51 protein-coding genes (2 of these 51 only partly in view) are annotated in these 56,821 nt (G+C 62.4%); 20 read left to right on the forward strand and 31 right to left on the reverse strand.

The window, feature by feature from the left end; translation table 11 throughout:
- Positions 1 to 85 carry the end of a DUF4337 family protein gene (locus METAC_RS0119305; protein ID WP_026608274.1) on the forward strand. Its footprint begins 479 nt before the window's first position, so 85 of the gene's 564 nt are visible here — the last part of the coding sequence; its start codon lies beyond the left edge, outside the window; the stop codon is at positions 83 to 85.
- Positions 86 to 113: 28 nt separating this feature from the next.
- Here METAC_RS0119305 and METAC_RS0119310 read toward each other — a convergent pair whose 3' ends face one another.
- The 3 genes from METAC_RS0119310 to METAC_RS0119320 form a co-directional block, all read right to left on the reverse strand.
- On the reverse strand, positions 114 to 608 hold the full coding sequence (locus METAC_RS0119310; RefSeq protein ID WP_026608275.1) for a hypothetical protein: 495 nt from the start codon (positions 606 to 608) through the stop codon (positions 114 to 116).
- Positions 609 to 743: 135 nt separating this feature from the next.
- Positions 744 to 1,676 (reverse strand): translation elongation factor Ts, encoded by a 933-nt coding sequence (tsf, locus tag METAC_RS0119315; RefSeq protein WP_026608276.1) that lies wholly within the window; start codon positions 1,674 to 1,676, stop codon positions 744 to 746.
- 113 nt (positions 1,677 to 1,789) lie between these two features.
- Positions 1,790 to 2,809, reverse strand: a complete 1,020-nt coding sequence (locus METAC_RS0119320; protein ID WP_026608277.1) for a 30S ribosomal protein S2 — start codon at positions 2,807 to 2,809, stop codon at positions 1,790 to 1,792.
- Positions 2,810 to 3,069: 260 nt separating this feature from the next.
- Here METAC_RS0119320 and METAC_RS0119325 point away from each other — a divergent pair, with 260 nt between their 5' ends.
- From METAC_RS0119325 to METAC_RS0119340, 3 genes are all read left to right on the forward strand, one after another.
- On the forward strand, positions 3,070 to 4,557 hold the full coding sequence (locus METAC_RS0119325; RefSeq protein WP_026608278.1) for an FAD-linked oxidase C-terminal domain-containing protein: 1,488 nt from the start codon (positions 3,070 to 3,072) through the stop codon (positions 4,555 to 4,557).
- A 397-nt stretch (positions 4,558 to 4,954) separates the two neighbouring features.
- The gene (locus METAC_RS26620; RefSeq protein ID WP_156898284.1) at positions 4,955 to 5,107 is read left to right on the forward strand and encodes a hypothetical protein; all 153 of its coding nucleotides are present in this window, start codon (positions 4,955 to 4,957) and stop codon (positions 5,105 to 5,107) included.
- 347 nt (positions 5,108 to 5,454) lie between these two features.
- Positions 5,455 to 6,081: a hypothetical protein gene (locus METAC_RS0119340; protein ID WP_026608279.1), complete on the forward strand. Its 627-nt coding sequence runs from the start codon at positions 5,455 to 5,457 to the stop codon at positions 6,079 to 6,081.
- Between the two features lie 90 nt (positions 6,082 to 6,171).
- Here METAC_RS0119340 and METAC_RS24585 read toward each other — a convergent pair whose 3' ends face one another.
- Both METAC_RS24585 and METAC_RS24590 read right to left on the reverse strand, forming a co-directional pair.
- Positions 6,172 to 7,062 (reverse strand): polyphosphate kinase 2 family protein, encoded by an 891-nt coding sequence (locus METAC_RS24585; RefSeq protein WP_051335701.1) that lies wholly within the window; start codon positions 7,060 to 7,062, stop codon positions 6,172 to 6,174.
- A 288-nt stretch (positions 7,063 to 7,350) separates the two neighbouring features.
- Positions 7,351 to 8,625, reverse strand: a complete 1,275-nt coding sequence (locus tag METAC_RS24590) for a cytochrome-c peroxidase (RefSeq protein WP_036255727.1) — start codon at positions 8,623 to 8,625, stop codon at positions 7,351 to 7,353.
- A gap of 173 nt (positions 8,626 to 8,798) precedes the next feature.
- Here METAC_RS24590 and METAC_RS24595 point away from each other — a divergent pair, with 173 nt between their 5' ends.
- Complete coding sequence (locus METAC_RS24595; protein ID WP_084143798.1) at positions 8,799 to 10,379, forward strand: acid phosphatase; 1,581 nt, start codon at positions 8,799 to 8,801, stop codon at positions 10,377 to 10,379.
- A 277-nt stretch (positions 10,380 to 10,656) separates the two neighbouring features.
- Here the strand turns inward: METAC_RS24595 and METAC_RS0119360 are convergent, their stop codons facing one another.
- Positions 10,657 to 11,259, reverse strand: coding sequence for a glutathione S-transferase family protein (locus tag METAC_RS0119360; protein WP_026608280.1), 603 nt, complete (start codon positions 11,257 to 11,259; stop codon positions 10,657 to 10,659).
- A 28-nt stretch (positions 11,260 to 11,287) separates the two neighbouring features.
- Positions 11,288 to 14,830 (reverse strand): DNA polymerase III subunit alpha, encoded by a 3,543-nt coding sequence (gene dnaE / locus METAC_RS0119365; protein ID WP_084143799.1) that lies wholly within the window; start codon positions 14,828 to 14,830, stop codon positions 11,288 to 11,290.
- Between the two features lie 371 nt (positions 14,831 to 15,201).
- On the opposite strand from dnaE, the gene METAC_RS0119375 reads away from it, so the two are divergent.
- Positions 15,202 to 16,212 (forward strand): hypothetical protein, encoded by a 1,011-nt coding sequence (locus tag METAC_RS0119375; RefSeq protein WP_026608283.1) that lies wholly within the window; start codon positions 15,202 to 15,204, stop codon positions 16,210 to 16,212.
- Positions 16,213 to 16,216: 4 nt separating this feature from the next.
- Positions 16,217 to 17,674 (forward strand): MBOAT family O-acyltransferase, encoded by a 1,458-nt coding sequence (locus tag METAC_RS0119380; protein ID WP_026608284.1) that lies wholly within the window; start codon positions 16,217 to 16,219, stop codon positions 17,672 to 17,674.
- 151 nt (positions 17,675 to 17,825) lie between these two features.
- On the opposite strand, the gene METAC_RS0119385 is transcribed toward METAC_RS0119380, so the two are convergent.
- The 5 genes from METAC_RS0119385 to METAC_RS0119405 form a co-directional block, all read right to left on the reverse strand.
- Entirely contained in the window at positions 17,826 to 18,122 is a 297-nt protein-coding gene (locus METAC_RS0119385) for a hypothetical protein (protein WP_245257527.1), read from the reverse strand.
- A gap of 253 nt (positions 18,123 to 18,375) precedes the next feature.
- Positions 18,376 to 19,146, reverse strand: a complete 771-nt coding sequence (locus METAC_RS0119390; protein ID WP_026608286.1) for an amino acid ABC transporter ATP-binding protein — start codon at positions 19,144 to 19,146, stop codon at positions 18,376 to 18,378.
- A complete protein-coding gene (locus tag METAC_RS24600) occupies positions 19,143 to 20,294 on the reverse strand; it encodes an amino acid ABC transporter permease (protein WP_036255729.1) in 1,152 nt (383 codons plus the stop codon). Before METAC_RS24600 ends, METAC_RS0119390 begins: the two co-directional genes overlap by 4 nt.
- Positions 20,295 to 20,296: 2 nt before the next feature.
- Positions 20,297 to 21,487 carry an amino acid ABC transporter permease gene (locus METAC_RS0119400; RefSeq protein ID WP_026608287.1) on the reverse strand — a complete coding sequence of 397 codons (1,191 nt, stop codon included), beginning with the start codon at positions 21,485 to 21,487 and terminating at the stop codon, positions 20,297 to 20,299.
- Positions 21,488 to 21,498: 11 nt separating this feature from the next.
- On the reverse strand, positions 21,499 to 22,512 hold the full coding sequence (locus METAC_RS0119405; RefSeq protein WP_026608288.1) for an amino acid ABC transporter substrate-binding protein: 1,014 nt from the start codon (positions 22,510 to 22,512) through the stop codon (positions 21,499 to 21,501).
- A gap of 228 nt (positions 22,513 to 22,740) precedes the next feature.
- On the opposite strand from METAC_RS0119405, the gene metC reads away from it, so the two are divergent.
- Together metC and METAC_RS0119420 are read left to right on the forward strand one after the other, a co-directional pair.
- The gene (gene metC / locus METAC_RS0119415) at positions 22,741 to 23,928 is read left to right on the forward strand and encodes a cystathionine beta-lyase (RefSeq protein ID WP_026608290.1); all 1,188 of its coding nucleotides are present in this window, start codon (positions 22,741 to 22,743) and stop codon (positions 23,926 to 23,928) included.
- 88 nt (positions 23,929 to 24,016) lie between these two features.
- On the forward strand, positions 24,017 to 24,826 hold the full coding sequence (locus METAC_RS0119420; protein ID WP_026608291.1) for a hypothetical protein: 810 nt from the start codon (positions 24,017 to 24,019) through the stop codon (positions 24,824 to 24,826).
- Positions 24,827 to 24,902: 76 nt separating this feature from the next.
- Here METAC_RS0119420 and METAC_RS0119425 read toward each other — a convergent pair whose 3' ends face one another.
- The 4 genes from METAC_RS0119425 to METAC_RS24605 form a co-directional block, all read right to left on the reverse strand.
- Positions 24,903 to 26,579: a formate--tetrahydrofolate ligase gene (locus METAC_RS0119425; RefSeq protein WP_026608292.1), complete on the reverse strand. Its 1,677-nt coding sequence runs from the start codon at positions 26,577 to 26,579 to the stop codon at positions 24,903 to 24,905.
- A gap of 358 nt (positions 26,580 to 26,937) precedes the next feature.
- Positions 26,938 to 27,879 carry a D-2-hydroxyacid dehydrogenase gene (locus METAC_RS0119435; protein ID WP_026608294.1) on the reverse strand — a complete coding sequence of 314 codons (942 nt, stop codon included), beginning with the start codon at positions 27,877 to 27,879 and terminating at the stop codon, positions 26,938 to 26,940.
- 345 nt (positions 27,880 to 28,224) lie between these two features.
- Entirely contained in the window at positions 28,225 to 29,463 is a 1,239-nt protein-coding gene (locus METAC_RS0119445; RefSeq protein ID WP_026608295.1) for an aminotransferase class V-fold PLP-dependent enzyme, read from the reverse strand.
- A gap of 152 nt (positions 29,464 to 29,615) precedes the next feature.
- Complete coding sequence (locus METAC_RS24605) at positions 29,616 to 30,980, reverse strand: glycerate kinase type-2 family protein (protein ID WP_084144058.1); 1,365 nt, start codon at positions 30,978 to 30,980, stop codon at positions 29,616 to 29,618.
- 200 nt (positions 30,981 to 31,180) lie between these two features.
- Here METAC_RS24605 and METAC_RS0119455 point away from each other — a divergent pair, with 200 nt between their 5' ends.
- The 6 genes from METAC_RS0119455 to METAC_RS0119480 all read left to right on the forward strand — a co-directional run bounded on the left by METAC_RS0119455 (position 31,181) and on the right by METAC_RS0119480 (position 38,287).
- On the forward strand, positions 31,181 to 31,360 hold the full coding sequence (locus METAC_RS0119455) for a hypothetical protein (RefSeq protein ID WP_026608296.1): 180 nt from the start codon (positions 31,181 to 31,183) through the stop codon (positions 31,358 to 31,360).
- A gap of 329 nt (positions 31,361 to 31,689) precedes the next feature.
- Complete coding sequence (locus METAC_RS0119460) at positions 31,690 to 32,877, forward strand: malate--CoA ligase subunit beta (protein WP_026608297.1); 1,188 nt, start codon at positions 31,690 to 31,692, stop codon at positions 32,875 to 32,877.
- An 85-nt stretch (positions 32,878 to 32,962) separates the two neighbouring features.
- On the forward strand, positions 32,963 to 33,868 hold the full coding sequence (sucD, locus tag METAC_RS0119465) for a succinate--CoA ligase subunit alpha (protein WP_026608298.1): 906 nt from the start codon (positions 32,963 to 32,965) through the stop codon (positions 33,866 to 33,868).
- Positions 33,869 to 34,115: 247 nt separating this feature from the next.
- Positions 34,116 to 36,845 carry a phosphoenolpyruvate carboxylase gene (locus tag METAC_RS0119470; RefSeq protein ID WP_245257582.1) on the forward strand — a complete coding sequence of 910 codons (2,730 nt, stop codon included), beginning with the start codon at positions 34,116 to 34,118 and terminating at the stop codon, positions 36,843 to 36,845.
- A gap of 63 nt (positions 36,846 to 36,908) precedes the next feature.
- Complete coding sequence (locus METAC_RS0119475; RefSeq protein ID WP_026608300.1) at positions 36,909 to 37,886, forward strand: HpcH/HpaI aldolase/citrate lyase family protein; 978 nt, start codon at positions 36,909 to 36,911, stop codon at positions 37,884 to 37,886.
- 182 nt (positions 37,887 to 38,068) lie between these two features.
- A complete protein-coding gene (locus tag METAC_RS0119480) occupies positions 38,069 to 38,287 on the forward strand; it encodes a CsbD family protein (RefSeq protein WP_026608301.1) in 219 nt (72 codons plus the stop codon).
- A 133-nt stretch (positions 38,288 to 38,420) separates the two neighbouring features.
- On the opposite strand, the gene METAC_RS0119485 is transcribed toward METAC_RS0119480, so the two are convergent.
- Both METAC_RS0119485 and METAC_RS27250 read right to left on the reverse strand, forming a co-directional pair.
- The gene (locus METAC_RS0119485; protein WP_026608302.1) at positions 38,421 to 38,771 is read right to left on the reverse strand and encodes a YdhR family protein; all 351 of its coding nucleotides are present in this window, start codon (positions 38,769 to 38,771) and stop codon (positions 38,421 to 38,423) included.
- 280 nt (positions 38,772 to 39,051) lie between these two features.
- Entirely contained in the window at positions 39,052 to 39,213 is a 162-nt protein-coding gene (locus METAC_RS27250; RefSeq protein WP_245257528.1) for a hypothetical protein, read from the reverse strand.
- Between METAC_RS27250 and METAC_RS0119490 the strand changes: the two genes are divergently transcribed.
- From METAC_RS0119490 to METAC_RS0119500, 3 genes are all read left to right on the forward strand, one after another.
- Positions 39,196 to 40,242, forward strand: coding sequence for an alpha/beta fold hydrolase (locus tag METAC_RS0119490; protein ID WP_026608303.1), 1,047 nt, complete (start codon positions 39,196 to 39,198; stop codon positions 40,240 to 40,242). The two genes, METAC_RS27250 and METAC_RS0119490, sit on opposite strands and share 18 nt — an antisense overlap.
- An 88-nt stretch (positions 40,243 to 40,330) precedes the next feature.
- Positions 40,331 to 40,993, forward strand: a complete 663-nt coding sequence (locus METAC_RS0119495; protein ID WP_026608304.1) for a DUF938 domain-containing protein — start codon at positions 40,331 to 40,333, stop codon at positions 40,991 to 40,993.
- A gap of 85 nt (positions 40,994 to 41,078) precedes the next feature.
- A complete protein-coding gene (locus METAC_RS0119500) occupies positions 41,079 to 41,807 on the forward strand; it encodes an SDR family NAD(P)-dependent oxidoreductase (RefSeq protein WP_026608305.1) in 729 nt (242 codons plus the stop codon).
- A 33-nt stretch (positions 41,808 to 41,840) separates the two neighbouring features.
- On the opposite strand, the gene METAC_RS0119505 is transcribed toward METAC_RS0119500, so the two are convergent.
- From METAC_RS0119505 to METAC_RS0119520, 4 genes are all read right to left on the reverse strand, one after another.
- The gene (locus METAC_RS0119505; RefSeq protein ID WP_026608306.1) at positions 41,841 to 42,515 is read right to left on the reverse strand and encodes a CBS domain-containing protein; all 675 of its coding nucleotides are present in this window, start codon (positions 42,513 to 42,515) and stop codon (positions 41,841 to 41,843) included.
- A gap of 154 nt (positions 42,516 to 42,669) precedes the next feature.
- Complete coding sequence (locus METAC_RS24610) at positions 42,670 to 43,800, reverse strand: glycosyltransferase family 2 protein (protein WP_084143801.1); 1,131 nt, start codon at positions 43,798 to 43,800, stop codon at positions 42,670 to 42,672.
- A 68-nt stretch (positions 43,801 to 43,868) separates the two neighbouring features.
- On the reverse strand, positions 43,869 to 44,789 hold the full coding sequence (locus tag METAC_RS26625; protein ID WP_156898285.1) for a hypothetical protein: 921 nt from the start codon (positions 44,787 to 44,789) through the stop codon (positions 43,869 to 43,871).
- A gap of 18 nt (positions 44,790 to 44,807) precedes the next feature.
- Positions 44,808 to 45,047 carry a DUF6471 domain-containing protein gene (locus METAC_RS0119520; protein ID WP_026608308.1) on the reverse strand — a complete coding sequence of 80 codons (240 nt, stop codon included), beginning with the start codon at positions 45,045 to 45,047 and terminating at the stop codon, positions 44,808 to 44,810.
- A gap of 105 nt (positions 45,048 to 45,152) precedes the next feature.
- On the opposite strand from METAC_RS0119520, the gene METAC_RS0119525 reads away from it, so the two are divergent.
- Positions 45,153 to 46,136 (forward strand): IS1595 family transposase, encoded by a 984-nt coding sequence (locus tag METAC_RS0119525; RefSeq protein WP_026608309.1) that lies wholly within the window; start codon positions 45,153 to 45,155, stop codon positions 46,134 to 46,136.
- Positions 46,137 to 46,141: 5 nt separating this feature from the next.
- On the opposite strand, the gene METAC_RS26630 is transcribed toward METAC_RS0119525, so the two are convergent.
- Both METAC_RS26630 and METAC_RS0119545 read right to left on the reverse strand, forming a co-directional pair.
- Positions 46,142 to 46,726, reverse strand: coding sequence for a hypothetical protein (locus tag METAC_RS26630; protein ID WP_156898286.1), 585 nt, complete (start codon positions 46,724 to 46,726; stop codon positions 46,142 to 46,144).
- 884 nt (positions 46,727 to 47,610) lie between these two features.
- Positions 47,611 to 48,453 (reverse strand): hypothetical protein, encoded by an 843-nt coding sequence (locus METAC_RS0119545; RefSeq protein ID WP_156898287.1) that lies wholly within the window; start codon positions 48,451 to 48,453, stop codon positions 47,611 to 47,613.
- 442 nt (positions 48,454 to 48,895) lie between these two features.
- Between METAC_RS0119545 and METAC_RS0119555 the strand changes: the two genes are divergently transcribed.
- Positions 48,896 to 49,222: a hypothetical protein gene (locus tag METAC_RS0119555; RefSeq protein WP_026608313.1), complete on the forward strand. Its 327-nt coding sequence runs from the start codon at positions 48,896 to 48,898 to the stop codon at positions 49,220 to 49,222.
- Between the two features lie 102 nt (positions 49,223 to 49,324).
- On the opposite strand, the gene trmB is transcribed toward METAC_RS0119555, so the two are convergent.
- From trmB to METAC_RS0119605, 7 genes are all read right to left on the reverse strand, one after another.
- Positions 49,325 to 50,113, reverse strand: coding sequence for a tRNA (guanine(46)-N(7))-methyltransferase TrmB (trmB, locus tag METAC_RS0119560; RefSeq protein ID WP_084143802.1), 789 nt, complete (start codon positions 50,111 to 50,113; stop codon positions 49,325 to 49,327).
- A gap of 29 nt (positions 50,114 to 50,142) precedes the next feature.
- A complete protein-coding gene (gene metK / locus METAC_RS0119565) occupies positions 50,143 to 51,339 on the reverse strand; it encodes a methionine adenosyltransferase (protein WP_026608315.1) in 1,197 nt (398 codons plus the stop codon).
- Positions 51,340 to 51,866: 527 nt separating this feature from the next.
- Entirely contained in the window at positions 51,867 to 52,322 is a 456-nt protein-coding gene (locus METAC_RS0119580) for a helix-turn-helix domain-containing protein (protein WP_036256851.1), read from the reverse strand.
- 193 nt (positions 52,323 to 52,515) lie between these two features.
- Positions 52,516 to 54,231 carry an apolipoprotein N-acyltransferase gene (gene lnt, locus METAC_RS0119585; RefSeq protein ID WP_051335706.1) on the reverse strand — a complete coding sequence of 572 codons (1,716 nt, stop codon included), beginning with the start codon at positions 54,229 to 54,231 and terminating at the stop codon, positions 52,516 to 52,518.
- A gap of 174 nt (positions 54,232 to 54,405) precedes the next feature.
- Positions 54,406 to 55,524 carry a hemolysin family protein gene (locus METAC_RS24620; RefSeq protein ID WP_084144060.1) on the reverse strand — a complete coding sequence of 373 codons (1,119 nt, stop codon included), beginning with the start codon at positions 55,522 to 55,524 and terminating at the stop codon, positions 54,406 to 54,408.
- 5 nt (positions 55,525 to 55,529) lie between these two features.
- Positions 55,530 to 56,048, reverse strand: coding sequence for an rRNA maturation RNase YbeY (ybeY, locus tag METAC_RS0119600; RefSeq protein WP_051335707.1), 519 nt, complete (start codon positions 56,046 to 56,048; stop codon positions 55,530 to 55,532).
- Positions 56,045 to 56,821, reverse strand: the 3' portion of a protein-coding gene (locus METAC_RS0119605) for a PhoH family protein (protein WP_026608321.1). Its footprint extends 288 nt past the window's final position; 777 of the gene's 1,065 nt are visible here — the last part of the coding sequence; the start codon falls outside the window, past its right edge; its stop codon occupies positions 56,045 to 56,047. The genes ybeY and METAC_RS0119605 overlap by 4 nt, the downstream gene beginning before the upstream one ends.

Genomic DNA, 56,821 nt, shown 5'->3' on the forward strand with positions numbered 1-56,821 from the left:
CATGCGCGGGCGGCGCTGGCCGTGGGGCCTATCGATCGCGCTCGGCGCGCTCGGAACGCTCGGCGCGGCGTTCGCTTATTTGTGAGGCTACGGCCGCAACAAAAACGCGGACGTCAGCTTTTGAGCCGCTTGTTGCATTCGCTATAATATCCGCCGCCCTTCTGGATCCATTTCAAGCCGCCATTGGAATTTGTGGCTTTATTGGCTTTGTATTGATCGAGGCAGGTTTTCTGCCGCGCCTTGCCCGGCAGTTCCTTGGCGTAGGTGGGCGAAATGGCGGTCGGGAACACGGCGGTGCTGGGCGCGGCGGCCGGCGCCGCCGGCTTGAGCGGATTGGCTGCCGGAGCCGCGGGCGTTGGGGCGGGCGCGGGCGCAGTGGCCGGCGCCGCCGTCGTCGGCGCGGCGGTCCCTTTGGCCTCGGCGGCGCATTGGCTATAGAATTGCTGCCAGGTCTGGTCGCCCAAGGTTCCGGCGGTTTTGGCAGCCTGATATTTTGCGCTGCAGTCTTGGCGGACCGTTTGAGCTGAAACCGGTCCGGGGAACGCAAGGCTTAAGCCAATCGAGCCCGCCGCAATCGCGATCAGCGAACAAGCGCTACGAAATGTCATGGAAGCTCTCCGTCGTGAGGGACGCGAATCGACCAAACGCGCGTGCATTTGATCGAACTTCCCGCGAAATCCGACGGACGTCAAATATGACGTCATGGCGAACAGGGCGCGGCCGCCCTGCTCGACAGTCGCGTCTCAGGCCGGCCCTCCGGCCGCTGCTGCAACTTCCGCGGCGAAATCGGTCTCTTGCTTCTCGATTCCCTCGCCGAGCGCATAGCGGACGAAGCCTTTGAGCGTCACCGGCGCGCCGACGGATTTTTCCGCTTCCTTGACGACTTGGCCGATCGTCTTGCCGGCGTGCTCGGCATGGATCGAGACCTGATCGATGAGGCAGACCTCCTTAAAATAGGTCTTCAGGCCGGAATCGACGATTTTTTCGAGGACATGCGCCGGCTTGCCCGCGTTTTTCTCGGCGAGCACGGTCTTTTCCCTCTCGACGACGGCTGGGTCGAGCCCGGAGGACTCGAGCGCAGCCGGGCTCGCCGCCGCCACATGCAGGGCGATCAGCCGGCCGAGCGGGGCGAGGGCCACGCTATCGCCCGTCGACTCGAGGGCGACCGCGACGCCGATCTTGCCGAGCCCATCGGCGATGGCGTTATGGACATATTGGCCGATGAAGCCCTGGCCCACATGGAGCAGCGCCGCGCGCCGAAGGGTCATGTTTTCCCCGATCGTCGCGATCGCATTGGCGATGGCGTCGGCGACCGTGCCGCCGCCGGGATAGTGGGAGCCCTTGATCGCCTCGACGTCGGAAAGGCCCTTCTCGACCGCGACGAGCGCGATCGTTTTCGCGAGAGCCTGGAACTCCTCGTTCCGCGCGACGAAGTCGGTCTCCGAATTGACCTCGACGACGACGCCGTCATTGCCGTGAACCGCGACCGCGACGAGCCCTTCCGCCGCAACGCGGCCGGACTTCTTCGCCGCCCGGGACAGGCCTTTCTTGCGCAGCCAGTCGATCGCCGCCTCGATGTCGCCCTCCGTCTCGGTGAGGGCGGCCTTGCAGTCCATCATGCCGGCGCCGGTCTTCTCGCGAAGATCCTTCACCAGCGCGGCCGTGACGCTCGCCATTCTCGTTTTCCTTCAGGTTCCGGCGGGCTTGCCCATCGCCCACCCACGTATCAAGCTGCTTTCGATGCGCCGCGGACGTGTTCTCGCCGCAGTTCGAGCGGCTCGGCCGCCGATCAGGCGGCGATGAGGCCGCGCGCGTGATTGACCCAATCGTCGCGCGCGATGCGGCCGCCGAGCTTGAGGTCGTGATCGACTTTCGTGGTTTCTTCCGCCGTCATGGCCGCGATCTGCCAATAATGGAAAATTCCGGCGTCATTGAGCTTCTTGACGATCTGCGGGCCGATGCCCGGCAATTTGGCGAGATCGTCGGGCGCGCCGCGCGGCGCGGTGAGAAGCTCGAAGGCCTCGGCCGGCGCCTCGAAGACGTCGCCCGCCGCGGCTTCAGCAGGGAGTTCCTCCGGGATCGGCTGCTCGGCTTCGCCGAAGTCGATCCCGGCGTCGCCCTGGCTGCGCGAAATGCCGTCGAGCGCGGCGCGGGCGACGAGATCGCAATAGAGCGCGATGGCGCGGCCGGCGTCGTCATTGCCGGGGATTGGATAGGTGATCCCGTCGGGATCGCAATTGGTGTCGAGGATGGCCGCGACCGGAATATGCAGGCGCGCCGCCTCCTTGATCGCCAATTGTTCCTTATTGGTGTCGATGACGAAGATGAGGTCCGGCGTGCCGCCCATCTCCTTGATGCCGCCCAGCGCCTTTTCGAGCTTGTCGCGCTCGCGCGACATCATCAGGCGCTCTTTCTTGGTGAGGCCCGTCGCGCCGCTGCTCAAAAGCTCATCCACCTTGCGCAGGCGCTGGATCGAGCCGGAAATCGTTTTCCAATTCGTCAGCATGCCGCCGAGCCAGCGGGAATTGATGTAATATTGCGCCGACCGCCGCGCCGCATCGGCGATGGAATCCTGGGCCTGCCGCTTGGTGCCGACGAAAAGAACGCGTCCGCCGCGCGCGACCGTGTCCGACACCGCCTTCAGGGCCTGATGCAGCAGGGGCACCGTCTGGGCGAGATCGATGATATGGATATTATTGCGCGCGCCGAAAATATAGGGCTCCATCTTCGGGTTCCAGCGATGCGACTGGTGGCCGAAATGGGCGCCTGCCTCGAGCAGGCCGCGCATGGTGAAATCAGGCAAAGACATAGGATGATTCTCCGGTTGACGCCGCCGCGGAGCGATGTGAGCCTCCCGCCAGGAGATCATCCGAAGGGGATGAACCACGGCAAAAAGCCACCGGATGCGGCCCTTGAAGCAGGGCCGCGCGATCCGCGTGTGGAATGGGCCGGTTTATAAGGCCGGCCCATTCCGATTGCAAGGCGGCTGCCTGATGCGCTTTAAGCTATCCGTCACACTAAATAGGCGCGCCGCTAGCGCAAATGCGCTCGAGCGCGAGGACGCGCAAGATGAAACCCATGGACATCGACCAAGCCAGTCTCGCGAAGCGCCGCGAAATTGTCGCCGCCTTGCGCAAGATCGTGCCTGGCGAGGGCGTGATCGAGAGTGAGATCAGCCGAAGGCCCTATGAGAGCGACGCGCTCACCGCCTATCGCGCGCTGCCGTTGGTCGTCGTCCTTCCGGACAAGGTCGAGCAGGTCGAGGCGATTCTCGCCTATTGCCACGCTCAAAACGTGAAGGTCGTCGCGCGCGGGGCGGGAACCTCGCTTTCCGGCGGGGCCTTGCCGCTGGAGGATGGCGTCCTTCTCTCGATGATGAAATTCAATAAGGTGAAGGAGATCGACTTCGACAATCGCTTCGCCGTCGTCGAGCCGGGCGTCACCAATCTGGCCATCACCCGCGTCGTTGAACATCGCGGCTTCTATTATGCGCCGGACCCGTCGTCGCAGATCGCCTGCTCGATCGGCGGCAATGTGGCCGAGAATTCGGGCGGCGTGCATTGCCTCAAATATGGCCTCACCACCAATAATGTGCTTGGGCTGGAGCTGGTGCTGATGACTGGCGAGCGCGTGCGGCTCGGCGGCCGCCATCTCGATCAGGCGGGCTATGATCTGCTCGGCCTCGTCATTGGCTCGGAGGGCATGCTTGGCGTGGTGACCGAAGTCACGGTGCGGATTCTCCGCGCGCCGGAGACTGCCCGCGCGCTGCTGATCGCCTTCGCCTCGAGCGAGGCGGCCGGCGCCTGCGTCGCCGATGTGATTGCGGCGGGCATCATTCCGGGCGGCATGGAGATGATGGACAGAGCCGCCGTCGCGGCGGTCGAGGATTTCGTCCATGCTGGCTATCCGCTCGACGCCGAGGCGGTCCTGATCATCGAGCTCGACGGGCCTGCGGTCGAGGTCGACCATCTCGTCGGCCTCGTCGAGGCTATCGCGCGCAAGCGAGGCGCGACGCAATGCCGAAGCTCGACCTCGGACGCCGAGCGCTTGGCCTTCTGGGCCGGCCGCAAGGCGGCCTTTCCGGCGGTCGGACGGCTGGCGCCGGATTATTTCTGCATGGACGGCACGATCCCGCGCAAGGAATTGCCGAACGTCCTCGCCGGCATGAGCGATCTCTCGCAAAAGCACGGGCTGCGGGTGGTCAATGTCTTCCATGCCGGCGACGGCAATTTGCATCCGCTCATCCTCTACGACGCCAACAAGCCGGGCGAACTTTTGCGCGCGGAAGAATTCGGCGCCGATATTTTACGTCTGTGCGTCAAGGTCGGCGGCGTGTTGACCGGCGAGCATGGCGTCGGGATCGAGAAGCGCGACCTGATGCCGGAAATGTTCAATGAGATCGATCTGAAGCAGCAGATCCGGGTCAAATGCGCTTTCGACGAGAAGCATTTGCTGAACCCCGGAAAAATGTTTCCAGTGTTGCATCGCTGCGCCGAGCTCGGCCAGATGCACGTGCATGGCGGCAAGCTGGCGTTTCCGGACATTCCGAGGTTTTAGGCGGCGTCGCTGCTATGGGCGATCCACAGGCATTCGCGGGCTTTCGCTGCGCGTCGCCGCGCGCCTTCATATCTCGAGCTTCAGATGTAAATTGTCTTCGATTCGCGCGAGAACAGCGTGAAGTTGTGGCATCCCTGCCGTGAGCCGGGTTGCTTTTGGTCTTACTGATCTGTTGCGGCAATCGCGATGCGCGACGCTTCGACAACTTGTAGACTCACTTGTAGTTTGCCCTGAGCGTCGCCGTGGGCTTAAACGGTGCAAAAGTAGCCGAGCCGGCGTTTTGCTCTGAGCCAATTTGTCGCGGCATGCGCGTGGCCGCAACAACTTGTGAAGAGCTGAGCGCACACCATTTCCTATGGCGTGAAGTCATGTGAACATTGCCGTATAGGAGGAAATTGTGGCGGTGCAAGAGACCACGAATTATCCCAAAGTTTCGCCGAAAGACAAAGCGAAGGACCCCGTCGCGCGTGCGATTTGGTGGGCCATGATGACGACGCGCTTCATCCTTCCAGGCTATATGCTGTGGATGTTCTACAGCGCGTTTGGTTGAGCGCAGTAGGTAAGCTCAATCGCTACAGCCTATATGTTGCGGTGTGCTGAGCATCGGGCGTCCTCGTCGGGTTTGAGCGCCGGACGAGGACGTTTCTTTGCCGCGCGGGTCGTTTTTGGCGCTATGCTTGGCGCGTCCCTCTCGTCAAACTCTCTGGCGTTGCATCGGGGCGGGAAGCGGGAGGCGCGCTAGGTTTTCACTTTTGCTCATTCGGCTTTAAGCTTGGCGGAGGAAGGATTCTTGTCCTCCGCTCGGCGGAGCGCTATTTGATCTGAGATAAGGAAGGCGGCGACGGACCCGCGGGGATCGTCGCAAGCCGAGCTTTTCATAGCATTGGGGGGCACAAGATGATTTTAAGATCGCGCTCTTTGCTGCCGAGCTTCGGCCTGTTGGCGGCCGCGCTCGCCGGGTGCTCCACCAATTCATCCACGCCCGTGAGCATAGATTATCGCCAGATCGGCTTTTGCAACAGCTATGCGGCTTCGGGCGCGGTCCGCGCGGCGAAGCCTGGCGAGGTCTATGTGGTCTACAAGATCGACGCCGTCGATAACGCGAAGCGCAGCGCCGAATTCACGTTTTTTCCCACGCGCCTCTATATCGATCCGGTGGAATGGGGAGAAGCCAAGACGCTCAAGGCGGCGAAGCCCGGCGAGATGCAGGAGGCTTTCGCCTTGCGTGACCGCCGCCGCTTTGTTTCGAATGATGCGAGCTTCGCGCAAAGCGTCCATGTCGCCGCCCTGCAGGCGGGCGTCGTCGCTGGCGGCGCCAAAAAAACTCTCGGCGGTTACGCCATCGTCGCGACGCCGACAAGTTTCGAGGATCGCCCCGTCGAGCATGCCTTTAAGCTATCCTACGAGCCGCAGACGGGCGAGGCCGTCGATCCGCCTGTGGTCATGAGCGACGCGGACGCGGGGAAGACCTCGTGGCCTCACCCGGAGAACTGCCAGGAGCTTCCGCTCGACCGCCTTCCCTAGGTCGCGTTCCTGCGTCCAGCGAGACGGCTTTTGCGGCGCCTGTAGCATATTCCCGAGCAGATCGAATAAGTCTATTCGGTTGAAAGCGCTCTACGCCGCCGAGCCGTCGCCCTTGGTCTTGTTCTTCGATTTCACCGGACTGGCGGCGCGCTCCATATCCGAGGCCGAGAGGTTGAGCGCCCGCTTCGCCTCCTTGAGAAGATCGGGATCTATGGGGCGCGGCTCCAGCGGTACGTCGGCGCCGAGCCGATCCGCGAGGATGCGAAGCGCCGCCACGCGGGCATAGGGCTTGTCGTTCGCCGGGATCAAGTGCCAGGGCGCGTATCTCGTGGACGTTTCGTCCATCATGTCGGCGATCGCCGTCTCGTAATCCGACCACCGGGCGCGATTGCGAAAATCCTCATAGGATAGTTTCCAGCGCTTCATCGGGTTGACGAGCCTGTCGCGGAAGCGGCGGAGCTGCTCCTCCGGCGTGATGTGCAGGAACAGCTTGGTGAGGCGAACCCCGGAATCGGTCAGCATGCGCTCGAATGAATTGATCTCGCGATAGGCCCGCCGCCATTCCTTTTCGGTCGCAAATCCCTCGACGCGCTCGACCAGCACGCGGCCATACCACGAGCGGTCGAAGACCACGATTTGCCCGTTCTGCGGCAGGCGTCGCCAGAAGCGCTGGAGATAATGCTGGGCGCGCTCATGCGCGTCCGGCGCCGCGATCGGATGCACCTTGAAGCTGCGCGGGTCGAGCGCCCATCCGAGCCGGCGCACCAGGCCGCCTTTGCCGGCGGTGTCCCACCCTTCGAGAACCAAGACGGCGCGCTCCGTGGTTCCGAGATAGGCTTGCTGGATGAGCTGAAGCACCTCTTGCAATGATGCGAGGCGCCGCTCGTAATCCGCGAATTCCATTTTGGGATGATCGACGATCTCGCCGAGCCGGGGGCGGCCGGAGACGACGAATTTTTGCGGCGTCAGCGCTTGCGGCATGGCCTAAATCGTTTGGGTCGTGATTCTTTTGGATAAGGCATCCAAAGCGTCAAGCATGATCGAGTATCGAAAGCGAGAGCGGGATTTCAAGCGAGAAACCGGATTCCACGTTGTTCGCGTCCCGCTCTAGGACGCGCGCCGCTCCGGTTGTTCGTCCGACCAATCGGCATGCAGCATAGGCTCAAATATGAGTCTGTCGAGAAGATCCGCAAATGATGAATGCGCTCGCTGAGGAGCAAAGGCGGCCTTGGCGCGCGGCCGCAAGGGAGCGGCCTTAGCCTTGAAGGACTAGCGCCGTCCTATGCGCGGATTTGAGATGTAGCCGTCGGTCAACGTCTCGAGAAATGCGACGACGTCGTCGATCTCGGCGTCGTTCAGCGCGGGCGCATCGCCCGGCTTGCCGCCGAAGGGCGGCTCCATATTGACGTTGTCCCAATATTGCGGCGGCAGATCGTCGAATTTATCGATCGAGCCGTCGGCGCGGCGCGGATACCATTTCTCGGGCTTGACGTCGCGCTCGACATAGAAGGCCACCGCTCCACGGAGATCGTGGATCACGCCATTATGGAAAAACGCTTTGCGCAGCGCGACATTGCGCAGGGTCGGCGCCTTGAACAACCCGCAATATTCTGGATGGTCCTTGAGATCTGTGCGCTCCGGACCACAGAGGCCGAGATCATAAAATGCTGGATCGGCGTTGGCGGCGATTTCCCTATTGCGCGGCAGGCCAAGCGCGACGAGTCCGTCGTCGGTGAAGCGCGGCCGCGTCGCGGTCTTTGGCGCAAGGCTGATATGGCAGCTCGCGCAATTGCCCTTTTTCTCGTCGTTGAAGAGATCGAGCCCGCGCTTTTCCTGGTCGCTCAGCGCCGCCGCGCCGCCGAGATAGGCGTCATATTTGCTGCTGTAGGCGAAGAATTCCTGCGGCGTTTCCTGATAGATTTGCAGCGCCTTGACTGCAGCCTGCAACGCGGGGTGCGGCCCTTGCGGCATCCAGTCGGTCAGCGCCTTGCGCAGCGTCGCGCCGTAATTCGCCTCGATCAATGCGTTGAGGGCGGAGGCGTTTTTATTGGCCATTTCAAACGGGGAGAACAGCGGAATCAGCGCCTGCTGGCTGGCCGCGTCGACGCGACCATCCCAAGTGAGGCCGCCGGTCGGCCCGGCGTCGACGCCTCCGCCAGGACTTTCCTCCTCCGATTCATAGAAATGGCGACTGAATGGGGGCGCGCCTTGCTTATAGCAAAGGCTCGGAGGCGCGCGCAGCCCTGGTCGGTCGAGATCGACGCCGCCGAGTTGGACGCTCGCCGCGTTCGCCGGCGAAAAGCCGCGAGAGGGATCATGGCAGGAGGCGCAGGACATTTTCCCGGATGCGGATAGCGCCGGATCGCGGAACATGCGACGGCCGAGAACGCGGAGCTTTTCGACTTGCCGATAAATGGTCGCGCGCGAAAAGGTGGGATCATCGGCGTCGCCGGGGTTCTGGCCCTCGAGAGCGAACGCGCCGGGCGCGAAGGTGAGGACCGCCGCCAACGCGCCTGCGACTTGAGCCGTCCGGAACCGCGCCATTGTCACCCCCGCCAGTTCGGACCGCAAACGTCGGCGAAACTGCCCTTTCAGTATGACGAAAAAATAACGTTTGCCTGACGCATCCGCGTTTTCGTCGTGTGGTGCTGTCGCATTTCTGTTGTGGGCGGACCCTATTGGGTTGGCGTTTGGAATTCTTCGGGGGGGGGGTGGAGATGAGGCTTTATCGTTCAAGATGGGCGCTTGCGTCGGTCGCTGCCGGAGTGTTCGTGGGAACGGCGCATTCCGAGACTCTCACGGGGGCTCAAAGCGGGCATGAGCGCGGGGATCTCGCGAGAATCAAGCATGTCGTGGTGATTTACGCCGAAAACCGCAGCTTCAACAATCTCTACGGCCGCTTCCCGGGCGCGGACGGGCTGGCGAACGCCTTCGCGCAGTCGGCGTTCCGCGTGCAGAAGGACCGCAACGGCACGGTGCTCGCGGAGCTTCCGAAGATCTGGGGCGGGCTCACCGCGGCCGGCGTCGTTCCCGCCGTCACCGAGGCGCAGACCGAGCACATGCCGAACAAGCCGTTCGGCATAGACGACGACAAGGGCTATAACCAATCCATCGCCGTGACCACGCGAGATCTGGTGCATCGCTTCTATAACAACCAGATGCAGATCAACAACGGCGCCAATGACCGCTTTGCGGCATGGGCCGATTCCGGCGGCCTGGTGATGGGCTACTACAGCTATGATTCCGACACGCTGCCTCTGTGGAGTTACGCTAAGCGCTTCACCCTCGCCGATCATTTCTTCATGGGCTCTTTCGGCGGGTCCTTCCTCAACCATCAATTTCTGATCTGCTCCTGTGCGCCCTACTATCCGCACGCCGACACCAGCGTCGCCAAAGGTTCGATCGCGGCCGTCAATCCCGATGGCGTCAGCCTCAAGATCGATCCGGCTTCCCCGGCCTCGGCGTTGAGCGGCCCGCCGAAATATGTCAACGACGGCGCGCTGACGCCGGACTTCTACGCGGTCAACACAATGCAGCCGCCCTATCAGCCGAGCTCCGTCCCGCCGGCGACGGGGCAGGATCCGGCCTACGCCAACCCGAATTCGGCGAGCGTGCTGCCGCCGCAAACGGCGCAGACCATTGGCGATTTGCTCAGCAACGCGGGCGTCACCTGGGCCTGGTACGGCGGCGCGTGGCAGGCCGCGCTTGACGGACAGAACGCCTCCCCGGTTCCAAACTTCCAATATCATCACCAGCCGTTCAACTATTTCGCCGCCTATGCGCCTGGCACGGCGGCCAGAGCTGCGCATCTGCGCGATGGCGGCCTCGGAGGCGCAAAGTTGATCGCCGATATTGACGCGGGCGCGCTGCCCGAGGTGACGTTCTACAAGCCGCAAGGCAATCTCAACGAGCACCCCGGCTATGCCGATGTGGTCGACGGCGACGCCCATATCGCGAATGTTCTCGCCCATATCGAAAAGAGCAAGATCTGGAACGACGTGTTGGTGATCGTCACTTATGACGAAAACGGCGGCTTCTGGGATCATGTCTCGCCGCCGAAGGGCGACCGTTTCGGCCCCGGCACGCGCATCCCGGCGCTTCTCGTGTCGCCCTATGCGGAGCAGGGCTATGTCGACCATACCGTCTACGACACCACCTCGGTGATCCGCTTTCTGACGCGGCGCTATAATTTGCCTTTGCTTCCCGGCGTGTCCAGCCGCGACGCCGCCGTCAGGGCGCAGGGCGGTCAGCCAATCGGGGATCTCACCAACGCATTGATCTTCTTTAATCATCACTAAAGGCTGGCCGACCGAGGGGACTCGTTCGGTCGGCCAGAAACTCGCTCCGCCTTCAAAAATATGCTCTGGGCGAAGCCCGTCGAGCGCTCCCGGTAGCTGATATCCGAAGGAGAATGGCCAACGCGGGTAGCGTGGCCCTTCTCAATGATGGAGCCGCCCTCGGGCGACCTCCGCGATCGTCGCCGACACTCAATCGGTCGCAGGGCGCGAGCCCCCGCCGCTGGCGACAAGGAGCATGTTGACGAGCCAGCCCGCCTTGCAGTGGGTTCCGCTCAATTCAAACGGCATCCGCCTCGATCGCCTTGGCGCGTTGCAGCGCGGGGCGGGCGAGGCAGCGGTCGACATAGGCGCGAAAGACCGGGCGCGTTGGAACGAGCTTGAAAATGTCGATCCCAAAATGAAGATCGAGGCCGATCATAACGTCGGCCGCCGTGAATTTTTCGCCGAGGAGCCACGGACCCGGTTGCACCGCGGCCTCGAGCACGTCGAAGACGCGGTCGAAATCACCGAAGCTCGCCATCCGCGGATCAACGGCGACATTGGCGAATTTGGTCAGGAAAGCAGGCTCGATGCAGCCCGACGAAAAGAACAACCATTGCAGATAACGTCCGCGCGCCGGATGGCCGCGCTGCGGCGAGAGGCCGGCGTCGGGATGGGCCTCCGCGACATAGGCGCAAATAGCCCCAGACTCCGCCACGGCAAGCGCGCCGTCGGTCAGGGCCGGAACCTTGGCCATGGGATTGATGGCGCGAAACTCCGCGCTTTTTTGCTCGCCGGCGGCGAGATCGATGCGCACGCGCTCATAAGGTGCGCCGGCCTCCTCGAGGACCCATAATGCGCGCAAGGACCGCGTGCGCGGCGCCCAGTATAGCTTGATCATCCGACCCTCCCGAAGGCTCCCGCCAAGTTCATATATGCTCGACCGCGACGATGCCCGGTATCGCCTTCAAGGCGCCGGCGATTTGCGGCGAAACCATATATTTGCCCGGCAGCTTCATCTCGATCTCGCCGGACCCCGTCAGAAGGACGAGAGCCACTTCGCCGTCGCCCCGCGCTGCGAGGCGCTGCGCGACATGGCGGAGCGGATTTTCGTCACGCAGGAAGATCCGCAGGCCTTTTTGCACGCGACTCGCCGCCTGATCCAGGGGCTCGGCCGAAACGATGCGGGCGCGGACGTCCTCGCCTTCGACATTGGCTTGCAGGCTCAGCAGAACCGCGGCGCCTTTTTCGAGAAGGTCGCGATATTGGTTGAGGCCCTCTTGGAACAGGATCGCCTCATATTGGCCCGACGGGTCCGAGAGCTGGACGATCCCCATTTTCGAGCCCGATTTGGTGCGCCGCTCGTGTCGATCGAGCACGGTCGCGGCGAGGCGCCCGGCCGAGGCGCCTTGTTTGACGGCACGGGCGAAATCGACCCAGCGCTGAACCCGGAGCCGTGCGAGCACTGCGGCATAGGCGTCGAGCGGATGGCCGGAGAGAAAAAATCCGACCGCGTCGAATTCGCGGCGAAGCTGCTCGGCGAGCGGCCAGGGCTCAGCTTTGGGGAGCGGCAAAGGCTCCTCCGCCTCAGCGCCGAAGAGCGCGGATTGGCCGGCGCGGCGCTCCTCGTCGCGGCGATGGGCGTGAGCGAGCATGGATTCGACGCCGGCGAAGACGCGCGCCCGGTTCGGCTCCAGCTCGTCGAAGCCGCCGGCGGCGGCAAGGCATTCGAGCATGCGCTTATTGACCTCGCGCGGATTGAGCCGCGAGGCGAAATCGGCGAGGTCGCGGAAGGCAGCTTCGCGATCGCGCCGCGCCGATGCGAGCGCGCGCGCCTGCGCTTCGCCGACGCCCTTGATTGCCGCAAACGCATAGCGGATCGCCGGCTCGTCGGCTGCTTTCGCCGGCTCGAAATCGGCGCCCGACGTCAAGACGGAAGGCGGTAGGATCTTGATCTTCAAGCGCCGCGCCTCGTTGCAGAATTCGGCGAGCTTGTCGGTGTTAGATTTTTCGAGGCTCATCGAGGCGGCGAGAAATTCGACCGGAAAATTGGCTTTGAGATAGGCGGTCTGATAGGCGATCAGCGCATAGGCGGCCGCGTGGCTCTTGTTGAATCCATAGTCGGCGAATTTGGCGAGCAGATCGAAAATTTCGTCCGATTTCGCTTTCGTCAGGCCGTTCTCCACGGCGCCTCTCACGAAGCGATCGCGCTGGGCGTCCATTTCGGCCTTGATTTTCTTGCCCATGGCGCGGCGCAAGAGGTCGGCCTCGCCGAGCGAATAGCCGGAGAGAACCTGGGCGATCTGCATCACCTGCTCCTGGTAGATGATGACGCCGAACGTCTCCTTCAGAATGTGCTCGATCTTCGGGTGGATGTAGTCGGCTTCCTCCTCGCCGAGCTTCACCGCGCAATAGGTTGGGATATTGGCCATGGGTCCCGGCCGGTAGAGGGCGACGAGGGCGATAATGTCCTCGAACCGGTCGGCGCGCATCTCGACCAGCGCCTTGCGCATGCCCGCACTTTCAAGCTGGAACACGCCGACCGTCTCGCCGCGCCCGAGCATCTCGTAGGTTTTCTTGTCGTCGAGAGGTATCTTGGCGAGATCGATCTCGATGTTGCGCAAAGCGAGCAGCTTGACGCAAGTGGACAGCGTGGTGAGGGTCTTCAGCCCGAGGAAATCGAATTTGACGAGGCCCGCCGGCTCGACCCATTTCATGTTGAACTGGGTCGCCGGCATGTCGGATTTTGGATCGCGATAGAGCGGGACGAGCTCCTCGAGGGGTCGGTCGCTGATGACAACGCCCGCCGCATGGGTCGAGGCGTTGGAGTAAAGCCCTTCGAGCTTTTGCGCGATCTCGAGCATGCGCGCCACGCGCGGCTCGGATTCGGAGGCCTCCTTTAGCCGCGGCTCGGTTTCGACCGCTTGCTTCAGGCTGATCGGCGCGGCCGGATTCTGCGGCACGAGCTTCGCGAGCCTGTCGACCTGGCCAAGGGGCATCTCGAGAACGCGGCCGACGTTTCGCATCACGCCGCGCGCGAGAAAGGAGCCGAAGGTGATGATCTGCGCCACCTTGTCGTCGCCATAGCGGCGGCGGACGTAAGCGATCACTTCGTCGCGCCGATCCTGGCAAAAGTCGATGTCGAAATCCGGCATGGAGACGCGTTCGGGATTGAGGAAGCGCTCGAAGAGAAGGCCGAACCGGATCGGATCGAGATCGGTGATGGTGAGCGCATAGGCGACGAGAGAGCCCGCGCCCGAGCCGCGCCCCGGCCCGACCGGAATGTTCTGCGACTTCGCATATTTGATGAAATCGGCGACAATCAGGAAATAGCCGGGGAATTTCATCTTGGTGATGACGTCGAGCTCGAAGGCGAGCCGCGCGGCGTAATCCTCGAACGATATTCCGGGCGCGGTCCCATGGGCCGCGAGCCTGGCGGAGAGACCGGCCTCGGCCTGGCGGCGCAGCTCCTCCGCCTCGTCGTTTCCCGTGGCGTCTTCTCCGGCATTCGCCGCGCCGAAACGCGGCAGCATGGGCTTGCGCGTCAAGGGCCGATAGGCGCATCGCAAGGCGATCTCGACCGAGTTCTGCGTCGCTTCGGGCAAATCCGCGAAGAGCGCGACCATCTCGGCGCGAGTCTTGAAACGATGCTCAGGCGAGAGCCGACGGCGGGCGCCCTCGCCGATGACAGAGCCCTCGGCGATGCAGATCAGCGCGTCATGGGCCTCGTAGTCGGCGTCGGTTGCGAAATAAGTTTCGTTGGCGGCGACCAGCGGCAGGGCGGCCCGATAGGCGAGGTCGAGAAGGCGCGGCTCGATTTCGCTCTCCGACGCGATGCCATGGCGCTGGAGCTCGACATAAAGGCGATTCGGAAAAAGTCGCGCCAGTTCCGCCGCGCGAGCGAAGGCGAGTTCCGGCCGGGCGCCGGCGAAGGCGCGGTCCAGAGGACCCGACGGACCGCCGGTCAGAGCGATAAGTCCGTCGGTTCGGCCCTCGAGCCGGGCGAGACGGACATGCGGAAGCTCGCCCTGCGCCGGATCGAGCCAGGCGCGCGAAGCTATGTGCATGAGGTTCAGGTAGCCGGCGGCGTTCTTGGCGAGAAGGACCAGCTCCGCGCGCCCCGCGCCGGTCTCCTCGCCGCGAGCTGCCATGGCTGCCCCATCGCCGAGGTCGAGCGTGACCTGGAGGCCCGCGATGGGCTGCGCGCCTTCCTTGGCGAGCTTTTCGGAGAATTCCAGAGCTCCGAAGAGATTGTTGCTGTCGGTGATCGCCAAGGCGGGCATGCGGTCGGCCGCGGCGAGCTTGACGAGGGCGGAGATCGACATCGCTCCCTCGCGGAGCGAATAGGAGCTGTGCACATGAAGATGGACGAAGCCGACGCCGCCCGCCGCGCGGCGAGCGGCGTCGGAAAGCGCCGTCGTAGGCTCGTCATGGCTGACGTCTCGGCCGCTCAAGCGCTTCGTTCCTTCCATTGATGCGGATCCATCCGACTAGATCCATTTGCAGAACGAGGAAGGCCGGAATTAGATCTTCCGCCTGCATCCCGCGGCAAGTTAGAGCAATCGATAATGTTCGAACCCAAGCAAAGTCGCGCTCCGGAAAATGCTCCACAGGTTTTTGAAGGGCCGCTGCGCTCCACGGACGGCTATTTCGTCGCGGAGGCCTTTACGGGACGCCCCGCAGGCTCGTCCGCTCTCGTGAACCAAAAGGGAAATGGCTTTCTATCGAGAGCGAAGGCCTTTTTCGTAATCCACTGAAATGATTTGTCAGCTTGACCGGCGTTTGCGAGAAAAACTATAAGCTCTTTTACCTACGAGGATAAATATTTCCAAGTGTAGATTAGATGATTAAGCTTGCTACGCTAAAACGGGACGCGCATCCTTCGGATCCGCGCTGGGTGCCTTTGCGCCGCGACGTTCTTTATTTCGCATTGATTTCGGCGATCGTCTGGCTTGCGCTCTATGGCGTCTTCGCGGCCTTCCCGTTCGTCCGCAACGGCGCCGATGCGCTCGGGGCGGCGAAGGTCGGCTATTTGACGTCGCATTCTATTTTCTCGCAGGAGGCGCGGGTGCGCCTCCTCGTTTTCGGCGACAGCAAGGTTCTCGCGGGCTTCAACCCGACGATCTATGACGCCGCGCTTGGACGCGGCGTCGAAAGCTTCAACGCCGGGCGGCCGAGCGATGGCCGGGTGATTGATCTCTTGAAGCGCGTTCTCACGCGCGGCGAGAGGCCGACGCATGTGCTCTTGCAATTGCTGACCGAGGAGGAGGGAGAGCCTGAGTGGCGCGATTATCTCGCGCATGACAAGCTGCTGATCGATCTGCTCTTCCCTTTCCGTACATTCCCTCGTGATTTGGCCTTGTTCTTGATCTCATCGAGGCAGCAAGGCGGGATCGTCAACGCCTATCGAGAAAATAAAGAGGCCGTCGCCGGAGTCATTGACGATCGAGGATATTATTTCATCAAGGGGCAGAGCCATTATCCAAATGATCGCTTGCCCGATGAGTATCGTCTGCCGATCGACCAGCCGATGTTGCCCTGGCGATGGACGATCGATCCCGACGCGCCCCAGTTCAAAGAGCTGGCGGGTCTCGCGGCGGCATATGGCTTCAAGGTGATCTTCATTCCGCGGCCGCTTCGCGTCGGCGAATTCGCCCCGCCGGAACCCACCGTTTTCGACGCCAAGGCGCAGCCGTTGCCTTCGACGCCGGGCTTCTATGTGGCGGGTCCCTCCGCCTGGCTTTTCGAGCCGCGCTATTTTTCGGACCCGGTTCATTTCAACAAGGAAGGCGCAGCCTTGTATTCGAACCGTCTCGCTGAAGTCACCGCCCCGATCGTGAACGGCAAGGACTAACGCCGTGCTGTTCAATTCCTTCGAATATGCGGTTTTCTTCGCAGCCATTCTCGCCGTCTACTTCCGTCTGCCGGTGCGGCCGAGATGGCCCATTCTTCTCATCGCCAGCTATATTTTCTATATGGGCTGGCGGCCCTTGTTCGTCTTCCTCTTGATGTTCACGACGCTCGTCGATTATGTCGGCGGCCGGATCATCGACGGGGCGAAACGCGAATTGACGCGCCGCTTGGCCTTGGTCGGCTCGGTGTCGATCAATGTCGGCCTGCTCGCCTTCTTCAAATATTATAATTTTTTCATATCAAACGTGCACGCCGCGGCCTCCGGCTTCGGCTATGACTATGATTTCATCTATATAGACGTCATTCTTCCAGTCGGCATTTCTTTTTATACGTTTCAGTCGCTGTCTTATACATTCGACGTCTATGCGCGGAAACTGCCGGCGGAGCGCAACCTGCTTCGCTATGCGCTCTATGTCGCCTTCTTTCCGCAGCTCGAGGCCGGTCCGATTGAACGGGCGGCCAGGCTCGTTCCGCAGATCCAGAAGGACAAGTTCGCTGATCCGCAACGGTTCAGGGACGGGCTCTGGCTGATCGGCTATGGGCTCTTCAAGAAGATGTGCATTTCCGATCTGATCGCGCCCGTGGTCATCGGCATCTACAAGGATCCGCATCAATATAACGGGTCCTATCTGTTGCTCGCGACGGCGCTGTTCGCGATTCAGATCTATTGCGATTTCTCCGGCTATTCCAATATCGCGATCGGCTCCGCCAAAATGCTCGGATTCGATCTCATGACGAATTTCCGGCAGCCCTATTTCTCGCGCAGCCTCACTGAATTCTGGCGCCGTTGGCATATTTCACTGTCCACCTGGTTCCGCGACTATGTCTATTTTCCTCTCGGCGGCAGCCGGCTCTCGATGCTGCGCTCGCTGCGCAATGTGATGATCGTGTTTCTTCTCAGCGGCGTCTGGCACGGCGCCGCTTGGACCTTCATCATTTGGGGCGGCTTGCATGGCGCGATTCTCTGCGTCGAGCGGCTGGGGGGCGCCTTTGTCGAGCGGACGAGCGGGGTGCGTCGCATCGTCGAAACGCGAGGAGGGGGCCTTTTTCTCGGCGCGGCGGGTTTCTTATGGACAAGCGCGATCGTTCTCGTCGGCTGGGTCTTCTTCCGCGCCAATTCGCTCGCCGACGCGCTTTGGATTATCGGCCATCTCGGCCGCATCGGTCCCATCGACTACGGCACATTCAAGGTCCTGGGCCTGGCGTCGTTCGAGATCGTGCTCGCGATCTTTCAGATTTCGCTGCTTCTTTCCATTGATTATCTGATCTTCGCCAAGCCGGATCTTCTCGTGCGCTGGCGCAATATTCGTGCACTCGGGATGGCCGCGGCCGTGGCGCTCTTCTACAATATTATTCTCTTCGGCATTTTCGAAAAAGCGGAATTCATTTACTTTCAATTCTAGACAGGCGCGCGGATAAAGTCTGAACAAAAAAACCCCGACGCGGCGCGTCGGGGTTCGTTACCAGAGTTGGCCGAGTGGGAGGGCTCTCGGCGCGCTTGTGATATTCTGCAAAGCTTGCGCGCGGCTGCCTCGCCAACAATGCGCGGCTGCCTCACCAATAAAACGGACGCCGCCAGCCCCACCATGGACGATAATAGCCGTAATAGGGACGCCGCCAATAGGGACGCGGCCCCCAATAGCGCCGCCAGCCGGGGACCCAGCGACAGCGGTAGGGACCGCAGATCCAGCGGGCTTTTTCGACCCCGGCCGGAGCGTCCGCCTGCGCCGCCGAACCGAGGCCGGCGATCGGCATGGCCGACGCCGAGGGCGCGAGAGCGCCCGTCCAACCGAGGCAGAAGCTTCCGAGGCCTAGACCCGCGGCTAAAAGCAACATCCGATTGATCTTCATCTGCGCCTCCATATTCCGGCCTTGAGCGCGTTCTGGTCGGCTGGAATCGTCCAATCGACAAAATTCGCTCCAGATCAATAAGCTCGAGCATGTTCCAATCAAAAATGTGGACTGGCTTTCTAGGAAAACTCTCCAAGCTTGCGCCGGATCATATCTCCGAAAGTCGCAAATTGGCGCCTCGGCGCTGAAGATTTTCTGAAAAAACCACTCATCATCTATTCAAAGCAACAGGCGGCAAGCCGTTCTCGAGAGGCTATTTCAGGATCTGGCCGAGGAAAAGCCTCGTCCGTTCATGCTTCGGCGCAGTGAAAAAGGCCTCCGGACGATTGATCTCGACGATAGCGCCGTCGTCCATGAAAACGACTCTGTCGGCGACCTGCCGCGCGAAGCCCATTTCATGCGTCACGCACACCATGGTCATCCCTTCCTCAGCGAGCCCGATGATCGTCTCCAGGACTTCCTTGACCATTTCAGGATCGAGAGCGGAGGTCGGTTCGTCGAAGAGCATGATCTTGGGGCTCATGCAAAGCGCCCTTGCGATTGCGGCCCGCTGCTGCTGCCCGCCCGAGAGCTGGCCTGGATATTTATCCGCCTGCTCGGCGATCTGCACCTTGCGGAGATAGGCCGAGGCGAGTTCTTCCGCCTCCGCGCGCGCCAGCTTGCGCACGTGGATGGGGGCGAGGGTGCAATTTTCGAGAATGGTCAGATGCGGGAACAGATTGAAGTGCTGGAAGACCATGCCGACTTCGCGGCGGACTTCGTCGATGCGGCGCAGATCCGCCGTGAGTTCAATTCCATCGACGATGATCCGGCCGGACTGATGCGCCTCGAGCCGATTGAGGCAGCGGATCAGGGTCGACTTGCCCGAGCCCGACGGGCCGCAAATGACGATTCGCTCGCCGCGCGCGACGATGAGGTCGATGTCGCGCAGCGCATGATAGGCGCCGAACCATTTATTGACCCCGATCATCTCGATCGCGGGTCCTTCTGCGTCTTGCGCCGGATCAGACATGTGATCGCTCATGCTGCGGCGCTCCCGAGCCTGCGCTCGACGAAGCGCGCATAAAGCGACATGCCGAAGCAAAAGGCGAAATAGAAAAGCGCCGCGAAAATATAGCCCGTCGCCGAAATGGTCGGGCCGGCCCAAGCCGGGTCCTGACGCGCCGCCTCGATCGTTTTCAGGAAATCGAAAATGCCGACGATCGCGACCAGGGTCGTGTCCTTGAATAGGCTGATGAAGGAATTGACCACCCCCGGAATGACATGCCGCAACGCCTGGGGCAGGACGACGAGGCGCAAGGTCGGCCAGGGACGCAGGCCGAGCGCGGCGGCGCCCTCGAACTGACCTCTGGGGATCGCCTGCAAGCCGCCGCGCACGACCTCCGCCATATAGGCCGAGGCGAAGAGCGCGACCCCGATTAGCGGACGCGCCAGCCGGTCCGGCGCGAGATCTTCGGGGACGAAGAGCGGCAGCATGGTGTTGGCCATGAACAGGACCGTGATCATCGGCACGCCCCGAACGAATTCGATGAAGCCGGTACAGGCGAGCTTCAGCGCCGGGAGGCGGGAGCGTCGGCCGAGAGCGAGGAGAATGCCGAGCGGCAGGGAAAAGACCATTCCGACAGAGGCGACGAGTAGGCTGACGAAAACGCCGCCCCATAAATGGGTCTCAACGCGCGGCAGGCCGAGGGCCGGCGCGCCATGGAGCAGAATGAAGCCCTGCAGCGGATAGGCCACAAAAAAAAGGAAGGCGGCGAGCCGGCGCGCCGGCGCGTCGAGCCACAACAGCCAGACGATCAAAACGGCGCCGACGAACATAGTCACATCGACGCGCCACCGCTGGCTTTCCGGGTAGGAGCCATAGATGAAATAGGGCAATTTTTGCGCAATGAAGGCCCAGCAGGCGCCGGCCCCCGGCGCCCGGCAGAGCTCGCCGTCGGGGGCGGACCAGACCGCATCGAAAATCAGAAAGCGAAGCAGGGAGGGCAAAGCGAGGCCGACGAGCGTCAGGACCGCCAAGGTCGCGAGGCTCGTGCGCCAGTCGCCGAAAAGATTTCCGCGGAGCCCGCCGGCGAAGCTTTCGCTGGCGGGCGGCGGCTGCGCCGGCGCTGGCCCTTGCCGGACGAAGGCTTGGGCCGAGGCGGGGCGTCGATCCTGCGTCGCGCCGGGCATGGCTAGCGCTCGATCGAGGCGAAGCGGCGGTTGAACAGATTCATCGCCAGCGAGGCGAGAAGCGAGACCGTGAGATAAACCGCCATGGTGATGAAGATCACTTGGACTGCGGCGCCGGTCTGGTTCAGCACCGTGCCGGCGAAGACCTGGACGAGATCCGGATAGCCGACGAAGACCGCGAGAGACGAGTTCTTGATCAGGTTCAAATATTGGCTGGTGAGCAAGGGAATGATGACGCGCATGGCTTGCGGCGCGACGACATGGCGGATCGCCGCGAGGCGCGAGAGGCCGAGCGCCGCCGCCGCTTCGCTCTGTCCGCGCGGCACCGCCTGCATGCCGGCGCGGACGACCTCCGCGATGAAGGCGGCCGTATAGAGGCTAAGGCCGAGAACGAGCGCGACGAATTCCGGCAGCAACCGAACGCCGCCGATGAAATTGAATCCTTTCAGCTCCGGCGGGACGAGGCTGAGCGGCGCCCCGGCGATGAGGAAGGCGGCGACGGGCGGCCCGAGGATGAGTGCGGCGGCGCCGATGCGCAAGCTGGCGTTCATGGCCGGTCGCCGCCTTCGGGAAAGCCACCAGGCCGCAATTGCCGCGGCCGCGCTTGCGACGAGCGCCGCGCCCAGCCAGGGCGCGCCAGGGCCGAGCGCCAGTTCGGGCGCGAAAAGACCGCGATTGTTCAGAAAGACGCCGAAGGGCAGCGCGTAGGACTGGCGCGGCCCCGGCAAGGCCTTCAGCACGGCGTTGTACCAAAAGAGAAGCTGCAAGAGCAGCGGCACATTGCGGAGGATTTCGACATAGACGGTCGCGAGCTGCGCCGCGGCCCAGTTTTTCGAAAGCCGCGCGATTCCCACCGTAAAGCCGACGATTGTCGCAAGAGCGAGGCTGATCGCCGAGACCAGGCAGGTGTTTAATAGGCCGACCAGGAAAGCGCGGCCATAGGTCGAGGTCGCCGAATAGCTGATCAAGGATTGGTTGATGTCGAAGCCCGCGGTGTCGTTCAGAAAGCCGAAGCCGGTCGGGATGCCGCGCGCCTGCATATTGGCTCGGACATGGATAAACGCCTCGACGGCGAGCCAGCCGAGGCCGAGAAGGAAGACGGCCTGAAGGACGGCGATGCGCAGCGCCTGCGGGTCGCGCCAAAAGGCGAGCCCGACCGCTGGCGGCGGCGAAGACGCGGCGGCCGGCGCCACGCGGCGAGACCCTAGCGGATCGGCGGCGCGTATTGCAGGCCGCCTTTCGTCCAGAGCGAGTTGATCCCGCGCTTGATCTTCAAGCTGGAGCCCTCGCCGAGATTGCGGTCGAAGATCTCGCCATAATTGCCGACGCGCTTGACGATGCGATAGGCCCAATCCCCGGTGAGCCCCAAGGCCTCGCCGAAATTCCCCTCGAGGCCGAGCAAGCGCTTGATCTCGGGCCGATCCGACTTGAGTTTCTCATCGACGTTCTTCGAGGTGACGCCGAGCTCCTCGGCGTCGAGCATGGCGAAACCCACCCATTTCACCACGTTGAACCACTGATCGTCGCCTTGCCGCACCAGCGGTCCCAAAGGCTCTTTCGAGATGATTTCCGGCAGGATGACGTGATCGTCGGGATTGGCGAGTTTCGGACGCTCCGCATAGAGGCCGGAGGCGTCCGTCGTATAGGCGTCGCAGCGGCCGGAATCATAGGCTTTGCGCGCTTCGTCAGCGGAGGCGAAGACCACCGGCTCGTAGTTCATGTTATTGCCGCGAAAGAAATCGGCGAGGTTCAATTCCGAGGTCGTGCCTTGCTGGACGCAGATCGAGGCGCCGGATAGCTCCAAGGCCGAAGAGAGGTTCAGCTTCTTGCGCACCATGAAGCCCTGGCCGTCGAAATAAGTGATCCCGGTGAAAAGAAATCCCTGGCCGGCCTCGCGCGAAAGCGTCCAGGTCGTGTTGCGGGCGAGAATGTCGACCTCGCCCGATTGCAGGGCGGTGAATCGGTCCTTCGAGCTCAAGGGGATGAATTTCACCTTGCCCACGTCGTCGAAGATCGCGGCGGCGACAGCGCGGCAGAAATCGACGTCGAGTCCGGTCCAATGGCCCTTGTCGTCAGGCAGGCCGAAGCCGGCGACGCCGGTGTTCGATCCGCAGGCTAGCGTTCCCCGCTTCTTGATTTGGTCGAGCGCGCCGGCGTGAGCGAGGGTTGCGACGAGCATCAGGCCGGCGGCGAGCGCCAAGACGTTCCTCTTGAGCATGTGAGACGATTCCGAATTGATCCACGATTGCGCGCCGAAACGCGCCGCGATCGCCTGGAGCGCGGCGTTGAGCGCTCAGGGTGAGGCCTTTGATCCGGCCGGTCAAGCTGCGGGGAAGGGCACGATCGAACGCGCCTCGCCACGCGAAGCCGGCCGGCGCGGGCTTGACGAGGGCGCCATCAAAACCCCAGTTTGCGGCGCGCATAAGACAGATTGGACGCGAGGCCCATGACCGAGACGACGCCCGACGACCGCAAGGGCTTGAAGGCCAAGACGAGGCTCATCCATGCGGGCCGGCGGCCTTCAGAGCAATTCGGCTTCGTCAATACGCCGATCTATCGGGGCTCGACGGTGCTTTTTCCGACCCTGGACGATCTTACCCGGCGCAATGCGAAATTCTCCTATGGAACGCAGGGCACGCCGACGACAGAGGCGCTCGAGACCGCCTGGACGGAACTTTCGGGCGCCGCCGGAACTGTGCTGGTGCCTTCCGGCCTCGCGGCGATCAGCCTCGCGCTTCTGACGGCTGTCAAGGCCGGCGATCACATCCTCGTCACCGATTCGGCCTATCGCCCGACCCGTATTTTCTGCGATGGAATTCTCGCCCGCATGGGGGTGGAGACCACCTATTACGATCCTTGGATCGGGGCCGGAATCGAGGCGCTGATCCGGGCCAACACCAGCGTGATCTTTCTCGAGGCGCCGGGGTCGCAAAGCTTCGAGATGCAGGATGTCCCCGCAATCGCCAAGGTCGCCCGCGCCAAGGGCGTCTGCACCATCCTCGACAATACTTGGGCGACGCCGATCTTCTTTCCGCCGCATGAGCGCGGCGTCGACATGGCGATCGAGGCCGGCACAAAATATCTTTCCGGCCATTCCGATCTTTTGCTTGGGCTCGTGTCCGCCAATGCGCAATGGCTCAACCGCCTGCGCGCGACGTTCGACGCCTTCGCTATGTGTCCCGGCCCGGAGGATGTGTTTTTGGCCTTGCGCGGCTTGCGCACGCTGGACCTGCGTCTGCGCGAGGCCGAGCGGCAGGGACTCGCACTCGCCACTTGGCTCGCGGAGCGCGACGAAGTCGCCGTCGTCCTGCATCCGGCTCTGCCGTCATGCCCCGGCCACGCCTTGTGGAAACGGGATTTCCTCGGGTCTTCCGGACTTTTCTCCGTCATTCTCAGGCCCTGCTCGACGGCGGCGCTCGCCGCCATGCTCGATGGGCTCAAGCTGTTCGGTATGGGCTTTTCCTGGGGCGGCTTCGAGAGCCTCGTCATTCCTTTCGACTGCCGCGTCTATCGGACCGCGACCCAATGGAGCCCGCCAGGACCGGCGTTGCGGTTTTCGGTCGGGCTCGAGGATATCGAGGATCTGAAAGCCGATCTCGCTGAAGGGTTCGAGCGGCTGCGGGCGGTTGGGTGATCGGCTCGCCGCGGCGCCCTTGCGGATGGCTTGCCAATCTCTGGGTTGTAAGCGAACTTCCTTTATCTCGACGCGGAGATCCGCTTCCATGCATGTCCTGAGGCTTGCGCTGCTCGGCCTCGCAGCTCTCGTCGCTCTCATTCTCGGCTGGACCTTTTGGATAGAAGCGAATCGGCTGGGAAGCCCGCCTTCGTCGCAAAACGCCGAGGCTTCGGTCTCGCCTGAAGCCGTCGAGGCCGCGCGGCGTGCGATCGAGGCCAATCTCGCGGCGGTCCCTGAATATGCCGAATTTTTGGAGCGGATGAAGACGAGCTTCCCGGTCGAATACGAGGCCTTTCTCGCCAAGGCGGCGCGGCGGGCTGCCGCGACCGGCGAAAGGGCGAGCGCCGATTTTCTCATGATCGAGGCCGTTCGCCTTCTGCGCGCCTCGCATGGAGTGCTCGCGGCCAAGGCGGGCCAGCTCGCGCTCGACCATGTGTTCGAGATGCAGCTCGCCATGCTGCGCGCTCTGGCCGAGAAGAACCAGGGGCTCTGCGTCGACTTCCTCTATGGCGGCGCCAGAGGAGATTTTCTCGAATTTTCGGTCGCAAATCGCGGCCTCGTGGGGGCCATGGCGAGCGCCGGCGTCGAGGCTATCCGCGACGGGCAGGCCAATCGAATCGATCGCGACGACCCGACGGCGGAGGATTTCCAGAAGCTCGAGGAAGCGCTTCGCGCCAAAGGCCTCGAGACGCCGGAGATCGAAGCCCTGCTCGACGGCAAGACACCCGATCCGCCGCTCGCCGACGCGCGCCTTTGCCAGGCCGGCGTGATTTATCTCGAGGCGCTTGCGGCCATGCCCGAGCCGCAGCGCCTGCGCATCTATGGCTTTGCGGTCGAGCTGATGGCGAGGTCGTGAGTCGGAGCCGGAATGAGAAAACGCATCCCGGCTCTGACGATTTGTCTGTTCAAACGGTCTTTTGCCGAGTGAACGGCTAGAACAAGCCGACGACCTTCCCGGCGTCGTCGAGGTCGATATTATTGGCCGAGGGAACCTTCGGCAGGCCCGGCATGGTCATCACGTCGCCGCAGATCATCACGATGAACTCGGCGCCCGCGGCGAGCCGCACCTCGCGAATATTGATCTCATGGCCGCTCGGCGCGCCGCGCAGCTTTTGATCGGTCGAGAAGGAATATTGGGTCTTGGCGACGCAAATCGGGTAATGGCCATAGCCCGCATCCTGGAGCTTCTTGATCTGGGCGCGGATCTTCGAATCGGCCGTCACCTCGCTCGCGCCATAGAGCTTGGTCGCGATCGCCGTCACCTTGTCCCAAAGCGTCGCCTCGTCTTCATAGACGAAGTGGAAGTCGCTCGGCGTCTTGTCGATGAGCTCGACGACTGTCCGCGCGAGTTCCTCCGCGCCTTTGCCGCCTTCCGCCCAGTGCCGGCAGACCACGACCGGCGCTTCATGATGCGCCATTTTCTTTTGCAGAAGATCGAGCTCGGCGATCGTGTCGAAGGTGAAATGGTTGATCGCGACGACGCAGGGCAAGCCGTAATGGTTGCGGATATTGTTGACGTGACGCTCGAGATTGGCGACGCCTTTGGACAGCGCGTCGAGATTCTCCGTATTCAAATCCTTCAGCTCGACGCCGCCATGATATTTGAGCGCGCGGATCGTCGCGACGATCACCGCCGCTTGGGGCCGCAGGCCGGACTTGCGGCATTTGATGTCGACGAATTTTTCGGCCCCGAGATCCGCGCCGAACCCGGCTTCGGTCACGACATAATCGGATAGCTTCAGCGCCGCCTTGGTGGCGAGCACTGAATTGCATCCATGCGCAATATTAGCGAAGGGACCGCCATGGATGAAGGCGGGGTTGTTCTCGAGAGTCTGGACGAGATTGGGCTTGAGCGCGTTCTTCAGCAGCACGGCCATGGCGCCATGGCCGTTCAAGTCGCCAGCATGAATGGGCTTCTGGTCTCTGGTGTAGCCGACGACGATCTTCGCCAGCCTGGCCTTCAGGTCGGCGATCGAGGTCGCGAGGCAGAAGATCGCCATCACTTCCGAAGCGACGACAATGTCGAAACCGTCCTCGCGCGGAAAGCCGTTGGCGACGCCGCCGAGGCCGACGGTGATCTGCCGCAGCGCCCGATCGTTCATGTCGACCACGCGCTTCCAGGTGACGCGCCGGACGTCGAAGCCGAGCTCATTGCCCTGATGAATGTGGTTGTCGATCAAGGCGGCCAATAGATTGTTGGCCAGCGCGATCGCGCTGAAATCGCCGGTGAAATGGAGGTTGATGTCCTCCATCGGCACGACCTGGGAATAGCCGCCGCCCGCCGCGCCGCCTTTCATGCCGAAGACGGGGCCAAGAGAAGGTTCGCGCAGGCAGATCGAAGCTTTCTTCCCGATGCGGTTCAAGGCGTCGCCGAGGCCGACGGTCGTCGTCGTCTTGCCTTCGCCGGCGGGGGTGGGGCTGATCGCGGTCACCAGGATCAGCTTGCCGTCCGGGCGATCAGCCAGGCTGTTGATGTAGTCGAGCGAGATCTTCGCCATGTAGTGGCCATAGGGGTCGAGAAATTCGTCCCCCACGCCGAGCTTGTCGAGCGCGACGTCAGTGATGCGGCGCAGCGTCGCCTGCTGGGCGATTTCGATATCCGACGGCATGGATCCTCCTCTCGAAACTGGATGCGGCCGATCTTGCGCCTCGGCGAGCAAGTCGGAACTGAACTTCACTTTTTGCACGGCCATCGGTCCGGCGCCGCGCCGGATAAAATCGCTGCGAGCCCAAAGAGCGACTGCGTCGGGCCCGCCGCGCATTGAACCGCGCGCCTTTGCTCGACTGCGCTCTCTCGCGCTTGCGAATGCTCCAGCCGAACTGCGCAGCCCCGCCGGAACGATCTCGTTCGAATTCTCTCGGATCTCAGGCGGCCGGAGCATGCCGGAAACGGAAACGTCGATCAACCGTCCGACGAACGCTTTGGAGCTCGCCGCGGCTTCGGCGGCGAGGCTCGATCGCTAAAGCCTAGGCTTCCACCACATTCTGCGGCTTTCCGGCGGCGAAAGCGTCCACATTGTCGATGAGCTGGTCGGCGAGAACCTGCATCGCCTCGCGGCTCGCCCATGCGACATGCGGAGTGATGATGAAATTGGGCAGGCGGAGATCGAGCAGGATATTGCCCTGCTTGGGCGGCTCGACCGTCAGCACGTCGAAGCCGGCGCCGCCGATGACGCCCTGCGTCAGGGCCTCGGCGAGCGCCGCCTCGTCGACGAGCCCGCCGCGGCCGGTGTTGATCAGGACCGCGTCGCGCTTCATCATGCGCAATTCGCGCGGGCCGATCATATTCTTGGTCTCCGCCGTCAGCGGCGCGTGAAGCGTGATGATGTCGCTCTCGCGCAGCACGGTCTCGAAATCGACAAGGCCAGGCTGCGGGAACACGTCATAGGCGAGAACCTTGAGGCCGAAGGCCTCTGCGATTTGCGCCAGCGATTTACCGATCGCGCCATAACCGATAATGCCGAGCGTCGAGCCGCGCATGTCGCGGATCGGATGATCGAAGAAGCAGAATTGATCGCATTCCTGCCAGCGGCCGGCGCGCACGTCGTCGCGATAGGCGACAATGTTGCGACGCAACGCGAAGGCGAGGGCGAAGACATGCTCCGGAACCGTGTTGAACGCGTAATTGCGGATATTCGAGACGACGATCCCGCGCGACTTCGCATAGGCTTTGTCGACTACGTCCGTGCCCGTCGCCGCCACCGCGATCAATTTGAGATTGGGCAACTGGGCGAGCGTCGCCTCGCGCATCGGCACCTTATTGATGATCGCGATGGTTGCGTCGGCGAGGCGCTCGACGATCTGATCCGGCGCGGTCTTCTCGTATTCCTTGTAGCTATGCGGAAAATTAGGCGTCCGCAAATTCGCCTCGAGTGTCGAACGGTCGAGAAAGACGATCGAATGCTGCACGGCGCTAACTCTCTTTAGAACGTGGGTTGCGAACGCATGGTCGCCGCTGAATCAGGGTCGTGTTGACGGAAGGTAAGCCGAACGGCGCGGTTTTTGTCGACCTTCGCTCGCGGCTTTCGCGTCTCGGCCTTTCGCCGGTTCGCGCGCGGAGTGCGGGCGGACCGGCGAAAGGCCGGCGCTATCGCCTCCTACGCAAGTAGAACGGCCTCGGCGGGCCGCCCGTCTTGGCTGGCTAGAAAACGCTGCGGCCCGTTAAGCCTCGAAGGGCCGACGGCTCGGCGAGGAACGGACGTTGGTAGGACAAGCGCCTCGGCGCGAAGAAAGCCTTCGCGCCGAGGCTTCGACTCAATCGTTGAGGACGCCTTCGGGATGCACTTCGGCGAAGCGCTCCTGATCAGTCGGTTTTTTTTCCTTGGCCATGATGGTCGAGCGGAAATGCTCTTGAGCCGCGCCGACGCCGCTGCCGAGCTGGATGTCGATGCCGACGTCGCGCATCGCCATTTCCGCTCCGGCGATCGCGCCGAGAACCATCAGGTCGTTGAGATCGCCGAGATGGCCGATGCGGAAGACCTTGCCGGCGACCTGGGACAGGCCGGCGCCGAGCGACAGGTTATAGCGACGATAGGCGGTGTCGATCACGTCGGCGCCGTTGATGCCCGCCGGGACAACGATGGCCGTGACCGTGTCGGAATCCCATTTCGCTTCCTTGGCGCAGGGATGGAGGCCCCAAGCCTTGACCGCGGCGCGGACGCCGCCAGCGAGGACGTGATGACGCTCGAACACATGCTCGAGCTTTTCCTCGAACAGGATGCGCATCGATTCGCGGAGGCCGTAGAGCATCGGCAGCGCCGGCGTGTAGGGGAAATAGCCCGTCGCATTGGCCTTGATCATGTCGGCGAAGTCGAAATAGACGCGCTTCAGCCCGGCGGTCTTGGTGGCGGCGAGTGCGCGGGGGCTCGCGCAGACGATGCCGAGGCCGGCCGGCAGCATCAGGCCCTTCTGCGAGCCGGCGATGGCGAGATCGACGCGCCATTCATCCGCGCGGAAATCCAAGCTGCCGATCGAGCTCACGCCGTCGACATAGAGGAGAGCCGGGTGGTTGGCGGCGTCGATCGCCTTGCGGACGGCCCCGATGTCGCTTGTCACGCCGGTCGCGGTCTCATTGTGGACCGCGAGCACCGCCTTGATCTGATGCGACTTGTCCTCGCGAAGGATCGCCTCGATTTTCTCCGGCTTGACGCCCGTGCCCCATTCTTCCTCGAGCACTTGCACGTCGAGGCCGAGCCGCTGGGCGAGATCGATCCACAAATGGCTGAACTGGCCGAAGCGGGACGCCAGAACCTTGTCGCCCGGCGACAGCGTGTTGCTGAGGGAGGCTTCCCAGGCGCCGGTGCCCGAGGACGGGAAGATGAAGACTTGGCCATCGACGCTTTTGAAGACTTTCTTCAAGTCCTCGAACAGAGGCAGCGTCAGTTCCGGAAATTTAGAAGACCGATGGTCTTCCATCGCCACCAGCATGGCCCGCTGAACGCGGTCCGGCACATTGGTCGGCCCGGGGACGAAGAGAAAGTGGCGACCCGGCATATTGCATCCTCCATAAGATAGCTTGCGACAATATTCACGAAAACATTGACGATCACAAGTCAGCGGGGCGAATCCCGCGACCGGCGATCGCCGCTAGAGCATGTTCCGACAAAGCTGATCGACTTTTACGATCAGAACATGCTCCAATTTACTCAACTGAAGCGCGCTCTTATCGATTGCAGGAGCTCCGCCAATCGAAACGCGCTTTTGGATGCCCGCGGCGAGCGCCTGCGCGTCGCAGCGTCGTCGACCTCATCGCTGATCAGGACCGCGCGGAAATCGTTCACATTGGTGAGCGTCGGACCCGTCACCACCAAATCTCCGACCGCCTTGAAAAACCCGTAGCCGTCATTGTCGGCGAGCCGCGCCTTGGCGGAGACGCCGAGGGCCGCCGCGCGGGCGAGGCTGTCGGGGAACAGCAAGGCGCCGGCGTTGTCCTCGGTGCCGTCGATCCCGTCGGTGTCGCCGGCGAGGGCATAGATCCCAGGATGCGCATCGAGCGCGACTGTGAGCGCCAGCAGGAATTCGGCGTTGCGGCCGCCCCGCCCGGATCCGCGCACTGTGACCGTGGTCTCGCCGCCGGAGATCAAGACGCAGGGCGGCGCGATCGGCTGGCCGAAGCGACGCGATTGCCGCGCCATGGCGGCATGGACCAGAGCGACGTCGCGCGCTTCGCCCTCGATGTCATTGGCGAGGATGAGCGGCGCGACGCCCGCCTCGCGCGCGACCGCCGCGGCGGCCTCGAGCGACATTTGCGGCGTCGCGATCATGACGTTCTCGACCTTTGCGAGCCGCCGATCGTCCGGCTTGAGCGTCTCGGCCGCGGCGGAACGCAAATGCGCCAGGACATTGTCCGGCGCGGCGATCCCATATTTGGCTAATATGGCGAGAGCTTCCGCGCTCGTCGTCGGATCGGCGACGGTCGGGCCCGAGGCGATGACGCTCGGATCGTCGCCGGGGACGTCGGAGATCAACAAAGCGACGACCCGCGCCGGCGCGGCGGCGGCGGCGAGCCTCCCGCCCTTGATCGCGGACAGATGCTTGCGGACGCAATTCATTTCCGTGATGGTCGCGCCGCTTTTCAGCAAGGCCTTGTTGACGCTTTGCTTATCAGCCAAGGTCACGCCAGGCGCCGGCAAGGCGAGCAAAGCCGAGCCGCCGCCCGAAATCAGGCAAATGACCAGATCGTCGGCGGTCAGGCCCTGAACCGCCGCGAGGATGCGTTCCGCCGCCGCCAATCCCGCGGCGTCGGGGACCGGATGCGAAGCCTCGATCACCTCGATGCGGCTGCATGGCGCGCCATGGCCGTAGCGCGTCACCACCAGGCCCTCGAGCGGTCCGGGCCAATGGTCTTCGAGCGCTTTCGCCATGGATCCCGCCGCCTTTCCCGCGCCGACCACGATCGTCCGGCCCTTGGGCGGCGAGGGCAGATGGGGCGGCAGGCAACGGACGGGAGAGGCGGCGCCGACGGCGGCGTCGAACATATTCAGAAGCAATTGACGGGGATCGAAAGCCATGGCGCCTTTGAGTTTGCTTCGAGGGGTGCGTTTGCTTCGAGGTCTCGCCCGGGCCTTCGAGCCGGCAGGCGAGAGACGGCCGTCCGAGCGCCGAAGCGGCCGGCGCATTGGGCGTTGCGCCGAGCTGCGCGGCTCTCGATCATACCAGCGGAGACAACAGGCGCAGGGACTGTAAGCGCAAAGTCGCGGCGCGCCAACTCATGATGCGCAACGCCTCGACCGACGAACAACGGCGCGTGAGGGCGGCGCCGAAATCAATAGACATGCAAAATGCCCCAATTGAAAAGGCCTATCGACTTTCATTCGACTACAAGACCGACCGGGTGTGGCCCGCGATGCCGGTCGCCGATGCGCCCGCGCCTACCGGCGCCGTTCTATAACCGCAAACGTAGGCGTTTCAACCTTTTTCTCAAAAGCAGCGCCGTTGCGGCGTTTTTGACGCTCCGGCGACAAGACAAATCGAATTCAGGCGGTTAAAGGTGGCGCCTGGAAGTGCGGGCGGGGGCGCCCGAGTGGATGGTCAAGACCGCGAAGGGCTGCTAAAGTTTGAACTCAAGCAATAGCATTCCTGCATCGCACAGTGATAAAGCGGTCCTGCGGCTCGAGCCCTTCCGAGAGTATCGCCGGGCCGTTTCGGCGTCGGGCGATTGTGACTGAATTTCAGGGTCGCGCCGAGGGGGCGCGGTCCGCACACACGGAGGAGGCGAAGCTGGACATTCACGAATATCAGGCCAAGGAGCTCCTGGCCAATTTCGGCGTTGCGACGCCTCGCGGCGCGGTCGCCTATAGCCCCGATCAAGCCGTTTATTGCGCAACAGAACTCGGCGGCTGGCATTGGGCGGTCAAGGCGCAGGTTCATTCGGGCGGGCGCGGCAAAGCCGGCGGCGTCAAGCTCTGCAAGACCTACAATGAAGTACGCGCGGCCGCGAATGAAATGCTCGGCAAGCATCTCGTCACCAACCAGACCGGCCCGGAAGGCAAGGTCGTTCAGCGCATCTATGTCGAGGTCGCCGAACCGTTCGAGCGTGAGATCTACCTCGGCTTCGTTCTCGACCGCAAAGTCGAACGCGTCCGCATCATCGCGTCGCGCTTCGGCGGCATGGAGATCGAAGAGATCGCCAAGGAGCACCCCGAGGAGATTCTCCAAGTCGTCGTCGAGCCGGCGGTCGGCCTTCAGGCCTTCGAGGCGCGCGAGATCGCGTTCGGCCTCGGCCTCAACCTGAAGCAGGTGAGCCGCGCGGTCGCCACGATGCTCGGCTGCTATCGCGCCTTTCGCGATCTGGACGCCACCATGGTCGAGATCAACCCGCTGGTGGTGACGAAGGACGACCGCGTGTTGGCGCTCGACGCCAAGATGTCGTTCGACGACAACGCCTTGTTCCGGCGCAGCTCCGTCGCCGACATGCGCGACCATTCGCAGGAAGATCCGCGTGAGGTCCAGGCCGCGGAGCACAACCTCAACTATGTCGGCCTCGACGGCGACATCGGCTGCATCGTCAACGGCGCCGGGCTCGCGATGGCGACCATGGACATGATCAAATACGCCGGCGGCAGCCCCGCCAACTTCCTCGACGTCGGCGGCGGCGCCTCGCCCGAGCGCGTCGCGGCGGCCTTCCGACTCGTGCTCTCGGACCGCAACGTCAAGGCGATTCTGGTCAATGTGTTCGCCGGCATCAATCGTTGCGACTGGGTCGCCGAAGGCGTGGTGCAAGCCTGCCGTTCTCTCGACGTCAACGTTCCGCTCGTTGTGCGCCTCGCCGGCACTAATTACGAAGCGGGCCGCGACATCATCGAGAAGAGCGGCCTGCCGATCATCTCCGCCGACACCTTGGCCAATGCCGCGCAAGCCGCCGTCACCGCTGCGTCCGGCGCCGGCAAGCAGGCGCGCGCGAGCTGACCTGACCCCCGTGGCGCGGAGCTCGCTCATTGAGGAGCGACGCTCTGGCTTCGCCTGATAAATGCTCGAGGGAGCTTCATAACGAATGAGCATTCTGATCGACGAAAACAGCCGGGTCCTGATCCAGGGATTCACCGGCGACAAGGGAACGTTTCACGCCAAGGAGATGATCGCCTGCGGCACCAAGGTCGTCGGCGGCGTCACGCCAGGCAAAGGCGGCGCCACCCATCTCGGCCTGCCGGTGTTCAACACGGTGAAGGAAGCGGTGCGCGCCACCGGCGCGACGACCAGCATCACCTTCGTGGCGCCGGCTTTCTGCGCCGACGCCATCATGGAGGCGGCGGACGCGGGCATTCAGCTCGTCTGCTCGATCACCGACGGCATCCCCGCCCAGGACATGATGCGGGTGAAGCGCTATCTGCTGCGCTACAATCGCGAGCGGCGGACGTTGATGGTCGGGCCGAACTGCGCCGGCATCATTAGTCCCGGCAAGGCGATGCTCGGCATCATGCCGAGCAACATATACAAGCAGGGTTCGGTCGGCATCGTGTCGCGCTCGGGCACGCTCGGCTATGAGGCCGCGGCCCAGCTCAAGGAGCTCGGGCTCGGGGTCTCGACCAGCGTCGGCATTGGCGGCGACCCGATCAACGGCAGCTCGTTCCTCGATCATCTCATCCTGTTCGAGCGGGATCCGGAGACCGAGGCGGTGATGATGATCGGCGAGATCGGCGGGCCTCAGGAAGCCGAGGCGGCGGCCTGGATCCAGAAAAACATGACGAAGCCGGTCGTCGGCTATGTCGCCGGCCTCACCGCCCCGAAGGGACGCCGCATGGGCCACGCGGGCGCGATCATTTCCGCGACCGGCGACAGCGCCGCAGAGAAAGCCGAGATCATGAAATCCTATGGCCTCGCCGTGGCGCCGAGCCCGAGCGAGCTCGGCGCAACAATGGCGAAGGTGCTGGCCGAAAGAGGCGGCGCGCGGGCGCACTAGCCGCGGGGCTTTGGTCGATTGGTTTTGAGCCTATCCAATCGGAATGCGCTCTAGGCGGTTTTCCGCCTGGAGCTCCATCCGCGGCGCTTTGCGTTTCGCGCCGCGGATCAGCGCCAATACAGCCGTAATCGAGCCGCAGTTTCTGAAACGAGGGGGGCGACATGATGAAGGCGATTCAACATATTGCGGCAGGCCGCCGCGGGCGCCGCTCATGATGGAGCGGGACGTCTGCGCCCTGTCGACGCAGATGGCCGCCGAGTCGGCCGTCGGCGAAATTCCGTTGCGCGGCGACGAAGCCGCCGACATCCTCTTCCAACTGCTTCTTGACGTCGTCGAGCGCCAGAATCCGCAAATCGCGGCGGCGCTCGCCGGAGACGCCAAATTCTGCGACGTCACGCCGGAGCTTCTCTCGCGCGTCTTCCAAGCCCATGGCATCTGGTTCCAGCTGCTGGCGATCGCCGAGCAGCACGCCGGCATGCGCGACCGCCGTCGGGACGAGCGCGAGCGCGGCGAGGCTGCCTTGCCGGGCACGTTCGCCAATCTCATCGCGACGGTCGCCGGGCGCGGCGTCGCGGCGAGCGAGCTGCGCGACCAGCTCGCTTCCTTGCGCATCCGGCCCGTCATCACAGCGCATCCGACGGAAGCCAAGCGGGTCACCGTTCTGGAAAAGCACCGCCGCATTTACCGGCTTCTCGTCGAGCTCGAGCAACCGCGTTGGACCGCGCGTGAGCGCTCCGGCCTTCTCGACCTACTTCGCGACGAGATCGAGCTTCTCTGGACGACCGGCGAATTGCGGCTCGAGAAGCCTTCGGTCGATCAGGAGGTCGCCTGGGGTCTTCACTTCTTCCACGAGACCCTTTTCGACGGCGTTCCCGAGCTGCTCAAGAAGCTCGATCGCGCGCTGCATCAATTCTACGCGGGGGAGAACTTTCCGCTCGCGCAGTTTTTCCAGTTTGGCTCCTGGATCGGCGGCGATCGCGACGGCAATCCTTTCGTCACCAATGACGTCACGCGCCGCGCGCTCGCCGAGAATGCTTTGGCGAGCTTGCGTCACTACGAGGAGCGGCTGTCGGTTCTGCTTCAGCGGATGTCCATCACCGAGCGCGCATTGCCGCCTCCGCAAGCCTTTCGCGAGGCGCTCGCCCGAGCCTTGGCGGCGAGCGGCGACGGCGACCAAATCGCCCAGCGCAATCCCGGCGAGCCCTATCGTCAATTTTTGTCCTGCATGCAGCGCAAGCTCAAGGCGACGCTCGTCCGCGTCGAGGGCGGGCGATCCGTCGGCGCGGCCGATTACGCCAGCGCCGACGAACTCATCGCCGATCTCGCGGTCATGGAGGAGGCGCTGAGCGAAAGCGGCAGCGTCGGCCTCGCCGCCGACCTCGTGCGTCCCTTGCGCGTGGCAGTCGAAGTCTTCCGGTTCCGCACGGTCAGGCTCGATCTCCGCGAGAACACGACACGCCTAACCCAGACGGTCCAGGCCCTCTGGCGCGCGAGAGCCGGCGCCGACGCGGGCGACCCGCCCGATCCCGAATCGCCCGAGTGGAAAGCCTGGATCGTCGCCGAGCTCGCCAAGCCGCGCCAAGGCGGGCGCTCAACGCTCACGTTGCCGCCCGACGCGCAGCAGACGCTCGACATGTTCAAGCTCGCCTGCGATGCGAGCGAGGAATTCGACCGCGAGGCATTCGGCAGCTTCATCCTCAGCATGAGCCGTTCGGTCGTCGATATTCTCGCCGCCTATCTCCTCGCCAAGGAGGCGGGAATGTTCCGCGACGCCGCCGGCGTCGAGGCCTGCACCTTGCCGATAACGCCGCTGTTCGAGACCATTCCCGATTTGCGCGCCGCGCCGGCGATCATGCGCGAATTGCTCTCCGTGCCCGTAGTGCGGCGCAGCGCCCGCGCGCAAGGCGGCATCCAGGAAGTGATGATCGGCTATTCCGACTCCAACAAGGACGGCGGCTTCCTGTCGTCCAACTGGGAGCTGTTCAAGGCGCAGAACCGCCTGGCGAAGGTCGGCCAGGAGGCCGGAATTCCGATCGCCTTCTTTCATGGCCGCGGCGGCTCGGTGAGCCGCGGCGGCCTGCCGACCGCCCATGCGATCGCGGCGCAGCCGGCGGGCTCGATCAAGGGCCGGTTCCGGGTGACCGAGCAAGGCGAGGTCGTCTCGTTCAAATACGCCAATCGCGGCACCGCCGCCTATCAGATGGAAGTGCTCTCGGCTGGCGTTTTCGAGCATGTGCTCCTGTCCGAGCGCGAGGAGGCGCTCGCGCCGCGCGCCGAGTTCGACGAGGCGATGGAGGCGCTTTCCGGCGCGTCGCATGCGGCCTATGCCGGGCTCATCGGCAATCCCGGCCTTCTCGCCTATTTCCAGTCGGCGAGCCCACTCGATGAAATTTCACTTTTGAACATTGGATCGCGGCCGGCGCGGCGCTTCGGCGCGCGCACTTTGAGCGACCTGCGCGCGATTCCCTGGGTTTTCGCCTGGTCGCAGAACCGCCACGTCATCACCGGCTGGTATGGCGTCGGCAGCGGCATCGCCAGTTTCCTCGACGTGCGCAAGGAGCGCGGCGAGGCCTTGCTGCAGCGTATGTTCCGCGAATCGCGCTTGTTCCGGCTGATCATCGCCGAGGTCGAGAAGACCATGTGCCTAGTCGACCTGTCGATCGCTCGGGAATACGCGAGCCTCGTGCCCGACGCCGCCGTGCGGGATGAGATCTTTGGGCTGATCGAGGCCGAATTCGCGCTGACGGCGGATATGGTCCGCCGCGTCGCGCAGGAGGACGAAATCGGTGAGCGCTTCCCGCATTACCGCAGCCGGCTAGAGCATCGCCTGCCGACCATCAACAAGATCAATCGCGAACAGGTCGAGCTGTTGCGCGGGTTCCGCGCCTCGACCAACGAGCTCGCGAAAGAAGCCTACAAGTCCAACCTGCTGCTTTCGATCAACTGCATCGCGAGCGGCCTCGGCGCCACCGGCTGAACCGGCGCGGCGCGCCAGACCAGGCGCCACGCCACAACGAAGCATCAAAGAGGAACGACGGCCATGAGCTTCACGATCATCGAACAGGCGACGCCCCGCCTGCATCGCTCCGAACTCGCGGTTCCGGGCTCCAATCCCGGACTGTTCGAGAAAGCCGCGAAATCGGCTGCGGACATTATCTTCCTCGACGTCGAGGACGCCGTCGCCCCCGACGACAAGGAGCAGGCCCGCAAGAACATTATCGCGGCGCTCAATGAGATCGACTGGGGCGCGAAGACCATGATGATCCGCATCAATGGCCTCGACACCCATTACATGTACCGCGACGTGGTCGACATCGTGGAGGCCAGCCCGCGCCTCGACATGATTCTGATCCCCAAGGTCGGCGTTCCGGCCGACGTCTATGCGATCGACATGCTGGTCACCCAGATCGAGGCCGCCAAGAAACGCGAGAAGCGCATTGGTTTCGAGGTCCTGATCGAGACCGCGCTCGGCATGGCCAATGTCGAGGCGATCGCGCAATCGAGCCGGCGGCTCGAGGCCATGTCCTTCGGCGTCGCCGATTACGCCGCCTCGACGCGCGCGCGCACGACGGTGATCGGCGGCGTCAACGCCGATTATGGCGTGCTGACGGACAAGGACGCCAACGGAAATCGCCAATATTTCTGGAGCGATCCCTGGCACGCCGCCCAAACCCGAATGATGGTCGCCTGCCGCGCCTATGGTCTAAGGCCGATCGACGGCCCGTTTGGCGATTTCAACGATCCCGACGCCTTCATCGCGGCGGCGAACCGCGCCGCCGTGCTCGGCTATGAAGGCAAATGGGCGATCCATCCGTCGCAGATCGAGCTCGCCAACCAGGTGTTCACGCCGTCCGAGGCCGAAGTGACCAAGGCGCGCCGCATCCTCGCGGCCATGGACGACGCGGCCAAGGCCGGCAAGGGCGCGGTCTCGCTCGACGGGCGCCTCATCGACATCGCGAGCATCCGCATGGCCGAGGCTCTGCTGAAAAAGGCGGACGCGCTCGGCGTCGCCGCCTGAGGCGTCGCATCTGGGAAGCGGCGTCGTAGCCGCGGAATGCTGCTCGATTTGGCCTCCGTCGCCTTGCGCGACGGGGGCCAAATCCATTTTCAGTGCGCCTGATTTAGATCAAAGGGAATCCGCTGCGTCGCGGCATAGGTTCTTCCAGCGCGGACGAGAAAAGCCGCCGACAGGAGAGATCTATGGACTGGGATCACCTTGAGGAAAATTGGAAACATTTCGCGGCCTCGGTCAAAGAGAAATGGACCAAGCTCAGCGACGAAGAGATCGCCGACTTGAAAGGCAAGCGCGAGCATCTCGAAGCTAAAATTCACGAGGCCTATGGCCACGCCAAGGACGAGATCAAGAAGGACGTCGACGCTTGGTTGACCGCCCTCAAGAAAAAAAACGATTCTCTGTGAGGAGCCCTGAACGCCGGTGCGTCGATGGCGCCGGCGTTGTTTTCGCCGAAGGTGCGCCTTCGGACAAAAGCGCCGGCGGTTCTATCGACGGTAGTCGCCTAGACCGAGCGGCGATAATCCTGGCGGCGCTCGATCAAGCGGCGTCGCGATCTTTGGCCTCGACCTGCGCAGCGCTGTAAAAAGGCGAGTCCATGCCGCGGCTCGCCGCTTCGACGGCATTTCCGTCATAGAGCCGCACCGTTAGGCTGCCGCCGAGCTGCTCGGCCGCCTTGGCGAGATAGCCGACGGCATAGGCTTTGGCGTTCTCGACCGAATCGAATTCATAGAATCCGCCGATCGTATTGGTGTTGAGGCCGCTGAGCCAGGTCTTGCTCTTCAAGCCCTTCTCTTGCTTCATCGAGACATTGATCGATGGCCAGTCGATTTCGGCGAAGGGAAGCGAAACCTGAATTTCGGCATAGAGATAGACCTTGCTGAGGCTCATTGGCTTTTGCTCCGGGGTTGAAGCGCGCCTTCTCATCAGGATGGCGCGCATTGTATCGGCTCGATAGCCCAATTTCATCAACGGCCTGACGCCGAGCCGCAATAGATCGGCTGTGGCCCTCCGAAATCGGCTTGTCGCGCGCGATTTTGCGCGTTCCGCCACACACAATATATATCTTCTATGGAATAACAAGGTCTACTGCGGCCCGGTCGCGAACCATGCGCAAAATGCAGTTGGGCGGTCGCGAGAATATTATTGACATTATCTATAGATTTAGAAATTAATGGTTCGCCTTCGCCTTCGCCTTCGCCTTCGCCTTCGCCTTCGCCTTCGCCTTCGCCTTCGCCTTCGCCTTCGCCTTCGCCTTCGCCTTCGCCTTCGCCTTCGCCGCGTTCTCGTCGGCGCCCGCAGCCCGGAGAAAAGCTTGAGCCGCTGCTCTCATTCCCAAGACGTTCATGGACCTTACGAAACCTATGATCTCGGCGATTTCGAGCTGGAGGCCGGCGGCGCGATCCGAGGCTTGAAGCTCGCCTATGTGACTTTTGGCAAACTGTCGCCCGGCAAGGACAATGCGATCCTCTTTCCGACTTGGTATTCGGGAACGACGAAAAACCTGGAGCAGGCCTATGTCGGCCCTGGGCGCGCGCTCGATCCGAGCAAATATTTCATCATTCTGGTCAATCAGATCGGCAATGGGCTTTCGAGCTCGCCGAGCACTGCGCCGCCGCCCTTTAATGCCGCGCGCTTCCCGCGCGCCCGCATCGGCGACGACGTGCGCGCCCAGCACAGGCTGATCGTCGAAAGATTCGGCGTGGAAAGATTGGCGCTGGTCCTCGGCGCCTCGATGGGCGCGCAGCAGACCTATGAATGGGCGGTCCGCTTTCCCGATGCGGTCGCGCGCGCCGCGCCAATCGCCGGCACGACGAGAACATCGCCGCATAACAGGCTGCTTTTGGATAATTTCATCGCGGCGATCGCCAGCGATCCGGCTTGGGACGGCGGCTGGTACGCCGACGCCTCAGCCGTTCATCGCGGACTGCGCCGCCACGCCCGCCTCTTCGCGCTCAATGGCTTCACCCCAGACCTCTATGCGCAGGCGCTTTGGCGTAAGCTTGGCTTTGTTTCCGATGAAGATTTTCTCACCGGCTTCGTCGAGGGACATTTCCTGCCGCAAGATCCAAACGATCTGATTTTCCTCGCAAGGAAATGGCGCGACAATGACGTGAGCCGCGCCGGCGGCGGCGACAAGGCAAGCGCGCTCGCCCGCATCAAGGCGAGAACCTTCGTCATCGCCATCGAGGAGGACGGCTTCTTTCCGCTCGCGGACATCGAGGCCGAGCAGAAGCTCATTGCGAACAGCGAGCTGAAGACCCTGTCTTCCAAATGGGGCCATCTCGCCTTGCTCGGCGTCGACCCCGGCTATGACGCGCGCATAGACGCCTTCCTGAAGGAGTTGTTGAGCCTATCCTGATGATGGGCGGAGCGAGAGCGAGGCGGCGGGTCGAGCGAAACTCGCAATGACGCGCCGCGTCGCATTTGAAGACGCAAAGGAGAAAACCATGCCTGTCGCGATACCGGCCGATCGGCCCGCCATAGATCCCTATCCGCTGAGCCCCTATGTGGCCTGGGCGGGCAATCGCAATCGCAACACCATCCTGAAAGCTTTCCAAGAGCTTTTCCCTAAGACCGGCGACGCCCTCGAACTCGCCAGCGGCAGCGGCATGCATATTAACTACTTCGCGCCGCATTTTCCGCAGCTGCGGTTTCAGCCTTCCGACTACAATTCGGAAGTATTCGACTCGATCAAGGCCAAGCGAGCGGAAGCCGGCAACGCCAATGTGGCGGATCCGATCGCCATCGATCTCACGAGCGCAGAGACCTGGCCTGATCCAAAGGATAAGCTTTACGACGCGATTTTCGTCATAAACCTTTTCCAAGTGGCTCCAGTCGCGATCATCGACGGAATCGCGCAGGTCGCCGCCAGGGTTTTGAAGAACGACGGCCTTCTGGCGATCTACGGCCCGTTCAAGGTCGCGGGCGCATATACGACGGAGTCGAATGAGGCCTTCGACAATGAAATCCTTGCGGCGAATGTGCCGGAATGGGGGCTGAAGGACGTCTCCGACCTCGAAAGGGCCGCCAATAAACATGGCGTCGTCCTCAAAAAGAGGGTCGACGGCCTGCCGTGCAATAATTTCATTCTTGTCTTCGGCAAGGCCTGAGAGAGGACCGCGGCTTCGGCGGCCTGACTCTTGAATCTCGACGCGCCAGAGCGGCAGACGCCACAGACCAAAATCGGGGGATCATTTGGCCTCGGGCACGGCGGTTGTGATTGGCGTTGGAGCGGAGGCGGGCGTCGGCGCGGCGCTGGCGCGACGCTTCGCGCGAGAGGGCCTGCGGGTCGTCCTCGCTGGGCGAACCGCGAGCCGTCTGGAAGCCATCGCCAAATCGATCGAGAAAGCCGGCGGAGGCGCCCTTCCCATCGCGGCGGACGCCTCGCGCGAGGACGATGTCATCGCCCTGTTCGAAAAGGCCGACGCCGACGGCGACCTGAAGCTCGTCGCCTATAATGTCGGCAACAATGCGCGGACCCCTCTGCTCGAGACCGAAGCCGGTGTTTTCGAGGCCATGTGGCGGCAAAATGCGCTCGGCGGTTTTCTGGTCGGGCGGGAGGCCGCCCGCAAAATGCTTCCCAAGGGCAAAGGCGCAATCTTTTTCACCGGCGCGACCGCCTCGCTGAAGGCGCGGCCTCCTTTTGTCGCCTTCGCCTCGGCTAAGGCGGCGCTTCGCGCGGTGGCGCAAAGCCTTGCGCGGGAGCTCGGCCCGCAGGGCGTGCATGTGGCGCATGTCGTGATCGACGGCGTCATCAATGGCGATTACGCCCGCGACAATTTCCCTGATTTCGTCCAGGCCAAGGGCGCAGACGGCCTCCTCGATGCGGACGCCATAGCGGAAAGTTTCTGGGCGCTTTATCGGCAGCCGAAAAGCGCCTGGACGCATGAACTCGATCTTCGGCCCTTCAAAGAGCCATTTTGACTTCTCGTGTTCCGCTCCGGCGCGTCCGCCGGTTCAATAGGCCGCGATCATCTCGTCGGAGACCGCGCGCACACCGCTGACGTCCTCGGCCAGCGCGACGAGCGCCTTGCGCTCCTCCGGCGTGCCGACGAGCCCCCAAATATGCACGACGCCGTTCGAGACGACGATATTGCGCTCGCCGAAATCCGTCCAGGATTGCTTGCCGAGCTCGGCGAGAACCGACGCCCTGATCCCGCGATCCGCAAGCCGGTCGTCGGCGGGCGGCGGCGGCGCCGAGGCCAGCGCCTGTATGAGATTGGACCGGCTGACGATTCCAACCAGCTTGCCGTCCTTCACGATCGGAACGCGCTTGATCCGATTTTTCTCCAGAATATTCGCCAATTCGGCGAGCGTGGCGTCCTCGCCGGCTGAAACGACCCGGTCGGACATGAGCTCGGATACTTTGCGGCCATGCGATTTGGAATAGTCGAAGGCCAGCACGCTCGCGGGGGTGATGGCTTCGAGCCACCACGGCCGCGTTTTCTCCGTGCCGATCTCCTCGCGACGCAGCAAATCGCCTTCGCTCAGAATTCCGATCACCCGGCGCTCGCCGTCGACAACCGAAAGAGCGCTGATGTCATGATCGACGAGGAGCCGGACGGCTTTCGCCAAATCATCGTCAGGGCCGACCGTGACGACGTCATGGACCATCACATCGCTGGCATTCATATCGTGTCCTCGCTTGTCGCCGCCTTGGTCTTCGCGCATCGAGCCGCGGGGCTTGGCTCGCGCGTGAACCGCCTGACACTATAATGCGCGGCATGTGACGAGCTTGATACAGCGCAAGCGCGGGGGCGCGCCGGGCTGGCGACAATCGTCGGGATCAGGCTCCGGGGGGCGCGTTTCTCGCGGCGGCGGCGCGGGCGGCGATCGTCTCCATATTGTGTCGCGAGCTTCGCGCGAGTCCGTGCTCCGTCTTGTGCCAATGATGCGGACGCAGGATCAAATCATAAAGCGCGGCCCAAGCGGCGGCCGACATCATGAGATAATAGGGAAAAAGCAGCGGCAGAAACGGCCAAAGGCCGAGGAGCTTGCGCCGTTTCATGCCAAGCAGCGAGAGCCAGATCACCGAGCCGCCGCCGAAAAGGACCACCGAAGCCCAGAGCGCCGCGATGACGAAGTCGAGCCCGGTGGCCGGATGGGGCAGGCCGAAGGCGGCGAGCTCGTAAATGGTGGCGGCGGTCAGAAAGGGCCAAAGCGGCGGCGCGAGGACGAGGCTCGTCAGCATTAGAACCAACGCTCCGGCGTTGATTGCTCCGACCTCGGCGACGAGGCGGCGCGGATGCCGGCTCAGGGTGATCAGCGTTTGCATCCATCCCTTGGACCAGCGCCGCCTTTGCGTGAGCCAGGCGCTGAACCTGCTCGGCGCTTCCTCCTGGGTGTGGGAAGGCAGCGTGCCCGCGCGATAGCCGAAACGGGCGAGCCGAAGGCCGAGGTCGGCGTCCTCGGTCACGTTCCAGGCGTCCCAGCCGCACACTTCGTGCAGCACGTCAGCGCGGAAATGGTTCGACGACCCTCCGAGCGGCGGCGGCAGGCGAAGCGCAGCGGTCCCGGGGTTCAGAACGTCGAACAGCGACGCATATTCGATCGAGAACATCCGGGTCAGCCAAGAATCCTCGATATTGTCGATCGTCAGCCGCGCTTGAAGACAGGCGAGCCGGCGGGGCTCGCGCAAGAAGCGCTCGGCCGCCTCGCGGAGCTGCAGGGCCGAGGGGGCGTCCTCCGCGTCGAAGACCGCCACGAATTGGCCGCGGAGGAGCGGCAGGGCGACATTGAGCGCGCGCGGTTTCGTGCGCGGCGACCCAGGCGGCGCGACGACGATCTCATAGGTCGGCGGTAGGCGCAAAGCTTCGAGCGCGAGACGGGTGGGGTGGTCATCCGACTCGACGACGAGCTTGATGTCGAGCTTGCCGCGCGGATAGTCCGGTATTATGGCGCAACTGCCACAAGCGATTTAGCTCCAGTCCCCCATCTGATTCCGAAAGGAGTCAGTGAGTGAGGGCGGCTGCGCTGGGCGCGCTTCTATCTTGTAGTATTCTGTTTTCCTACTGGATTAATTCTCCAGTTTGGTACCTCAATCCCCTTTTTTTGCATCATTCCATTTCCTTGGATACGAAGGCAAACCTCAGAGACCCTTGTGGTGCTATTAAAAATATCTGTATACTTCACGGCGCTATAAAGGAACATTATTTTACTCCCGCTCAACACAGCAGCCAATTCGAGATCTCCTATAGCGCGTGGAGTAGAATTGGCAGAAGCCCCTGGGCCAACTGGGAAATCCCCGCGCGATTCTTGCCAATTTGCCCCAAAGACGGGGATATCCTCTTCAAAGATAGGGGTATCATCACTCTGATTAATGATCCTATGGTCGATGAAAATAATTACGCCGATAGCGGGTGTCCTACCAAAGTTCTTCCAACGAACGGAGAACCCTACGGCCCTTTGGAACGAGATTTCATTTATCCTGCTATTAAAGGAAGGAAAACTTTCAACAGTTTCAAAGCATATCCACGCCCTCTCGGTGCCAACAGCAAGTATTGCTGCATTAGCAGAATCACGAGCCGCAGAGATAGTGTCTTTCATATCGGCCGCTTGTTGATCAGCGGCAATGCGCAGCCCGGCAGTTTCCCTAAACAAACCAGCAGTGGCGTAATAAAGGAGATACGTAAAGAGCACCAAAAGACCGTTGAATATGACAAGCAAAGTATCGGTGGGCTTCTCAAAAATTTGCTCAACCCAATGACTTTTTTGCTCTCCTTTATCATAATATTGATTATGATCCAGCGTCGCAGCAAACTTGCGGGAATCGCGATTATGATATGGGGCTACGGCTGGCTGGCCGCTACTATGTGGTTCGGGATGTTCCACGCCCAATAAACCAAAGAGGCTAGCTCCAAAGAGCGCTAACAGCGCAAATAGCGGCCCCCACGCCTTAATAACCATTTCCAAAATACCAATTTATTAAAAGTCGTCTAACCTTATGCCTTCTAGCTCTAGCGCTGCAAGGCAGGCCAGCAAAAATGTCGCGGCGAATGTCCCCCGCTTTAGCTTCATCGTGATAGAGGCTTCGGTCTCTTCAAAGCCGTGCTCTTTCAGCCGGTCCACAAGCTCAACATAGGTGACGCCAGCTTCCTTCATTTTGGCTTTCAAAAAAGAGCTAGCTCGCGCTTGCCATTCCTCTTCGGTCTTTGCGAATCCCATAGCCAAGCCTATCGTTTAAGAGAGCTATCAAAAACGATAGATTGTTGTTGACAGGCTGTCAAACCTACCATATTCGTTAGCTATCAAATTCGATAGGTAGCGAATATGTCGCAGCATTTCCTCCTCTCCCGCCCTGCCAAGACCCTGAGCCTCGCTCAGGTCTTCCGCATGTCGGACGCGGAAGCTGAGACGATGTTCTGCAAAGTCCGTTGGCCCGAGACGGAAGGGAAGCCTGTCTGCCCCCATTGCGGCGGGCTGGAGCCCTATGAGTGCCGGCGCCCAAATGGCTCGCTCCGGTTCCGCTGCAAGGCCTGCAAGAAGGACTTCACTGTCACCAGCGGGACGCTGTTTGCCTCGCATAAACTCCCGCTACGCGGCTATCTCGCGGCCATCGCGATCTTCTGCAATGAAGTGAAGGGGAAGTCCGCTCTGGCGATCTCTCGCGATCTCGGATTGTCTTACAAGGCCGCCTTCGTCCTCTTGCACAAACTGCGGGAAGCAATGGCAGAGGAAATGAAGGGCCGCACGGTCGGCGGCGAAGGCAAGGTCGCCGAGATCGACGGCGGGTATTTTGGCGGATACATCAAGCCGGCAAACATCAAGGAAAACCGCGTCGATCGCCGCTTAGGCCGCAACCAAAACGGCAAGCGCCAAGCTGTCGTCATCGTCCGCGAGCGTAATGGCCGTTCGCTTCCGGCCGTCTTCCGCACCGAAGGGCAGGCTCTTTCATTCATCCGCTCGCGCATTGCCAAGGGAACCGTCATCAATGCGGACGAAGGAAGCTCTTGGGACGCGCTGCATGCTCAATACGAGATGAAGCGCATCAATCACCAAGAGGCCTACAGCCTAGACGGCGCTTGCACGAATTGGGCGGAAGAATTTTTCAGCCGCATGCGCCGCGCCGAGCAAGGCCATCATCATCATATTGCCGGGCCGTACCTGCTTCGTTACGCGCAAGAGGCATCTTGGCGGGAGGACCATCGCCGGATAAGCAACGGCGAGCAGGTTCATATGGTTTCTGGTCTGGCGATGCGGCGCGGGCCGTCTGTGGATTTCAGCGGATATTGGCAGCGCACGAAAGCTATTTGATGACGCTATTCGTTTCGTAAGCTATCAAGTGGCGCATACAATGAAAACTCATTGCCTTTGCAACCTTCGAATCCCAGTGTTTTGTACCACTGATAGAGACTTGAATTGTCGCGACCACCTTCGCTTTCGAGCACGATTCCCCAAGCCGCGATATCTGGATTACGGTGAATGCGCCGTGCTGCATCTATTATCAAGGCAACACCAAGTCCCTGTGGGGCTAAATCATCACGCCCCATGAAACCGATTCTAATCATAGGGACAGGAATGCCACGTGGGGCCTTCCGATCGTCGCGGTTGATAAGATTAGATTTCTGGATCAACGCCGCAGATAATGTATAAAACCCCAAAATATGATTTGGGGACTCCGGGTTTTGAATGACGAAGGCTCGACAATAGTTTTTAGGAATCCATATTTTTGCTTCGGTTGAAAAAAAATTTGAGATCCGCTCGCTTCTCGAAGATTTGAAGTCAGCAGTTAAGTGACGTTCAGCCAATAAAACAGTGTTTAAAGGCTCTGGCCTCGGAGCAACTTCAAGAGCTGTGTCCCCTTGCGGATCGCTTCTGTTGGCTGTTTTGGAGTCGTCATGCATTGGATAAATTCATCAAAATCACTTTGCTCAAGCGTGACAATCCCCTCGAATTGGTCGCCGGAGTCAATAGGAAGCGCGGTCTCATTTTTCGTCTGGATCGTGTGATAATTAGTTTGTTCGGCCGTTAGCGGATCAAAAGGCCCGACAGTTTGGCCACAGATTGAATCGAAGGTCATGGCTGATCCCTTTTCAGGGCAAATGAGATAGGGCCTGCGGCAAAGCCGCAGAAGGGCGTCTGTGCTAGGCACAGACTATGGTCTCAATAATAAGCATTAACGGAGAGCTGCCACACACTCCGCATATCGGCGTAACAATCAAAGTCACAGCATATGGTTGCCAGTCAATCGCCCATTGACAGGAATGAAAGTTTATGTTACAGGCCTTAGCCTGCGGATAGGCCTGTCAATAATTCAAAAAATATTTTCATGAGCGCGTTGATGTGGCGGCCTTGCCACGAATAAGCTCCACACTCGGACGCCCCCGCGCTTCTCCGTCCCATCAATCATCCCTCTCCGGCATTGCTGGCGCAACGCATGGATAAGCCGGGCCGCGACAGCCTTAGCGAGTACCTTGTCGCCAGTGTCGAGCCCCTTCGCTGCCATGACCTTCAAGGCTAGCTGGCGCGTATTGAGCGGGCCTTGCGCCAAAGCTTCCTTGCATAAGGCGATGGCCTCGCCTCGCTTGAAGCAGCGATGAATATCGACATAGGGCGGGATTTCTTCCCGATCGCCCGATGCCTCAAAGATCGTGATCGCTGCGGTTATGTGCGCCAGGTCGGCCCGCGCTTGCGCGAGCTTCTTTTCATAGTTCGCGATTGAGGCGATGATTTCCGCTCTTTTGGAGCGAAGGGTCGTAACTGTGCGTATCTCTGCCATGGGGCAGATTTAGGCGCTGGGCTGACTGATTTCTTGTGGCGGTTGCGCCATAATACCGGGATAGTCGATCGCTTGCAGCGCCGTCGCGAGCTGCGCCACGATGCGCGCTTCACGATGGAGGGCGATGACGATCGAATAGGTCGGGAGCATCCGGTCTGGGAGCCGGATAGGAGAGGGCGGGCTCGCCGCAGCGACGCTCGCCGAGCCGGCGAAGAGGCGCAACATGATCGCCGCCAGGAACAAGCCGTTCAAACTGAGAGACAATGTAGTCCAGGCGAAAGTGGGCGCCAGGGCGAGCAGGAGGGCCGCGATCGCGACCGCTATGACGGCGATCCGGCGTTGCGCCTCCGTCGCGCCGTCCTTTGCCGAAAAGCTTGGGTCGACGCTCGAAAGGCCGAGGCTCGCTGCGGCCGCGATGGTCGGCGCGGCGAAAGCCTGGACGAGCCGCGACAAATGGGCGGGCGTGGTGATGGCGAGGCCGGCGCTCGCCAGATGATGACCGCCGCCCGCGCGAAGGAGATCGGCGAGAGCGGCGCCGCGCGGCGCTGCGAGCCAATGCAGGCCCATGTCTCCTTGCAGGGGAGCGACGCCGGCGTGAATGGAATGGGGGTAGCGGGCGCCGGCCCCGAGCGCGTGGTCGGTTTGCGTGAACGGCAAGCCGAGATGGCGCGCGATGGAGCTGTAGTAGAACGACTCGTCGACGACGCCGGTGGCGAGCAAGGCGGCGTCGGGGGAAATCGCCTGTTCCCGCGCTTGAGCCTGGACAAGGCGGAGAAACTCGGGAGGCGCGCCATAACGAGACAAAAAGGCGAGCTCGACCGTCAGCCCGTCCAAATGGCGATCGGCCGCCACGTCGGCGAGCGCCGTCGATGTTGGCGGAGAAGGCGGACCGAGGCTCCTCGGGCCGACCGGTGATTGGTTTCGGTCGACGGACTGGAAATTCATTCGAAAATTCACAGGTCCAGCAAATGTTGCCTTAACCTATACAACATTCATCAGGAGCTTGACTATCGAGTTCCGTCGGGTCAGGGCGGTTGTCGCGTGGCCCTGCGCCCTCGTTTCAGGGGGGCGTGAAAGCATCAGATCTAGCTTAAGTGAAGCAGTATCGTTGCGCGATCGGGAGGAAGATAAAAGCTCAGATCTAGCCGAAATTCGTCCATATGATCGACGTTTTTACGCGGAATATTAAGGCTGTGCCGCGTTCAAGCGATATTCTGATGAATAACACTTGATGGCGTTAAAATTTCTGTCAAAATAATTAAATTCAAAAAAATCATCGCCGGGAGGCGGCGCCATGCTTATTGCCATTGCGGGAAGTGCATTTTTAGGACTCACGCTTGCGTTGTTTTTTAGGGTCTATGTCCTTTGGCCGACCTGCGCAGTGCTGATCGTTCTTGTTTTCTCTAATTCGTTTCAGCCGGCGCAGAGCCTGGTCGGCGCGGTCATAATGATGGCCGCACTGATCACGAGCCTTCAAGTCGGCTATTTTACGGGCTTGATTTTAAAGATGTTTCCGCGCGCCCCCTTACGGGTCAAGAGAGGCGCGTTGGAGGGGCGTCCGATATCCTCGGCTGCTGCCTTGAGCCCGCGTTCTATCCGTCACCGGCGCATCCGACATTAAGGCTGCGATCAATCTGGAATGACGCGTGAGCCGCGAGCATTCGTCCTTCCGCGCGAGGATTCGGGCCTTTCAGCCGGCGCGCGCCACAGCAGTCGAAAGCTTTTATGAACGCTGGAAGGTGAGATAGACCGGCCGGCGTTCCTCGCGAAGAGCCTTGGACTCATATCGCGTTCCTTCCCAACCCTGCCAGGGTTGCAGCCAGTCCGAGGCGTTTTCGGCCGCCCAGCGGAAATCTGGCGACCTCAGCACGCGGGCTAAGGTCCAGCCGGCATTGTCGTCTATGTCGGTTGCAAAGCGCAGCTCGGCGCCAGGACGCATGCGGCTCGCGAGGACCGTGAGCATCTCATCGGAGAGGAATCGCCGCTTGCGCTGTCGTCGTTTCGGCCAAGGGTCTGGATAGAGAAGATAGACTCCATCCAAGGAATTTTCGGGTATCGCCTCGATCACGGCGCGCGCGTCTCCATTATAAAGGCGCACATTCGTCAAATGTCCCTCCTCGATGAGGGCCACGGCCTTGGCGACTCCGTTCAGATAGGCTTCGCAGCCGATAAAGCCGAGATCGGGGTGCAGGCGGGCCTCGGCGGCGAGATGCTCGCCGGCGCCGAACCCGATTTCGAGCCAGATCGCGGTCGGCTTTTCAAGAAAAAGCGACGGGGGGTCGGAAATTGGCCGGGAGGCGTCCAGAGCGGCGCCGGGAAGGACCGTCCGCAGCAGCTCAGCCTGCCGGTAGCGCAGCCTCTTTCCTTTGCGGCGGCCGTAAAGGCCCCGGGGGCGGTCCGGAGTCTCCGCCGAAAGATCGGGCCTCGCCAAATCGGGACTTGAGAAATTCTCGGGCGTCGGCGAAGCGGGACCCCCGGCGGCCGGCTCGCCGAATTGCCTTTTTCGCGTCATCCGAGCCGCCGAACGGTCTTTGCGAGAGTTCAGGCGAGATAAGCTTTGATCTTGTCCGCGAGGTCCGTATTTTCCCAGGAAAAGCCGCCCTCGACGTCGGGCGCGCGGCCAAAATGTCCGTAAGCGGAGGTCCGCGCATAGATCGGCCGGTTGAGATTGAGATGCTCCCGGATTCCGCGCGGCGAAAGTCTCATGCTCTGCCCGAGCGCTGCCTCCAGGCGATCCTCGGAGACTTTCCCGGTGCCATGGGTATCGACATAAATGGACAGTGGATCGGCGACGCCGATCGCATAGGCCAGCTGAATGGTCACGCGATCGGCAAGTCCGGCCGCGACGACATTCTTGGCGAGATAGCGGGCGGCATAGGCCGCCGAGCGGTCGACCTTCGTCGGGTCCTTTCCAGAAAAAGCGCCGCCGCCATGGGGCGCCGCGCCGCCGTAAGTGTCCACGATGATCTTGCGGCCGGTCAGACCGGTGTCGCCGTCAGGTCCCCCGATGACGAATTTTCCGGTGGGGTTCACGTGCCAAACCGTCTCTGGGTTGATCCAGCCTTCCGGCAGCGTCGCCCGAATGTAAGGCTCGACGATCGCGCGGACGTCGGACGAGCTCAAATTCTCGTCGAGATGCTGGGTCGAGAGCACGATCTGGGTCACCCCGACCGGCTTACCGTCGACATATCTGACAGTCACTTGACTTTTCGCGTCCGGCCCGAGCTTGGCGGCGTCGCCCTCACCAGCTTTTCTGGCTTTGGCGAGGGTCTCGAGGATTTTATGCGCATAAAAAAGCGGCGCCGGCATCAATTCCGGCGTCTCACGGCAGGCGTAACCGAACATAATGCCTTGATCGCCGGCGCCTTCATCCTTATTGCCGCTCGCGTCGACGCCTTGCGCGATGTCGGCCGATTGGGCGTGAAGAACCACGTCGACATTGGCGTTCCGCCAGTGAAAGCCGTCCTGCTCGTAGCCAATGTTCTTGATCGCGTCCCGCGCCGTCGCCTCGATCTGCTCTTTCGAGATGGCCGGGCCGCGAACCTCGCCGGCGATGACAACGCGATTGGTCGTCGCCAGAGTCTCGCAGGCGACGCGGATCTGATAGGGATCGACGCCGGATTTTGCGCCCTCGCGGAAGAACAAGTCGACGATCTCGTCGGAAATCCGGTCGCAAACCTTATCGGGATGCCCTTCCGAGACAGATTCACTGGTGAAAAGATAGTTCGCGCGGGGCACTGCTCGTCTCCATGGGCGAAAAAATCAAAGGTGCGGCGAATTTCAAATGGCGGCGAAGATTATCGGTCGCGCTCCAAAGGCGGGCGTCGGCGTTGGAGACGCGCCGGCCTGGGCGTGACAAGCCCGGGATGTAGAAATAACTTGTTCGTTTTGTCAAGCGATTTGGCTGGAAACGTTCGATAGACAGAACGGCGGCTCGCCAAAGCGGCGACTGAATTGAGACCGTCAACTCCATCGGAAAACGCGTTAAGCCCTTGAGTGAGCCTTATCTCATTGACCAAACGGATAAGGTTCAACGGGATTTCGGACAATACGAGGCGAAAGCGGCGTCATCGCTCAATCAGAGCGGGCTCGCGATCGTTTTTGTTCCATGTCCGGAGCTGTGGCGCGTGGCGGACGGCGCGTCATGGGCCGAGCCGCGTAAGTCGCGACGGCGCAAAAGGCTCTGGCGATCCTTTACAGGCGAAGGGAATAGTCGGGCGCTGCGCTCGGCAAAAGCGGCGTAGCGACAGCGTCAAGACACGGGCTCAGTCGACCGGGTCGTCTTCAGACCGGTCCCGTCCATTCGTCTCGTCTCCGGCCAAGGCCGTCACGAGATCGATGATCCGCTTGCGGACCTTCGGATCGTGGATCCGCGCGAAGGCCATATTGAGATGCAGGCCCTCGGCGGTGGATAAGAAATCCGCGACATAGCTCGTATGGGAATCTTCCGCGACGCCGGCATGGCCGTTTTCGCCATTGGGGACGGTTTCGAAGGAGGGCGCACCCTCGAAGAAGAAAGCCGGCGGAACGTCGAGAGTCCGCGAGATCTGCTGCAATCGGCTGGCCCCGATCCTGTTTGCGCCCTTCTCGTATTTTTGCACTTGCTGGAATGTCAGTCCCAAGGCTTCGCCGAGCTTTTCCTGGCTCATGCCGAGGATCACGCGCCGCATTCGAACGCGGCTGCCGACATGCCGGTCGATCGGGTTCGGGACCTTCTTCATTTTGCTCATCGTCAGACTTGCTTCACTCATCGCCAGGCGTTCTTCCTTTATTGTAGAGCTTTCTGCGTCCGGCGCTACCAATGGGAAACCCCAGCGCTCGCCGCAATTGACTTCCAGAACTGCCAAAGGGTCGCGTCCGATCTCCTAACTTCGGAGCGGAAAAAAGCGCGTCATAAACAAATATGAATAAAGATCAGTCGTAACCTCTTGTCAAATCATTCCGCCGGGCCACAACGGCCGCCAGAAGCATCGCGATCCAGACGACGAACGCGCAGGAGAAAGGCGCCTTGGCGAAGATCGGGCGGGCGATGCTCTGCGGCAGGGCGCCCTGGAGCAGGCCTTCGGCGCCGAGGGGCAACTGGGCGAGAATGCGACCATAGGGGTCGATGATGGCGGAAATGCCGGTGTTGGCGGCGCGAATGAGGGGCAGGCCTTCCTCGATCGCGCGCAGCCTCGCCTGCGCGAAATGCTGATGAGGGCCGGCGGTCGCCCCGAACCAGCCGTCATTGGTCAAATTGAGCAAGAGTCCGGGCCGCGGGCCGTTCGACCAATCGGGCTCCACCTCGCCTGGAAAGATCGCCTCGTAGCAAACGAGCGGCGAGACGATCGGCAGGCCGGGGACCGCGAGCGTCCGCCTCTCCGGCCCGGCTTCGAATCCGCCGGGCACGTGCACGAAATTGCGGAGGCCCAAGACCTCCAGGATTGACCGAAGCGGCAAATACTCGCCGAACGGAACAAGATGCACTTTGTCGTAACTGTCGAGGATGCGCCCGCCGCTCGCGATCACTTGCACGGCGTTGTAATAGCGCGGGCGCGGACGCGCATCAGCCGCCAAGACCACCTCGGGCGGGGGCGGAACGCCATTCTCCTGCCGCGCGGCGCCGGTAACGAGAACGGTTCTTGGCGACAAGAAGGCGCCGATCAGAGCCAGCGCCTGGCGATCGCGCGACAAGATGAACGGAAAGGCCGATTCCGGCCAGATCAGGACCGTCACGCCGGCTGGCGAGGTCGCGCTCTCCAAATCCGACAGCCGCAGGTAATGCGCGAGAATCTCTGCCTTGTTCTCCGGTCTGAACCTGTCGTCTTGGGGGAGATTGGGCTGCATGATGCGCAGCGTCACTCCGGCGACGTCGGCGCGATCGGCCGTCGCGAGGCGAAGGGCGCCGAAGCCGCAGATGGCGGCGAAAGCGAGGAGAGCGAAAAGCATTACGCCTGCGGGCGCGGACGCCCATCGCCGCAAGCTTCCGTCGCGCGCGCCCGGTTTAGGCGCGGCGTCGGCCAGGACCGCTGGGGCCGAAGACAGAAGGATCGTGATGGCGGCGAGCCCGTAAAGGCCGATGACCGAGGCCAATTGGGCGGTGACCAGATGGTCGCCGAGCGCCATGCCGAAATTATTCCAGGGAAAGCCGGTCAAGACATGGCCGCGTAGCCATTCCGCCAATGTGAGCCCGGCGGCGAAGGCGAAAAGCCGGCCTGGTCCCGACGACCACAGGAGATGCGCCAGGGCGAAACCAAAGGCCGGGAAAAAGGCCAGGACTGCGGGCAGACCGAGGACTCCGAGCGGCAGCGCCCAGGCGAACTCGTCGGCGTCGACGAGAAAAGCCGCGCCGAGCCACCAGAGGCCCGCGACGAAATAGCCAAAGCCCCACCACCAGCCAGCCGCGAAGGCGCGTCTGGTCGCCCGCGGCGGGACGAGACGGGCGGCGAATCCGCGCGGGCGCGCCGAATATATGGCCTTCGCCTCCGCTGATCCATCGATCAGCCAGACGCCGACGGTCATTGAGACCATCATCAGGGGAAGAAAATCGAAGGGGGCCATGGCGAGCGCGCCGACCGCTCCAACAGCGAAGGCGAGCAGACTCCTTCGCCAACTCTCGGCGCGAGTGATCCAGGCGGCGAGCGCGCGCATGCAATGTTCCAAAGGTTTAAGTCTCGGGGGCGCTCTTATGCGCTATTCGCGCCATTTTCGTGATGGCGTCCGGCGCAAATAAAACAGCGGCTCCGCTGGATGAGCGAGCGCGACGCCAGACTTCGGCGAAGTTTTTCGAGATCTAAGACGCCCCACGCTCCGACATCCGTCGGCTCATGCCCCCGGCGACGAGACGTCGGTTTTATCGTCTTGCGCATGATCCGTGCGCGCGCCCGACGCAGCCGCACGGCGGATGTGGCCGATATGGATCTTGATTCGCTTCACGCGGCGCGGATCGGCGTCGAGCACTTCGAATTCGAGCCCGCCTTCGACGATGATCTCCCCGCGCACCGGCACATGGCCGGCGAGGCTCGAGATCAGCCCGCCCAGCGTGTCGACCTCCTCGGCGTCGCTGAGCTCGGTCAGGTCGGCTTCGATGGCGTTGGAGACGTCCTCGAGGCTCGCCCGCGCGTCGACGATAAAGGCGCCTTCGGCCGTGGCGTCGATCTTGGGGCTTTCATCGAGGTCATGCTCATCCTCGATGTCGCCGACGATCGTCTCGACAATGTCCTCGATGGTGGCGAGTCCCTCGGTCCCGCCATATTCGTCGATGACCAGCGCCATATGCGTCCGCGTGGCCTGCATCTTCAGCAGAAGGTCGAGCGCCGGCATGGAGGGAGGCACGAAAAGAACGGGCCGCAAGATATTCGCTTGCGACAAGGCGACGTCGAGCCTGAAGGGCTCGATCCATGCCGCATGAGGGCTTCTCTCCGGTCCGTTCGCCGCGCGAGACGGCGCAGGCTCGGCCTCCGCAGTGGTCTCGGGCGGCGTGTCCTGCGCCGTCGGCGCGGATGCGGGCTCGGCGTGCGGTGCGTCCACGGCGGTCTCGGCGAAATAGGCCACGAAGTCGCGTATATGCACCATGCCGCGCGGGTCATCGAGCGTGTCGCCATGCACCGGCAGGCGGGAATGCCCCGCCGAGCGAAAGGTCGCAAGCACGTCGAGCAGGCTGGCCTCGAGCGAGACCGAGATGATGTCGGCGCGCGGCACCATGACGTCCGCCACTCGGAAGGCGTGCAGCGAGAGCACGTTCTTCAGCATGGCGCGCTCGTGCGGCGAAAAGCCCGCATCGGTCGAGGTGTCGGCCAGCGCGTCCTGGATGTCGTCGCGGATCGAGGCGCCGCCCAGACCAAAGAGGGCGCGCAGCCGCTCGAAAAGACTGGGCGAGGCTTCAGCTGCCGGCCTGTCGGTTCCGCCTTCGCTCACTTGGAGCATGTCGCGTTCGGTTGTCATGATCGTCAATTCGCGGCCGCGGCCTCGGCTTCCTTGTAAGGATCGTCGATCCCGAGCCGCGCGAGGATCTCCCGCTCGAGCGCCTCCATCTCCAGCGCTTCGTCTTCGTCGATATGATCATAGCCGATCAGATGCAGGAAGCCATGGGCGAGAAGATGGGCGACATGATCCCTCAGCGGCTTGCCGGCTTCCTGCGCCTCTCTGGCGGCGGTTTCATAGGCGATTGCGATATCTCCCAGGATCGGAGTTTCGCTCAGATCGCCCCCGGACGGGAAGGAAAGGACATTCGTCGGGCGGTCGAGGCCGCGCCATTTGCGGTTGAGGTCCGCGATGAAGGCGTCGTCGCAAAGCAAGACGCTGACCTCGGCGCCTTCGGCGAGTGCGACGCCGCCGAGCGCCGCTGCAGCGCCGATCGTCTCCTCGGCGAGACGAAGGGGCTGCTCGAAACCAGTCCAGCCCTCGGCTTCGATCGCGAGTTCGATCGTGGGGGCGCTTTGCGCAGGGGTCGGTTGCGCGGATGTCATTTGCGCGCTTTCTCGGCGCCGGGGCCGGCCCGGCGAGCCGCCGCTTCATAAGCCCCGACGATCCGGCGGACGAGATCATGGCGGACGACGTCGGTTTCTCGAAACACGACATGGCCGATGCCGTCGAGGCCGGAGAGAAGCTCGATCGCCTCGCTCAGGCCGGACTTTTGCCCCGGCGGCAGGTCGGTCTGCGTCGGGTCGCCGGTCACGATCATACGCGAGCCTTCGCCGAGCCGCGTCAGGAACATCTTCATTTGCATCGTCGTCGCGTTTTGCGCCTCGTCGAGCAGAATGCAGGCCCGGCTCAAGGTGCGGCCGCGCATGAAGGCGAGCGGGGCGACCTCGATCATGCCTGTCTGCATGCCGCGCTCGAGCATGCGGGCGTCCATGAAATCGGCCAAGGCGTCGAAAATCGGACGCAGATAGGGGTCCACTTTTTCGCGCATGTCCCCGGGCAGAAAGCCGAGCCTTTCGCCAGCCTCCACCGCTGGCCGCGAGAGGATCAGCCGCTCCACGGCCCCTTGCTCGAGAAGCAGGACCGCGTAGCCGACGGCGAGCCAGGTCTTGCCTGTGCCTGCGGGTCCCTCCGCGAAGACGAGCTCATGACGCTTGAGAGCGCGCAGATAAAGGTCCTGGGCGGCGTTGCGGGCGCGCACGGAGCCGCTGCGGCGCGTGCCGATCTGCTCGAAAACGACCCGCCCGACCTCCGCTTCACTGGGAAAAAGCGAGCCTTGCAATGCGCCTTCTTGAATCGCGCCGTCGACGTCGCCGAG

It is taken from the genome of Methylocapsa acidiphila B2 (assembly GCF_000427445.1).
In the GTDB taxonomy this organism is placed as follows: domain Bacteria; phylum Pseudomonadota; class Alphaproteobacteria; order Rhizobiales; family Beijerinckiaceae; genus Methylocapsa; species Methylocapsa acidiphila.

Bases quoted from the DNA above. Each gene is read 5' to 3' on its own strand.
- METAC_RS0119310 (WP_026608275.1), bottom strand. From the start codon at position 608: ATGACATTTCGTAGCGCTTGTTCGCTGATCGCGATTGCGGCGGGCTCG.
- tsf (WP_026608276.1), bottom strand. From the start codon at position 1,676: ATGGCGAGCGTCACGGCCGCGCTGGTGAAGGATCTTCGCGAGAAGACC.
- METAC_RS0119320 (WP_026608277.1), bottom strand. From the start codon at position 2,809: ATGTCTTTGCCTGATTTCACCATGCGCGGCCTGCTCGAGGCAGGCGCC.
- METAC_RS0119325 (WP_026608278.1), top strand. From the start codon at position 3,070: ATGAAACCCATGGACATCGACCAAGCCAGTCTCGCGAAGCGCCGCGAA.
- METAC_RS0119340 (WP_026608279.1), top strand. From the start codon at position 5,455: ATGATTTTAAGATCGCGCTCTTTGCTGCCGAGCTTCGGCCTGTTGGCG.
- METAC_RS24585 (WP_051335701.1), bottom strand. From the start codon at position 7,062: ATGCCGCAAGCGCTGACGCCGCAAAAATTCGTCGTCTCCGGCCGCCCC.
- METAC_RS24590 (WP_036255727.1), bottom strand. From the start codon at position 8,625: ATGGCGCGGTTCCGGACGGCTCAAGTCGCAGGCGCGTTGGCGGCGGTC.
- METAC_RS24595 (WP_084143798.1), top strand. From the start codon at position 8,799: ATGAGGCTTTATCGTTCAAGATGGGCGCTTGCGTCGGTCGCTGCCGGA.
- METAC_RS0119360 (WP_026608280.1), bottom strand. From the start codon at position 11,259: ATGATCAAGCTATACTGGGCGCCGCGCACGCGGTCCTTGCGCGCATTA.
- dnaE (WP_084143799.1), bottom strand. From the start codon at position 14,830: ATGGAAGGAACGAAGCGCTTGAGCGGCCGAGACGTCAGCCATGACGAG.
- METAC_RS0119375 (WP_026608283.1), top strand. From the start codon at position 15,202: ATGATTAAGCTTGCTACGCTAAAACGGGACGCGCATCCTTCGGATCCG.
- METAC_RS0119385 (WP_245257527.1), bottom strand. From the start codon at position 18,122: ATGAAGATCAATCGGATGTTGCTTTTAGCCGCGGGTCTAGGCCTCGGA.
- METAC_RS0119390 (WP_026608286.1), bottom strand. From the start codon at position 19,146: ATGAGCGATCACATGTCTGATCCGGCGCAAGACGCAGAAGGACCCGCG.
- METAC_RS24600 (WP_036255729.1), bottom strand. From the start codon at position 20,294: ATGCCCGGCGCGACGCAGGATCGACGCCCCGCCTCGGCCCAAGCCTTC.
- METAC_RS0119405 (WP_026608288.1), bottom strand. From the start codon at position 22,512: ATGCTCAAGAGGAACGTCTTGGCGCTCGCCGCCGGCCTGATGCTCGTC.
- metC (WP_026608290.1), top strand. From the start codon at position 22,741: ATGACCGAGACGACGCCCGACGACCGCAAGGGCTTGAAGGCCAAGACG.
- METAC_RS0119420 (WP_026608291.1), top strand. From the start codon at position 24,017: ATGCATGTCCTGAGGCTTGCGCTGCTCGGCCTCGCAGCTCTCGTCGCT.
- METAC_RS0119425 (WP_026608292.1), bottom strand. From the start codon at position 26,579: ATGCCGTCGGATATCGAAATCGCCCAGCAGGCGACGCTGCGCCGCATC.
- METAC_RS0119445 (WP_026608295.1), bottom strand. From the start codon at position 29,463: ATGCCGGGTCGCCACTTTCTCTTCGTCCCCGGGCCGACCAATGTGCCG.
- METAC_RS24605 (WP_084144058.1), bottom strand. From the start codon at position 30,980: ATGGCTTTCGATCCCCGTCAATTGCTTCTGAATATGTTCGACGCCGCC.
- METAC_RS0119455 (WP_026608296.1), top strand. From the start codon at position 31,181: ATGATGCGCAACGCCTCGACCGACGAACAACGGCGCGTGAGGGCGGCG.
- sucD (WP_026608298.1), top strand. From the start codon at position 32,963: ATGAGCATTCTGATCGACGAAAACAGCCGGGTCCTGATCCAGGGATTC.
- METAC_RS0119470 (WP_245257582.1), top strand. From the start codon at position 34,116: ATGGCCGCCGAGTCGGCCGTCGGCGAAATTCCGTTGCGCGGCGACGAA.
- METAC_RS0119475 (WP_026608300.1), top strand. From the start codon at position 36,909: ATGAGCTTCACGATCATCGAACAGGCGACGCCCCGCCTGCATCGCTCC.
- METAC_RS0119480 (WP_026608301.1), top strand. From the start codon at position 38,069: ATGGACTGGGATCACCTTGAGGAAAATTGGAAACATTTCGCGGCCTCG.
- METAC_RS0119485 (WP_026608302.1), bottom strand. From the start codon at position 38,771: ATGAGCCTCAGCAAGGTCTATCTCTATGCCGAAATTCAGGTTTCGCTT.
- METAC_RS27250 (WP_245257528.1), bottom strand. From the start codon at position 39,213: ATGAGAGCAGCGGCTCAAGCTTTTCTCCGGGCTGCGGGCGCCGACGAG.
- METAC_RS0119495 (WP_026608304.1), top strand. From the start codon at position 40,331: ATGCCTGTCGCGATACCGGCCGATCGGCCCGCCATAGATCCCTATCCG.
- METAC_RS0119505 (WP_026608306.1), bottom strand. From the start codon at position 42,515: ATGAATGCCAGCGATGTGATGGTCCATGACGTCGTCACGGTCGGCCCT.
- METAC_RS26625 (WP_156898285.1), bottom strand. From the start codon at position 44,789: ATGGTTATTAAGGCGTGGGGGCCGCTATTTGCGCTGTTAGCGCTCTTT.
- METAC_RS0119520 (WP_026608308.1), bottom strand. From the start codon at position 45,047: ATGGGATTCGCAAAGACCGAAGAGGAATGGCAAGCGCGAGCTAGCTCT.
- METAC_RS0119525 (WP_026608309.1), top strand. From the start codon at position 45,153: ATGTCGCAGCATTTCCTCCTCTCCCGCCCTGCCAAGACCCTGAGCCTC.
- METAC_RS26630 (WP_156898286.1), bottom strand. From the start codon at position 46,726: ATGCATGACGACTCCAAAACAGCCAACAGAAGCGATCCGCAAGGGGAC.
- METAC_RS0119555 (WP_026608313.1), top strand. From the start codon at position 48,896: ATGCTTATTGCCATTGCGGGAAGTGCATTTTTAGGACTCACGCTTGCG.
- trmB (WP_084143802.1), bottom strand. From the start codon at position 50,113: ATGACGCGAAAAAGGCAATTCGGCGAGCCGGCCGCCGGGGGTCCCGCT.
- METAC_RS0119580 (WP_036256851.1), bottom strand. From the start codon at position 52,322: ATGAAGAAGGTCCCGAACCCGATCGACCGGCATGTCGGCAGCCGCGTT.
- lnt (WP_051335706.1), bottom strand. From the start codon at position 54,231: ATGCGCGCGCTCGCCGCCTGGATCACTCGCGCCGAGAGTTGGCGAAGG.
- METAC_RS24620 (WP_084144060.1), bottom strand. From the start codon at position 55,524: ATGACAACCGAACGCGACATGCTCCAAGTGAGCGAAGGCGGAACCGAC.
- ybeY (WP_051335707.1), bottom strand. From the start codon at position 56,048: ATGACATCCGCGCAACCGACCCCTGCGCAAAGCGCCCCCACGATCGAA.